55 protein-coding genes, 2 tRNA genes and 1 pseudogene (2 of these 58 cut by a window edge) are annotated in these 57,671 nt (G+C 39.7%); 27 read left to right on the forward strand and 31 right to left on the reverse strand.

Features of this window, described 5'->3' with window-relative positions; translation table 11 throughout:
• The 4 genes and pseudogenes from BM156_RS16180 to BM156_RS16190 form a co-directional block, all read right to left on the reverse strand.
• On the reverse strand, positions 1-495 hold the 5' end (the start) of the coding sequence (locus BM156_RS16180) for an alpha-L-fucosidase (RefSeq protein WP_093920941.1). It extends 558 nt beyond the left edge of the window; only the first 495 of its 1,053 coding nucleotides appear in the window; it begins with the start codon at positions 493-495; the stop codon falls past the left edge of the window.
• Between the two features lie 135 nt (positions 496-630).
• Complete coding sequence (locus tag BM156_RS20830) at positions 631-1,143, reverse strand: hypothetical protein (protein WP_244525754.1); 513 nt, start codon at positions 1,141-1,143, stop codon at positions 631-633.
• A gap of 30 nt (positions 1,144-1,173) precedes the next feature.
• A pseudogene (locus BM156_RS20945) lies at positions 1,174-1,428 on the reverse strand (RteC domain-containing protein); the annotation flags it as partial.
• Positions 1,413-1,667 carry a hypothetical protein gene (locus BM156_RS16190; protein WP_093920943.1) on the reverse strand — a complete coding sequence of 85 codons (255 nt, stop codon included), beginning with the start codon at positions 1,665-1,667 and terminating at the stop codon, positions 1,413-1,415. The pseudogene BM156_RS20945 and the gene BM156_RS16190, both read right to left, overlap by 16 nt.
• Before the next feature lie 270 nt (positions 1,668-1,937).
• Here BM156_RS16190 and BM156_RS16195 point away from each other — a divergent pair, with 270 nt between their 5' ends.
• Complete coding sequence (locus BM156_RS16195) at positions 1,938-2,123, forward strand: hypothetical protein (protein ID WP_093920944.1); 186 nt, start codon at positions 1,938-1,940, stop codon at positions 2,121-2,123.
• Positions 2,124-2,184: 61 nt separating this feature from the next.
• Positions 2,185-2,961, forward strand: coding sequence for a recombinase family protein (locus tag BM156_RS16200; RefSeq protein WP_093920945.1), 777 nt, complete (start codon positions 2,185-2,187; stop codon positions 2,959-2,961).
• A 785-nt stretch (positions 2,962-3,746) separates the two neighbouring features.
• Here the strand turns inward: BM156_RS16200 and BM156_RS16205 are convergent.
• Positions 3,747-3,823: transfer RNA gene (locus tag BM156_RS16205), tRNA-Arg, on the reverse strand.
• A gap of 90 nt (positions 3,824-3,913) precedes the next feature.
• Complete coding sequence (gene asnA / locus BM156_RS16210) at positions 3,914-4,948, reverse strand: aspartate--ammonia ligase (RefSeq protein WP_093920946.1); 1,035 nt, start codon at positions 4,946-4,948, stop codon at positions 3,914-3,916.
• Between the two features lie 201 nt (positions 4,949-5,149).
• Here asnA and BM156_RS16215 point away from each other — a divergent pair, with 201 nt between their 5' ends.
• Positions 5,150-6,319 carry an MFS transporter gene (locus BM156_RS16215; RefSeq protein WP_093920947.1) on the forward strand — a complete coding sequence of 390 codons (1,170 nt, stop codon included), beginning with the start codon at positions 5,150-5,152 and terminating at the stop codon, positions 6,317-6,319.
• 64 nt (positions 6,320-6,383) lie between these two features.
• On the opposite strand, the gene BM156_RS16220 is transcribed toward BM156_RS16215, so the two are convergent.
• On the reverse strand, positions 6,384-7,172 hold the full coding sequence (locus BM156_RS16220) for an MBL fold metallo-hydrolase (RefSeq protein WP_093920948.1): 789 nt from the start codon (positions 7,170-7,172) through the stop codon (positions 6,384-6,386).
• Positions 7,173-7,251: 79 nt separating this feature from the next.
• Here BM156_RS16220 and BM156_RS16225 point away from each other — a divergent pair, with 79 nt between their 5' ends.
• Positions 7,252-7,953: an SAM-dependent methyltransferase gene (locus tag BM156_RS16225; RefSeq protein ID WP_093920949.1), complete on the forward strand. Its 702-nt coding sequence runs from the start codon at positions 7,252-7,254 to the stop codon at positions 7,951-7,953.
• 54 nt (positions 7,954-8,007) lie between these two features.
• Here BM156_RS16225 and BM156_RS16230 read toward each other — a convergent pair whose 3' ends face one another.
• The 4 genes from BM156_RS16230 to BM156_RS16245 form a co-directional block, all read right to left on the reverse strand.
• Entirely contained in the window at positions 8,008-9,075 is a 1,068-nt protein-coding gene (locus BM156_RS16230; RefSeq protein WP_093920950.1) for an NUDIX domain-containing protein, read from the reverse strand.
• Between the two features lie 33 nt (positions 9,076-9,108).
• Positions 9,109-9,615, reverse strand: a complete 507-nt coding sequence (locus BM156_RS16235; protein ID WP_093920951.1) for an FKBP-type peptidyl-prolyl cis-trans isomerase — start codon at positions 9,613-9,615, stop codon at positions 9,109-9,111.
• A gap of 97 nt (positions 9,616-9,712) precedes the next feature.
• A complete protein-coding gene (locus BM156_RS16240) occupies positions 9,713-10,228 on the reverse strand; it encodes an FKBP-type peptidyl-prolyl cis-trans isomerase (protein WP_093920952.1) in 516 nt (171 codons plus the stop codon).
• 81 nt (positions 10,229-10,309) lie between these two features.
• Positions 10,310-11,347 (reverse strand): DHH family phosphoesterase, encoded by a 1,038-nt coding sequence (locus BM156_RS16245; protein ID WP_139218313.1) that lies wholly within the window; start codon positions 11,345-11,347, stop codon positions 10,310-10,312.
• 119 nt (positions 11,348-11,466) lie between these two features.
• Here BM156_RS16245 and ndk point away from each other — a divergent pair, with 119 nt between their 5' ends.
• Positions 11,467-11,886, forward strand: a complete 420-nt coding sequence (ndk, locus tag BM156_RS16250) for a nucleoside-diphosphate kinase (RefSeq protein WP_093920954.1) — start codon at positions 11,467-11,469, stop codon at positions 11,884-11,886.
• Positions 11,887-11,889: 3 nt separating this feature from the next.
• On the opposite strand, the gene BM156_RS16255 is transcribed toward ndk, so the two are convergent.
• Both BM156_RS16255 and recF read right to left on the reverse strand, forming a co-directional pair.
• The gene (locus BM156_RS16255; protein WP_093920955.1) at positions 11,890-12,180 is read right to left on the reverse strand and encodes a DciA family protein; all 291 of its coding nucleotides are present in this window, start codon (positions 12,178-12,180) and stop codon (positions 11,890-11,892) included.
• Positions 12,177-13,286 carry a DNA replication/repair protein RecF gene (recF, locus tag BM156_RS16260; RefSeq protein ID WP_093920956.1) on the reverse strand — a complete coding sequence of 370 codons (1,110 nt, stop codon included), beginning with the start codon at positions 13,284-13,286 and terminating at the stop codon, positions 12,177-12,179. Before recF ends, BM156_RS16255 begins: the two co-directional genes overlap by 4 nt.
• Before the next feature lie 274 nt (positions 13,287-13,560).
• Here recF and BM156_RS16270 point away from each other — a divergent pair, with 274 nt between their 5' ends.
• Both BM156_RS16270 and ribH read left to right on the forward strand, forming a co-directional pair.
• Positions 13,561-14,253, forward strand: coding sequence for a tetratricopeptide repeat protein (locus BM156_RS16270; protein ID WP_093921011.1), 693 nt, complete (start codon positions 13,561-13,563; stop codon positions 14,251-14,253).
• A gap of 73 nt (positions 14,254-14,326) precedes the next feature.
• The gene (gene ribH, locus BM156_RS16275; RefSeq protein ID WP_093920958.1) at positions 14,327-14,815 is read left to right on the forward strand and encodes a 6,7-dimethyl-8-ribityllumazine synthase; all 489 of its coding nucleotides are present in this window, start codon (positions 14,327-14,329) and stop codon (positions 14,813-14,815) included.
• Positions 14,816-14,877: 62 nt separating this feature from the next.
• Here the strand turns inward: ribH and BM156_RS16280 are convergent, their stop codons facing one another.
• Both BM156_RS16280 and BM156_RS16285 read right to left on the reverse strand, forming a co-directional pair.
• Positions 14,878-16,083, reverse strand: a complete 1,206-nt coding sequence (locus tag BM156_RS16280; protein ID WP_093920959.1) for a chorismate transformation FkbO/Hyg5 family protein — start codon at positions 16,081-16,083, stop codon at positions 14,878-14,880.
• A 160-nt stretch (positions 16,084-16,243) separates the two neighbouring features.
• Complete coding sequence (locus BM156_RS16285; protein ID WP_093920960.1) at positions 16,244-16,651, reverse strand: Spy/CpxP family protein refolding chaperone; 408 nt, start codon at positions 16,649-16,651, stop codon at positions 16,244-16,246.
• Between the two features lie 112 nt (positions 16,652-16,763).
• On the opposite strand from BM156_RS16285, the gene BM156_RS16290 reads away from it, so the two are divergent.
• On the forward strand, positions 16,764-17,516 hold the full coding sequence (locus BM156_RS16290; RefSeq protein ID WP_093920961.1) for a nucleotidyltransferase family protein: 753 nt from the start codon (positions 16,764-16,766) through the stop codon (positions 17,514-17,516).
• Positions 17,517-17,621: 105 nt separating this feature from the next.
• On the opposite strand, the gene BM156_RS16295 is transcribed toward BM156_RS16290, so the two are convergent.
• Positions 17,622-20,429: a M16 family metallopeptidase gene (locus tag BM156_RS16295; RefSeq protein ID WP_093920962.1), complete on the reverse strand. Its 2,808-nt coding sequence runs from the start codon at positions 20,427-20,429 to the stop codon at positions 17,622-17,624.
• A 260-nt stretch (positions 20,430-20,689) separates the two neighbouring features.
• Entirely contained in the window at positions 20,690-21,970 is a 1,281-nt protein-coding gene (gene glyA / locus BM156_RS16300) for a serine hydroxymethyltransferase (protein ID WP_093921012.1), read from the reverse strand.
• A gap of 435 nt (positions 21,971-22,405) precedes the next feature.
• On the opposite strand from glyA, the gene BM156_RS16305 reads away from it, so the two are divergent.
• Together BM156_RS16305 and BM156_RS16310 are read left to right on the forward strand one after the other, a co-directional pair.
• The gene (locus BM156_RS16305; protein ID WP_093920963.1) at positions 22,406-22,879 is read left to right on the forward strand and encodes an aminoacyl-tRNA deacylase; all 474 of its coding nucleotides are present in this window, start codon (positions 22,406-22,408) and stop codon (positions 22,877-22,879) included.
• Positions 22,815-23,381, forward strand: coding sequence for a hypothetical protein (locus BM156_RS16310; RefSeq protein WP_139218314.1), 567 nt, complete (start codon positions 22,815-22,817; stop codon positions 23,379-23,381). The genes BM156_RS16305 and BM156_RS16310 overlap by 65 nt, the downstream gene beginning before the upstream one ends.
• Positions 23,382-23,777: 396 nt before the next feature.
• Here BM156_RS16310 and BM156_RS16315 read toward each other — a convergent pair whose 3' ends face one another.
• From BM156_RS16315 to BM156_RS16325, 3 genes are read right to left on the reverse strand one after another with little or no spacing between them, the layout of a single operon-like run.
• Positions 23,778-25,547 carry a chloride channel protein gene (locus BM156_RS16315; RefSeq protein WP_093920965.1) on the reverse strand — a complete coding sequence of 590 codons (1,770 nt, stop codon included), beginning with the start codon at positions 25,545-25,547 and terminating at the stop codon, positions 23,778-23,780.
• Positions 25,548-25,559: 12 nt separating this feature from the next.
• The gene (locus BM156_RS16320) at positions 25,560-27,341 is read right to left on the reverse strand and encodes a chloride channel protein (protein ID WP_093920966.1); all 1,782 of its coding nucleotides are present in this window, start codon (positions 27,339-27,341) and stop codon (positions 25,560-25,562) included.
• A gap of 44 nt (positions 27,342-27,385) precedes the next feature.
• The gene (locus BM156_RS16325; protein WP_093920967.1) at positions 27,386-29,794 is read right to left on the reverse strand and encodes a penicillin-binding protein 1A; all 2,409 of its coding nucleotides are present in this window, start codon (positions 29,792-29,794) and stop codon (positions 27,386-27,388) included.
• A 166-nt stretch (positions 29,795-29,960) separates the two neighbouring features.
• On the opposite strand from BM156_RS16325, the gene BM156_RS16330 reads away from it, so the two are divergent.
• Both BM156_RS16330 and prmA read left to right on the forward strand, forming a co-directional pair.
• On the forward strand, positions 29,961-30,827 hold the full coding sequence (locus BM156_RS16330; protein ID WP_093920968.1) for a TIGR01777 family oxidoreductase: 867 nt from the start codon (positions 29,961-29,963) through the stop codon (positions 30,825-30,827).
• Between the two features lie 118 nt (positions 30,828-30,945).
• Complete coding sequence (gene prmA, locus BM156_RS16335) at positions 30,946-31,776, forward strand: 50S ribosomal protein L11 methyltransferase (protein ID WP_093920969.1); 831 nt, start codon at positions 30,946-30,948, stop codon at positions 31,774-31,776.
• Between the two features lie 5 nt (positions 31,777-31,781).
• Here prmA and BM156_RS16340 read toward each other — a convergent pair whose 3' ends face one another.
• Genes BM156_RS16340 through BM156_RS16350 form a run of 3 tightly spaced genes read right to left on the reverse strand, consistent with a single transcriptional unit; the run spans position 31,782 to position 33,743 of the window.
• A complete protein-coding gene (locus tag BM156_RS16340; RefSeq protein WP_093920970.1) occupies positions 31,782-32,504 on the reverse strand; it encodes a DUF3307 domain-containing protein in 723 nt (240 codons plus the stop codon).
• Positions 32,505-32,509: 5 nt separating this feature from the next.
• Positions 32,510-33,160: a sugar-binding transcriptional regulator gene (locus BM156_RS16345; protein WP_139218315.1), complete on the reverse strand. Its 651-nt coding sequence runs from the start codon at positions 33,158-33,160 to the stop codon at positions 32,510-32,512.
• A gap of 58 nt (positions 33,161-33,218) precedes the next feature.
• Positions 33,219-33,743 (reverse strand): metallophosphoesterase family protein, encoded by a 525-nt coding sequence (locus BM156_RS16350; protein ID WP_093920972.1) that lies wholly within the window; start codon positions 33,741-33,743, stop codon positions 33,219-33,221.
• Positions 33,744-33,988: 245 nt separating this feature from the next.
• On the opposite strand from BM156_RS16350, the gene BM156_RS16355 reads away from it, so the two are divergent.
• The 4 genes from BM156_RS16355 to BM156_RS16370 all read left to right on the forward strand — a co-directional run bounded on the left by BM156_RS16355 (position 33,989) and on the right by BM156_RS16370 (position 37,101).
• Positions 33,989-34,483, forward strand: coding sequence for a SixA phosphatase family protein (locus tag BM156_RS16355; RefSeq protein WP_170846988.1), 495 nt, complete (start codon positions 33,989-33,991; stop codon positions 34,481-34,483).
• Between the two features lie 96 nt (positions 34,484-34,579).
• Positions 34,580-35,284 carry a 16S rRNA (uracil(1498)-N(3))-methyltransferase gene (locus tag BM156_RS16360; protein WP_093920974.1) on the forward strand — a complete coding sequence of 235 codons (705 nt, stop codon included), beginning with the start codon at positions 34,580-34,582 and terminating at the stop codon, positions 35,282-35,284.
• Positions 35,285-35,386: 102 nt separating this feature from the next.
• The gene (locus BM156_RS16365) at positions 35,387-36,319 is read left to right on the forward strand and encodes a polyprenyl-phosphate transporter (RefSeq protein WP_093920975.1); all 933 of its coding nucleotides are present in this window, start codon (positions 35,387-35,389) and stop codon (positions 36,317-36,319) included.
• Between the two features lie 32 nt (positions 36,320-36,351).
• Positions 36,352-37,101: a shikimate dehydrogenase family protein gene (locus BM156_RS16370; protein ID WP_093920976.1), complete on the forward strand. Its 750-nt coding sequence runs from the start codon at positions 36,352-36,354 to the stop codon at positions 37,099-37,101.
• 85 nt (positions 37,102-37,186) lie between these two features.
• On the opposite strand, the gene BM156_RS16375 is transcribed toward BM156_RS16370, so the two are convergent.
• The 5 genes from BM156_RS16375 to BM156_RS16395 form a co-directional block, all read right to left on the reverse strand.
• On the reverse strand, positions 37,187-38,200 hold the full coding sequence (locus BM156_RS16375; RefSeq protein ID WP_093920977.1) for a DUF4670 domain-containing protein: 1,014 nt from the start codon (positions 38,198-38,200) through the stop codon (positions 37,187-37,189).
• Positions 38,200-38,610 (reverse strand): ExbD/TolR family protein, encoded by a 411-nt coding sequence (locus tag BM156_RS16380; protein WP_093920978.1) that lies wholly within the window; start codon positions 38,608-38,610, stop codon positions 38,200-38,202. Before BM156_RS16380 ends, BM156_RS16375 begins: the two co-directional genes overlap by 1 nt.
• Before the next feature lie 5 nt (positions 38,611-38,615).
• Entirely contained in the window at positions 38,616-39,323 is a 708-nt protein-coding gene (locus BM156_RS16385; protein ID WP_093920979.1) for a MotA/TolQ/ExbB proton channel family protein, read from the reverse strand.
• Between the two features lie 90 nt (positions 39,324-39,413).
• Positions 39,414-40,790, reverse strand: a complete 1,377-nt coding sequence (gene nhaD / locus BM156_RS16390) for a sodium:proton antiporter NhaD (RefSeq protein WP_093920980.1) — start codon at positions 40,788-40,790, stop codon at positions 39,414-39,416.
• 112 nt (positions 40,791-40,902) lie between these two features.
• Positions 40,903-45,234 (reverse strand): translocation/assembly module TamB domain-containing protein, encoded by a 4,332-nt coding sequence (locus BM156_RS16395; protein ID WP_170846989.1) that lies wholly within the window; start codon positions 45,232-45,234, stop codon positions 40,903-40,905.
• A gap of 155 nt (positions 45,235-45,389) precedes the next feature.
• Here BM156_RS16395 and tsaD point away from each other — a divergent pair, with 155 nt between their 5' ends.
• Positions 45,390-46,427: a tRNA (adenosine(37)-N6)-threonylcarbamoyltransferase complex transferase subunit TsaD gene (gene tsaD, locus BM156_RS16400; RefSeq protein WP_093920982.1), complete on the forward strand. Its 1,038-nt coding sequence runs from the start codon at positions 45,390-45,392 to the stop codon at positions 46,425-46,427.
• Positions 46,428-46,483: 56 nt separating this feature from the next.
• Positions 46,484-47,446: a CobW family GTP-binding protein gene (locus BM156_RS16405; protein ID WP_093920983.1), complete on the forward strand. Its 963-nt coding sequence runs from the start codon at positions 46,484-46,486 to the stop codon at positions 47,444-47,446.
• Between the two features lie 58 nt (positions 47,447-47,504).
• On the opposite strand, the gene BM156_RS16410 is transcribed toward BM156_RS16405, so the two are convergent.
• The 3 genes from BM156_RS16410 to BM156_RS16420 form a co-directional block, all read right to left on the reverse strand.
• The gene (locus BM156_RS16410) at positions 47,505-48,200 is read right to left on the reverse strand and encodes an LrgB family protein (protein WP_093920984.1); all 696 of its coding nucleotides are present in this window, start codon (positions 48,198-48,200) and stop codon (positions 47,505-47,507) included.
• Positions 48,184-48,552, reverse strand: a complete 369-nt coding sequence (locus BM156_RS16415; RefSeq protein ID WP_093920985.1) for a CidA/LrgA family protein — start codon at positions 48,550-48,552, stop codon at positions 48,184-48,186. Before BM156_RS16415 ends, BM156_RS16410 begins: the two co-directional genes overlap by 17 nt.
• A 202-nt stretch (positions 48,553-48,754) precedes the next feature.
• Positions 48,755-49,345 carry an HAD-IA family hydrolase gene (locus tag BM156_RS16420; RefSeq protein WP_093920986.1) on the reverse strand — a complete coding sequence of 197 codons (591 nt, stop codon included), beginning with the start codon at positions 49,343-49,345 and terminating at the stop codon, positions 48,755-48,757.
• A 316-nt stretch (positions 49,346-49,661) separates the two neighbouring features.
• On the opposite strand from BM156_RS16420, the gene BM156_RS20710 reads away from it, so the two are divergent.
• The 9 genes from BM156_RS20710 to BM156_RS16470 form a co-directional block, all read left to right on the forward strand.
• Positions 49,662-49,823: a hypothetical protein gene (locus BM156_RS20710; RefSeq protein WP_170846990.1), complete on the forward strand. Its 162-nt coding sequence runs from the start codon at positions 49,662-49,664 to the stop codon at positions 49,821-49,823.
• Positions 49,824-50,203: 380 nt separating this feature from the next.
• Positions 50,204-53,455, forward strand: coding sequence for a S41 family peptidase (locus tag BM156_RS16430; protein WP_093920988.1), 3,252 nt, complete (start codon positions 50,204-50,206; stop codon positions 53,453-53,455).
• Positions 53,456-53,595: 140 nt separating this feature from the next.
• Positions 53,596-54,081, forward strand: a complete 486-nt coding sequence (locus BM156_RS16435; RefSeq protein WP_093920989.1) for a leucine-rich repeat domain-containing protein — start codon at positions 53,596-53,598, stop codon at positions 54,079-54,081.
• A 122-nt stretch (positions 54,082-54,203) separates the two neighbouring features.
• A complete protein-coding gene (locus BM156_RS16440) occupies positions 54,204-54,788 on the forward strand; it encodes a PhnA domain-containing protein (RefSeq protein ID WP_093920990.1) in 585 nt (194 codons plus the stop codon).
• A gap of 256 nt (positions 54,789-55,044) precedes the next feature.
• The gene (locus BM156_RS16445; RefSeq protein ID WP_093920991.1) at positions 55,045-55,383 is read left to right on the forward strand and encodes a hypothetical protein; all 339 of its coding nucleotides are present in this window, start codon (positions 55,045-55,047) and stop codon (positions 55,381-55,383) included.
• Positions 55,384-55,469: 86 nt separating this feature from the next.
• A tRNA-Leu gene (locus BM156_RS16450) sits at positions 55,470-55,556 on the forward strand.
• A 295-nt stretch (positions 55,557-55,851) separates the two neighbouring features.
• Complete coding sequence (locus tag BM156_RS16460) at positions 55,852-57,075, forward strand: site-specific integrase (RefSeq protein ID WP_093920993.1); 1,224 nt, start codon at positions 55,852-55,854, stop codon at positions 57,073-57,075.
• A gap of 58 nt (positions 57,076-57,133) precedes the next feature.
• Entirely contained in the window at positions 57,134-57,466 is a 333-nt protein-coding gene (locus BM156_RS16465) for a type II toxin-antitoxin system HigB family toxin (protein WP_093920994.1), read from the forward strand.
• Between the two features lie 10 nt (positions 57,467-57,476).
• Positions 57,477-57,671, forward strand: the 5' end (the start) of a protein-coding gene (locus BM156_RS16470) for a helix-turn-helix domain-containing protein (RefSeq protein ID WP_093920995.1). 255 nt of this gene lie beyond the right edge of the window; 195 of the gene's 450 nt are visible here — the first part of the coding sequence; it begins with the start codon at positions 57,477-57,479; the stop codon falls past the right edge of the window.

Below are 57,671 nucleotides of genomic sequence, written 5' to 3' on the forward strand. Positions count from 1 at the left end.
ACTGTAGTACGTTCCGAATTTGATTCCTTGCTTTTTACAGGCATCAGATAGTTCCTGAATCAGATCACGTCCTTTCATCGGAGAACTGGCAATATCAAAATCGGTATACTCAGAATTCCACAAGCAAAAACCTTCATGGTGTTTTGTGGTAATCACCAAGTATTTCATGCCGGCCTTTTTAGCTAAACGTGCTATTTTATCCGCGTCAAAATGCTGTGGGTTCCAGGTATCAATTAACCGGGCATACTCTTCCCGTGAAATATCAGCCGATGATTGAATCCATTCGGCATATCCCTTAACTGTTTTTCCATCATAAATTCCCCCAAGCTGACTGTACAAGCCAAAATGAATGAACATGCCATACTTAGCATTGGTAAACCATTCCATACGTTTTTGAAAATCAGCATCCGATTCTTTCAGGTAATTCACCTGCGCCCAAAGTTTACCCGATAAAGAACCGAGCACGAGCGCTACAAGGAGTAGTCGTTTTTTCATCTGTCTATTTTTTTTGAGTAGTATTTGTCGTCAGACAGGTAAAGAAAGTATTTAATTTATAAATCCCCAACACTTGCTCTTCATTCAGCTTAGTGTGAGACTCGCTAGCACAATGTCTGCAAACACCTCTAGCAATTACTGACTAATTCGTTCCGGCTTAGCAAAATCGCCTTCCATGGTATAAGGCAATTTGTATATCGTGCCATTAAAATTGCCAAAGTAAAGCTCGGACTTACTGAAGTCATGCGAATGACCATCTGCCCAGAAAAAACAAAAAGGAGCTTTAAAGTTTAGCGGTCTGCGCACATAGGAATGAGCCCGTTTACTATGTTTCGTCACATCCAGCTTCTTCTGCCATGTTGCTCCCTGATCACTTGATTGCCAAATGGCCAACTCACCACCGACACCCCAGGCTTGTGTCCCTTGCTCGGTTGGACCAACAATGCTCCAATTATCCTCCGCAATGAAAAGACTCCCCATGTCGTAATTATGGTCCGACTCAGTCACCACGGTTGTTTGCCAGGCTTTTCCATCCCAAAAAGTTACGCACCATTCATAAGGAGTGCTTTCCGGTCCGGGCTTATACCCATTGCTACGAATATACAGCACAACCGGATTCCCTTTTGAATCAAAGTCCATATCTTTCATGTACACATTCTTTTTTTGCTTGTGATAACCTGGGAGGCTAATATTAAACGTATGACTGAAAAATCCAACAAGTTCTTTTATCGAAATCTTTCCGTTATTAATACTCATAGTGAGAAACAAAGCATAGATCAATTCCAGTAAAGCACGTTTACTGCCTGTCCAGGTAAGGAGTGTTCCTTTGTATATATTTAATTTGACTGGTTTACCACTCTCTATCCGACGAAATCTTGTACATTCAATTTCTATTTCTACATAATGAACTAAGTGGTCTAAAAACGCCAGCAAATCAGGTGCAGACTTTTTCTTTCAATGACTAGAGTTTCTTTAACCCATTCGATAGATAGCTTAAGATGGTGCCAATTCCTATATTCCTCAGCTTGGCTTCCCCCCCTTGTCTGTATCTTCTTTATCATTTTTTTCCATTTTTCAATCAGCCGTTCCATTTCCTGCATACGAACCTCCTCTTTCTGATCCGCCAATTCTGTAAACTCATTTAGAAAAGCTTTTAAAGATTTGTTTTTCATCTTTCCTCTTTTTTTGGTTATTATTTTTACTTGGTTCAGGTGATATATTCACAAATTGATTAAAATATTCCTTTTTGTGTGCACAAAAACCAAGCTAAAGTATTAGATCATCGAATTTTGATGAAATAAAGGAGCATCAATAAATGTAAAAGCTACTATGTAGCTATAGACAAATAAAGACAAGACTAGACACATTAACTGATAATAATCAATCTTCAATTTTCCGAAATAGATTTGCCCAGAATTGCCACAAAACCGATCATATAGCTTATGCAGAAAACAAAAAGCAGAAATATTGAAGAAGCCACCCAAAGAGTCAGGGATAGAATCCCCTTGGAGGAACTCCGCCATACTGCTAAATACAATGATTTGTCTCCCGAAAATTACAAGCGGCTTATCAAAAGTGCAGAAACCATTGCCTTACTGATACTCAGCGCTTATATTTCAAAGAAATAGCCCAATTGGGTTCGGTATTTGCATTACCTTAACGTTGATTTTATTCAAAATCCTTACTTCTATGAACGATTTAAACCTCTTTAAACAATTTGCGCCACAAGCGCCAAAGCAATTCCAGGAGGGCAATAATGCAGTTATATATACCCGAGTATCATCTGCAGACCAAGAAGATAACACCAGCCTAACGTCTCAAAAGAAACACTGTGAAATCTTCGCAAAAAGCCGAGGTTTAAACATTGTTGGATATTTTGGCGGGACATACGAATCCGCCAAAACAGACGACCGTAAAGAGTTTAACAGCATGCTGACCTTTGTGAAACGCTCCAAAAAAGTCAACTATGTAATTGTTTACTCTTATGAACGCTTTTCCCGCTCCGGTATTAACGGGGCTTCTATTGCCGATGATCTGCTGAAAAGATACGGAGTTATAACACTAGCAACCACGCAGGAACTTGACCCTACAACTCCGGCGGGATCCTTCCAGCAAAAAATACTATTCCTCTTTGGGCAGATGGACAATGAATTAAGGCGCGACAAAGTGGTTACGGGAATGAAAGAGTTGTTGATGAAAGGCTATTGGTTGTGGGGAGTTCCACGCGGTTATAAAGATTTGAATAAAGGAAAGGCTGAACGTAAGCTGGTCATCAATAAAGAAGGTAAGCTTTTAAAAAAAGCCTTTGAATTGAAGGCATATAAACAGTTATCCAACATTGAAATTGTACGTCGGCTAAATAAAATAGGGGTAAATATATCTGAAAAGAGGCTAAACAACTTGTTCAGTAATCCATTTTATTGCGGATTAATAACTAGTAAAATGCTTCCAGGACAGGTAATTTAGGGAAGGCACGAGCCTTTGGTTTCTAAAGAGCTATTTCTAATGGTTCACAACATTCGGCAAGAAAAAAGGGTACATGGATTTGTACATGAGAAGGACAATGACAATTTACCCCTTAAAGTATTTGCAAGATGCGACAAATGCGGCACCTTTTTAACAGGCTATTTAGTAAGAAAAAAAAGGTTTGTACTACTATAAATGTCCTACAAAAGGGTGTAATGTAAACCGAAGCGCCAAAGCAATGCATGAGATGTTTAGGGAAATGTTGAAAACGTTAAAAATAGAGAAAGAAGAGTTTGAAATCGTCAAATTGCAAATAGAGGAACAAATGGCCACTTTTTTTCAGTCGCAGATTGAAGATGCTAAATGTCTAAAAAATAAGGTTGCCGAAATAAGAGGTAAACTGGAAACGATTGAGGAACGTTTTGCTACAGGAAAAATTGACCATAATCTTTATCAAAAGTTCAAACCGAAATACGAAAAAGAGTGTTTTAAAATTGAACAAGAATTAAGCAAGACCGGCGAATATAGTTCGAACCTCAAAAAAGCAATAAATTTTACAGCTAAAATGTGTACCAACCCCCTATCTTTGTGGGAAAAGTTAGAGTTAGAGGAAAAAAGAGTGTTTCAAAATCTACTATTTCCGGAAGGAATTACCTACAACCGAGAACTAGACAAAGTTCGAACTTCTCGCATGAATATCTTCTTTTCTATAATCCCTGAATTGACGGGCTTTTCAGAAGGATATAAAAAAAGGGATTCCATCAAAAATGATGAAATCCCCCCCTTGGTACCCCGGACGGGATTCGAACCCATGACCTACTGCTTAGAAGGCAGTTGCTCTATCCAACTGAGCTACCGAGGCATCCTTAAAGCGGTTGCAAAGATATAAAAATATCAAAAACTTCAACCGCCTATAGGCTATTTTTTACAATCGAATAGTTCAAATTACTTATTATACCAAGTGTATGTTATTGGCTCGACATTGCTTATACATTTCATCAGGCCAAATACTTGCCTGAATTTCACCAATGTGCGCTTTACGCAAGAAGTACATGCAAATACGAGACTGCCCAATTCCGCCTCCTATCGACAAAGGAAATTCATCATTCAACAAACGCTTATGCCACAACAATTCTTTGCGATCCTCCGTTCCAGTGATCTTCAATTGATGTAGCAAGGCTTCTTTGTCAACGCGAATTCCCATCGATGAAATCTCAAAAGAACTTTGCAAAACCGGATTCCAGATTAAGATATCACCATTCAGCCCTTTGAAGCCGTTAACCGTTTCAGTTGTCCAATCATCATAATCAGGAGCTCGTCCATCATGCTTTTCGCCACTAGGAAGTTCGGCTCCGATACCAATGATAAAAACAGCACCAAACTCTTTAGCAATGGCATTTTCACGCTCTTTAGGACTTAAGCTTGGATATTTTGCCTCTAACTCTTCAGCATGAATGAAGGTAATTTCTTCTGGCAAAATAGGCGTGATTTGAGGGTAATGCTCATAAACGAAAAACTCAGTGCGCAATAGTACCGAATAAATTTTCCGAACAATCTTTTTCAGAAAATCCAGGTTACGTTCTTCTGGGATAATTACCCGTTCCCAGTCCCATTGGTCAACATATAATGAATGGATGTTTGTCAATTCTTCATCAGGGCGAATCGCATTCATGTCCGTATACAAACCGTAGCCCGAAGCAAAGTCCAGATCAGCCAAACTCATTCGCTTCCATTTGGCCAACGAATGTACAACTTCCGCTACATGGTCATTCAACTCCTTTACCGGGAAGGTAACCGGACGTTCAATTCCATTTAAATCATCATTGATTCCGGTGCCTTTCATCACGAATAAAGGAGCTGTCACGCGACTTAATTTCAACTCCGACGATAAATCCTGCTGAAAAAAGTCTTTGACCAATTTGATGGCCTTCTCTGTTTGTTTTAAGTCCAGGTGCGACTTGTAGTTTTCTGGAAAATATAGTTTCATATCATAAAAATAAAACTGCCTGGTAGCAGCAGTTATACATGTATTAATTTCTCAAGCGTCAAAAGTAGCAAAAATCTCCCCAAAAGCGCCAACAAATATCATATTAAAAAGAAATCGACCTATTTTTGATCAAAATTACTAACATTCATTCAGCTTACTTTCTCTAAAAGTATTGATTAAAGTTTCTATTTTTGCATCGTCATGTTTTATGGACACCGCTCTAATATCATCAATCTTTACCTGATTAAGTTCGCCAAATGGTTTAACCTGATCATGCCCATTGTCGTCCTGTTTTATCAAGACAACGGGCTAAACATGCAGGAAATTTTTTGGCTTAAGTCGATTTACTCCATTGCCATCGTAGCGATGGAACTTCCTTCGGGCTATTTTGCTGACGTGTGGGGACGCAAAAAAACGCTACTTGCAGGAGCTATCCTCGGAGCTGGAGGCTTTGCGATGTATAGTTTTTCGCATGGATTTTGGGCCTTTGCAGTTGCTGAAATTGTTCTTGGGCTTGGTCACAGCTTCGTTTCCGGGGCCGACTCAGCCATGCTTTATGACACTTTAAAAGCATCGAAACAAGAACGAACTTACATCAAGCAAGAGGGATGGATTACTTCGGCCGGGAATTTTGCAGAAGCCATTGCCGGCGTATGTGGTGGGCTACTAGCAACTGTCAGCCTACGACTTCCCTTTTATTTTCAGTTTGGAGTTGCAGCAATTGCTATACCTGCTGCCATTTTATTGCGCGAGCCCAAAATACACCTGCATGAAAAAGCTCCAAATTTCAAGAGTATTCTCCAAACAGTTAAACAAACTTTCACTCATCAATACTTACGATCTGCCTTATTGGTTTCAGCTTTTACAGGAACAGCCTCGCTTACTTTTGCTTGGTTTGTTCAGCCCTTTTTTCAGGAAGCCGGTTTACCTCTTACCCTTTTTGGAGTGATGTGGACCCTACTCAACCTATCGGTAGGTGTTTCATCGATGTTTTCTTATAAAGTAGAAAATCGCTTGGGACAACGCTATGCACTACTCACCATTATTTTGGGTTTGAGCATAGGCTATTTACTTGCTGCCTGGAAAATCAGTCTGGCTGGTATTGCCATTCTTTTTTGGTTTTATTTGATTCGGGGAATTGCCCATCCAATTCTGAAAGACTACATCAACCGCTACACCCAATCAGAAGTTAGAGCAACAATTCTGTCGGTGCGCAATTTTGTTATTCGAATCAATTTCGCAATTATCGGCCCCCTATTGGGTTACCTTACCGACCATTTCAGTTTATCCTCGGCGCTGTTGGTTACAGGCATTAGCTATGCCATTGTTGCCTTAATCAGTGCTATTCCGTTGCTGCGAGAAAAACGTTGACAATTTGAAGGTGCGATAATCGATAAGTTGAAATTTCAACGATTGAACTCCAAATCTACAACCCTCAATCGTTTTCAATCGAGAGTTTTAAACCATCATAAGCCAAGAATACATTTTCGGGTAAAAGCTTTTCAATCTTGCTGTGCAAGCCCATTAGATGAGAAATATGGGTTAAGTAAGCCTTGCGCGGTTTTACCTGCTCAATTAGAGCCAATGCTTCTTCCAAATTGAAATGCGAAATATGCTTTTCAATGCGCAGCGCATTCACAATCAAAACATCCAAGTTCTGAAGTTTTGCAATCTCTTCCTCTGGCAAATGATTAATGTCAGTGAGGTAGGCCATTTTTCCAATTCGATAACCAAATACAGGCAACTTATGATGAAAGCCACGAACGGGTAATATCTCAACCGGACCAATATTGAAAGGCTTATTTTCAACCAAGTGTAAGTTCATTTGAGGAATTCCCGGATACTTATTTTTCTCAAATACGTAGTCAAACACTCTTTTTATAGCAGTTTGCACTCTTTTTTCGGCGTAAATGTCAGTCGGGTGTTTCTGCACCCAATTAAAAGCTCGAATATCATCCAAGCCAAACAGATGGTCGGTATGCTCGTGGGTTAACAAAATAGCATCCAGCTTTCGCAATCCAATTCGTAGCATCTGCTGGCGAAAATCAGGACCTGCGTCAATAACCAGCTTTAAGCCATTAAGCTCAACAAACAAAGCCGACCGTAAACGTTGGTCTTTAGGGTCAGTCGATTGACAAACCTCACAATCACAAGCAACAACCGGAACCCCTTGCGAAGTACCGGTCCCTAAAAGTTCAACAGCTATTTTTTCAGTCTTTTCCATGTATTCAGGCAAAACTACAAAAAATAGATTTTCTTATGCCGACCGTGTAAATTAATTAATTTTGAAAAAATTTTGACTCATGGCTCAATTATACCTCATACCTGTCACGCTAGGAGAAAGTGACCTTCAAACAGTGATTCCAGATAATCATAGGAATATTATCTTATCCATATCTCATTTCATCGTTGAGAATGTGCGTACAGCACGTCGTTTCTTAAAGAAGGTGGATAAAAATATTGATATTGATTCGCTTCATTTTTATGAATTAAATAAGCACACCGATCAAAACCGTATCAGTTCCTATCTTCAGCCAATAAAAGCAGACCAAGCCGTTGGCATCATGTCTGAGGCAGGATGTCCGGGAGTGGCTGACCCTGGTGCTGAAGTTGTGCGAATAGCCCACCAAAAAGGCATTCAAGTTGTACCAATGGTTGGTCCCTCTTCCATTTTACTGGCTATGATGGCTTCTGGAATGAATGGTCAAAACTTTGCTTTCAATGGCTACCTACCAATAAAGAAGGGCGAAAAAGGCAAGCAAATTAAGCTGCTCGAAAACCGGATTTATAGCGAAAATCAAAGCCAGCTATTCATTGAAGCCCCATATCGTAATTTGCAGTTATTGGATGATTTACTCAACAATTGTCAACCTCACACCAAACTTTGCATTGCCTGCGATCTGACTTTAGAAACCGAGTTTATAAAAACAAAAAGTATCTCGGAGTGGAGAAAGTCGAAACCCGCAATCCAAAAGAGGCCGGCGATTTTCATTCTGGGGAAATAGACGAACTGGTATTCTGCTGATCTGTTTATACGTAAGAGAAAGTGCTAAGGCCTCCTATTTTGAGTTAAAGAAGGTGCTAAACTCGTGTTCAAAATTGGGGGTAAATAGGCCTTTCCCTAGATTTTGAGCAATCTGCTTGGGGGTCCAAAATTTGCCCTCTTCCACCTCATCGGAATGCAAGTGGATGCTTTGAAAATCATGGGTTGTAAAAACATAAACCAACTCCCTTTCCACATCGCTCTCCCAAACGTACTGCTTTAAAAGTCGCGCGGAGAAGTTTTTTAATCCGATTTCTTCCCACGCTTCGCGCTGTAAAGCAGTTTGTAAATCCTCACCAAAAGCAATGTGACCACCAACAGCAGTATCCCACTTTCCCGGTTGAACAAGCTTGTTTAAAGGTCGTTTTTGTAGATAAATTGCTCCCTTCTTATTGAAAACATGCAGATGAACTACCGGGTGCAACAACTTTCCGCCACCATGACAAACCGAACGAGGAGCTTTTCCAATCACTTCCCCACTTTCATTGACAATCGGTAACTGTTCTTCCTCTGCCAAACTTTTCTGTGTTCGCTTTTGCTTCCAGAGTTCGAAAATAAAAATCACTCCAAACAGGATGTAAAACAAGCCCCCACTAATAAAAGCCCAAGCTTCGTTTGACAACCAGAAGGCGGCATAGAACACCAGCGCAGTATGAGCCGAAAAAACAAAAAACATCAATTTTAGACTCTTCCGCATTTGAGTCATTTGCTGTTCTGACAGCTCGATATCTTTCATGTACCGACGGCTCATTAAAGCAACCACATTGACCTTAGAAAAAGCTGACAATGCAAGAACAGCGCATAAGATCAACTCAACCAGAGCCGGTTTGAGTTTAAAAAAGATATCATTATGCAATAACAAGGACACACCCCCTAAAGCCAACAACAACAAAGTGTCGAACAGCACAAAACGATCAAAGCGCTTTTCGCGATAACCGATCCAAGCCAGTTCCAACACTCCAATAGCCAATGCGGCGATTAAGCCAGCCTTTGTTCCCCAGATTTCATCGATCGTAATGAAAACAAACAGCGGAATAAAGCCGGGGAGCAGTTTCTTTAAAAGTTCTATTCGTTGTGGTTGCATATAAAAAAGAAACCCGCAATTGCGGGTTTTGTATTATTCTTCAGTGTCTTCAGTACTAAGCTTATAGTGGTTTTTTATTTCAATATCAAAGATTAGTGTTGAAAACCGAGGTAACCCTTGACTGGAACTTGCTCCATAGGCCAATTCAGAAGGAATAATCAACGTTCCTTTGCCTCCCTGTCTCATGTGAGTTACACCCTCACTCATACCTGCAATCACTCCACTGCCTCCTACAATAAAATCAAAAGGTTCATAGGTGCCTGACATGTCGAATACTGTGCTGTCAATTAGCATTCCGGTGTAAAATATTTTTACCCGGTCGCCATTTTTGATCGTGTCTCCGGTTCCTTTTTCACGCTCAATGTAATATAGGCCGGAAGCTGTTGGCTCCTCTTGAATATCATTTTTCTCAATAAATTCCTCTAATTTTTGTATCTCTTCAGCTCGCAGTTTTTCTAAATCTAAGCCATTATCTTTACATGAAACTGATATGGCAATAATTGCAACAACTGAAACGATCAGGAAAAAAGTCTTCTTCATTTTTGTATTTTTTATCGTAATCCCGAATATTCTTGAAAATTATATGATTCTAAAGTACCTTGAAATTCCATTTTCAATAGCACTCCTCTTTATTTCTCTATTCTTCGTATATGTCAACCAGTTTAATACTAAACCCCAGTGTTGTATAAGGAGGAATCGTTGCATATCCTGCGGAACCATAGGCTAATTCCGAAGGAATAACAAACCAGCCCTCAGCTCCTTTATTTAAATGCATCAAGGCCTCTTCAAAGCCATCAATCAAATTACCTTCTTTGAACGTGAACCTCCAAACGCCACCTTCCATAAATTGAGATGAATCGAAAACCGAGCCATTATCAATTCTCATTCCCGTATATTCAATACCTATGGAATCACCATATTGAATATACTCTCCTTCGCCCTCTTCTTCAAGAATATAATAAACCCCCATTGAGGTTGTATCAATATCATATCCTCGTTCGATTAAAGTGTCTAAATACACTGACAGAAGTTCTGCCTCACGCTGTGGCGTATAGTTAATTGGTTCTTCCTCTATTGGGTCATCTAAACAAGAATAAACGCTGACCAAAAGCAATGCGATGGCTAAAAACTTTAATACTTTAATTGATTTCATAGGTTATATTGTATACAATTATCTGCTATCTAGTTTAATTCGTTTAATAGGCAATCTCTGAAAATACTGATATAGAAACAATTATTCCGATTTTGTTCTTATCAACTCTGCCTGATAGTCGGGCAATAACTCCCGGTATTTATCAAGCGTGTCTGATAATGATGCAAAAACCTCCCCTCCGGCTGCGTTGCAATGGCCTCCTCCATTAAAGTTTTTTGCAGCGAACTCATTTACAGCGAATTCCCCTTTCGACCGAAATGAAGCTTTCACCATGTCGTCCTTCTCGGTAAACAAGGTGCTGAAATGAATTCCTTTGATTGAAAGCGGGTAATTTACAAAGCCTTCGCTGTCACCGCGCACAAAGTTAAATTTTTTCTGGGTTTCTTTCGACAAAAACATCACTGCGGCATGATATTCAGGAAATACTTCCATGCACTCGTTCAAACAATAGCCCAACAAGCGCATCCTATCGGCAGAGTAATTGTCAAAAACCTGCGAATGAATGTACTCCTGGTCAATTCCATATTTCAACAATTCGCCTACTGTTTGGAACGTTTGCGGATCCGAAACATTGTAGTCAAACGAACCGGTGTCAGTCATGATTCCGCAAAAAAGCGCCTCTGCAGCTTCTTTATCAACATGCTCCTTAAATCCTGCTGCAGTCAACACATGAAATACCAATTCGGCCGTTGACGAACATTCAGGATGAGAAATTAGAACTGAAGGAAAATCCTGTGGATATGGATGATGGTCAATCAAAATGCTTGGCTTCGTATAATTCTCAATCAGCGACTTCATATCTCCCGTACGAGATAAATGATTAAAGTCAAGACAAACCAATAAATCTGATTCATCCAACAATTGAGCAGCTTTTTTCGAACTTTTTGAGTAATAGCTGACCTCATTGTGCCCGGTCATCCAGCGATAAAAACCAGGGTAGTCATTAACGCTCAAAACATTTACCCAGTGTCCTGCGTTTTTTAGCACACGAGCCATTCCCAAAGCAGAGCCAACGGCATCTCCATCGGGATTAACATGAGGCACAATAACAATACGCTTGGCTGATGTTCCAAGAAGTTCTTTAAAAGCTTTAATCGTCTCTATATTAAGTTCTTTCAAGATGTCTACTTTTTGATTCGAGTACAAATATAAAAATAATGCACCCCGGATTTAATTTTGGTTAATTTATTTTCTAAATTCGTTAAACCTATATTTACCCCTTAACAAACAACTCAAACATGAATGGTAATCAAACACTTACAATGATCAAGCCAATTGCTGTTGAACGCAACTACGTTGGCCCTATCATTCAAAAAATTACAGATGCGGGCTTCATAATTCGCGCCATGAAATTACTTCAATTATCTAAGAATCAAGCTGGTGATTTTTACGGAGAACACCGAGGTAAGTATTTTTATGAAGATTTAACAACTTTTATGAGTTCAGGCCCTATTGTGGCCATGATTCTTGAAAAAGAAAATGCGGTTGCTGATTTCAGAAAGTTGATTGGAGCAACCGACCCCGTTGAAGCAGAAGAAGGAACCATTCGTAAGCTATATGCAGAATCGAAATCGCATAACGCGGTGCATGGTTCTGATAGCGATGAAAGTGCAAAGCGCGAAAGTGATTTTTTCTTTTCGGCTGTAGAACGCTTCTAAGTACTACCGAAAAATAATTTCCTTAATAAGTTGCTCGCCCGCCTGTTCATTGAGTCGGGCTTTCAATTGTTCTTTCATCATAACCAACTCACTACGTAATGCTGGCGAGCTTGTTTTTACAAACAAAGTTCCATTACTGATTCGTAATGATTCGGTATAACGGGCAATCGTTTTACCGACAACCTGTTCCCACGAAGCAATTAGATCAACCTCAGTAAGCTTTTTTTGTAGCTTATTCTCTTCAATATAGTCTCGCAAGACTTCGCTTAATTTTTGTGTATTGCTTCGTCTCATTTTATGTCCTCATTTACGGAGCCTTCAACGACCTGAAAAATTTTGTAATCGGCCTCAATTTCCGTAATTATTTGATCTAGATGTTCTCTGTTTGTATCGGTTATAAAAATTTGTCCAAAATGATCATTAGCCACCAACTTCACAATTTGCTCCACCCGATTCTTATCTAATTTATCAAAAATATCATCCAACAACAAGATTGGCGTCATCCCTGAAAGCTCTTTAATAAAATCAAACTGAGCTAATTTCAAAGCCACCAGATAAGTCTTCTTTTGCCCTTGCGAGCCAAGCTTCTTAATCGGGTAATCTCCCAAGTTGAATAGAATATCATCTTTATGGATACCGACTGAAGTATACTGTAAAATGCGGTCTTTAGCGATTGACTCTTTCAGTAAACTTCCTAAATCATTTTCGTTCAATTTTGACTCATGGATCATTTCGATCCGCTCCTTCCCTGAGGAAATTAGTTCATAATACTGCTGAAAAATCGGCTGTAGTTTCTGCAGGTATTCTACCCGTTTTTCATGAATCAATTGTCCGTAATGCACTAACTGATCGCTCCAAACTTCCAGGCTTTCCTCGCTAAAAAATCGTTCGCTGGCAAACTGCTTCAACAATTTATTGCGCTGCAATAAGGCCCGGTTGTACCGAATCAAGTTATCAAGATAAACCTGATCGTATTGCGAAATGAGTCCGTCTAAGAAACGTCGACGCTCATCACTTCCCCCCATAATTAAGTTTATATCGGACGGGGTAATAATGATCAATGGCAACAATCCAATGTGTTCCGAAAGCTTCTTGTATTCCTTTTTATTCCGTTTGAAGTGCTTTTTCTGTCCTCGCTTTAAGCCACAGTAAATATGCTCATCTTGCTCCAGACGCTGATATTTCCCTTGAACAACAAAAAACTCTTCTTCATGGCGAATATTCAACCCATCGATAGCACTGGAAAAACTTTTACAGAACGATAAATAATAAATTGCATCCATCAAATTTGTTTTCCCGGCCCCATTATTTCCAATAAAGCAGTTCAAGTTTGACGAAAACTTTAAATCAGCTTCCTCAAAATTCTTAAAATTAACCAATGCCAAGTGTTGAATATGCATGTACAATTATTCTAAATATCAAGAAGCAAAACTAAGAAAATTACAAATCATGCCGGAATGCTTTTTGCCCCGAATGTCAACATCGCACCACTTTTTATTAACCAAAACGCCGATACCCCCTGTAATACAAGCAAAAACAGTACCTGTAATTTATCTAAAAGAAGCTAATAACAGCAACATGTTGATTAATATTAAATTTTATAAACTATTCCTGCTTTTTATTTTATAAAAAAGCATATTTTTGCGTCACAAATTTGGAATAACCTTTTTTAAGATGGTAAAGAATAAAGACAAAAAAGAACACGACAGCTTTTCGGAAGTAGAAAATACTTTGACAAAAACTGAGCAGTTAATTGAGGAAAATCAGAAAACTCTGACAATCGTTGTTGGTGTTATAGTTGCTATTGTTGTAGCTTATCTCGGATTTACCCGGTTATATATTCATCCACGCGAAACTGATGCTCAAGAGCAAATGTTCATGGCTGAACAATATTTTGAAAAAGATTCTTTCAATTTGGCCATCAATGGCGATGGAAACTATTTAGGTTTTCTGGATATCATTGATGAGTATGGAATGACTGATGCTGGAAATTTAGCAAATTACTATACCGGTATTTCTTACCTGAGATTGGGTGAATACGATTCAGCAATCGATTATTTAAGTTCATTCGACACAGAAGACCTACTTTTAGTTCCGATTGTAGAGGGAGCAAAAGGAGATGCTTATCTTGAGCTAGGAGAAACAGACAAGGCTTTAGCTGCATACAAAAAGGCTTTTAAAAGCACCGAGAATGAATTGACCAGTCCTGTTTACATGATGAAAGCAGCGAACCTGATGGAATCAGAAGGTCAACTAAGCGATGCGCTAAAATTGTACCAAGACATTAAAGAAAACTACCCATCAAGTGCCGAAGGCCGCAATGTCGCAAAATACATTGCCCGGGTTGAAATTAAACAAAGCAAATAATTTCTTGTTGAAATAATAGTACAAAGAATCCCCTCTTCAGGGGATTTTTTATTTTTGTAAAAAAAGAAGAAATATGGCAACAAAAAATCTATCAGCTTACGATATCGATTCAGTACCATCAGCTAAAGGATATAAATTTGGCCTAGTGGTAGCTGAATGGAACTATGAAATAACAGGAGCTTTAGCACAAGGTGCAATTGACACGTTAACCAAACATGGCACTGCAGAAGAAGATATTCAGGTGAAACATGTGCCAGGCACTTTTGAACTTCCACTGGGTGGGCAGTTTTTTGCTGAGTACACTGACGTGGATGCAATAATTTTAATTGGCTGCGTTATTCAGGGCGATACACGTCACTTCGACTTTATTTGCGATGGTGTAACTCAAGGAACAACAGATCTTAATCTGAAGTACAACAAACCATTCATCTTTGGTGTATTAACAACCAACAATGAACAACAAGCACTGGATCGCGCAGGCGGCAAGCTTGGAAATAAAGGTGATGAGGCTGCTGTAACGGCCATCAAAATGGTTGCTCTTCAAAATGAAATGAAAGCATAATTTGCACCCAAGCAAATAGGTACAAACAAACGACTAGCCAGAGGTAACTGCCTCTGGCTTTTTTATTCTCCCCGGTAAACCTCTGCTTCAATCTCAACAAGCAGCTCCCTACGACAAATATCAGCCACCACAAAGCTCATTGGAACATCATTAAAGTTTCGCAAACAAACGTCCCTTACCACAGGGATATCAGCTTGATGTTTGACATAGCAACGCAAATATGCAATGTATTCCTTCTCAAATTCATTAGCTTCATAATAACTCGAACTAGTATAGATCAATTCTTTCAGATGGTTAATAATCACTTTTGTTTGAGCGACAACATCGTTAAGATCCACTGTATCTTGTCCTATAATGGCTGCAGTTCCCGAAATAAATAAGCGTCCTTTCTGCTGAACCCGCATCAGTTTTGCTCGCTCAAATTGAGGAACTTGCTTTCTAGATCCAGTTCGAATTGAATCGCCAACTAAAACCTGCTGACTATAGCAATAGGCATCCTCCTGGCTTTGGTTTTTTACACTAAAAACAGAGCAGCCCTCACAACCATCCACCAGCATGCATTCAACGATCACTCCCCCAAACAGCTGCCCGATACCTGTTGCAGCCGGAAAACCATCAACCTTTCGGAACTGCTTGTAATATGTCGCACGCACATCATTAAACTGCTGATAGTTTTGGCGTTTTTTGGCTCCAACCTCTTGCAATCCGCAAATATCCTCAATATAATTCCATTGCCGAACGATAGCATCAAAGCTAAGCCCTATGGAGGCAAATGCTCTTTGCAACTGTTCAAATGCTTCCTTTGAGTTCTCTTCCGTCGTATTTCCTCCTTGTCCAATAGCTCCTCCAAACCAATACTCCGTATGACTTTTATATTGAATCTGAGTATAGCGTAGATTCTCCATCTCTCCGTACTTCAATTCAACATCTGTAGTATTGATCATTCCCACCTCAAACTCAACATAGCTTGGCATCTCTGGAGCCTCAGCAATAATTGTACATGGACCGTTAAATCGCTCTAGCGTCTTTTTAACTTCTCCAATATACCGCTCCAATTGCGCTTTGGTATTTACTCTAACAAAAACCCGTAGCATAAAGACCTGTTCATCTTCATGCTTTTCCAGATACCGCTGTAAAGCATTGATGCAATTCGCCAATTGCACTATAAAATCCCCGACAACAGTTGGTTTTAAATACCAATAATAGGGCTTGGGCTTAAATTGCTTCAGATTCTCAGGATGAGAAGCAAGTAGAACATCATTTTTCAAAATCAGGTTTGTTAGTTTATTCTCACCTTAAAAATACGAACTATTGGTCAAAAACAACATCTCATTTTGCGAATTAGCTCACGTAAAAAAATAAAAAGAGGAGGCCAATACGGCCTCCTCACCTTTTCTGCTAACTAAACTAAAACCTCAGTCACGAATATCATTTTCCTGGTCGCTTATCTCCTCCCCGTTTGTGGGGCATCCTCCGTTTTTCCATTCGATCTTCACGTTGCTTTTGCATTTCACCAAACTTCTTGGCTTGCTCCGGAGTCAACAGCGCCCGAATCTCTTGGTTTCGCTTGTCCATGTTTGTTTTCATCTTCTCCCGCAACTCCTTTCTATTATCTGCGGCAGCTTGCATTTCTTTGCGCAACTCCGTAAACGATTCCCAGTAATTCTCATTAATCGCTTTTAATTTGGCTTGCTGAGTTTCATCAAGAGCCAAAGCTTCAACCATTTTATTTTCGCGTTCTTCCGGGCTCATCCGTTGTCCCCTTTCTCCAGGCTGTGCCAAGCTAGTTCCAATGCTGGTAACTAAAAAAAACAATAATAACTGTATCCTCTTCATGTTCTCAAAGTTTTGATTTACATGCTTTAGACTTCAAAAAAAACAGATCGTTTAACTCCGGTCGTTTTCGTTCAAAGAAAGTTTCCACTATTTTTGCCGCAAAACGATTAGCATGCAAGCAATGATATTTGCCGCCGGACTGGGAACACGGCTGCAACCACTTACCAATAATACCCCCAAAGCACTCGTTAAATTGAACGGAAAAACGCTTCTACAACGAAGTATTGAAAACCTTCAACAACAAGGCTGTACTCGACTTGTAATTAATGTTCATCATTTCTCCGATCAAGTCATTCAGTTTCTTCGAGAACACCAAAACTTTGGCATCGAGATTTCAGTCTCTGATGAAAGTGGAGAATTGCTAGATACTGGCGGGGGACTTTGGAAAGCACAATCCCTTTTTAAGACTGACGAGCCCATCCTGCTAATCAATGTAGATGTGCTGACTAATCTTTCCTTTAAGGAGCTCATCAACTATCACGAAGTTAATCAATCAATGGCGACTCTGGTTGTTCGTAAGCGCAGAACCTCACGCTACCTTCTTTTTGATGGACAACAACAACTTTGTGGCTGGAAAAACATTAAAAATGGAGCGACCAAAGTGTCACGTCCCGACTCGTTTGAAGCTGCTACGCCCTATGCGTTTAGTGGAATCCATATTGTTCAGCCCAGTATCTTCCAACAGATTGAGGCAAGTGGCAAATTTTCAATTATTGACCTCTACTTAAAACTGGCCCAAACGCAAAGAGTAAAAGCTTTTATTGATTCTCAGTCCTTGTGGATGGATTTAGGGAAGTTTGAGCAAGTAACAGAAGCAGAAGAACTCATCAAAGCAATTGATAACAATAAAAGCTCCAAAGCCTAAAATAAACCACAGAACCTTCAATTCTTTTGACCCAACATTGGAATAATGCAGCATAAAAAAGCCGCTCCGGAAATCCGAAGCGGCTTGCATATCTTTAAGCAAAAACTACTCTGTTTTCGCAGGCTTTAATGTCACACTAAAATAACTATTAAAGTCGAAATACTCTTGAGCAGCCTGTTTGACAGTTGCAACATCAATTTCATTGACCAGCTCATCAAACTCGTCAAAGTTGCTAAAATCACCATCTTTATACATATAACCACTACTCAAAACGCTTAGCCAATAACCATTTTCGCGCAAATTAACTTCGCGTTCGCGATGCAATTTTTCTTTGGCTTTCACAAGATCATCATCCGTTGGACCATCAGTGCTGATTTTTTTGATTTCATCGAAAACGGCTTGCTGCAATTCGCTTACTTTCTCCGGAGCCGTTCCGTAATAAATCATAATTTCATATTTGGGTTCTGGCCATTTATCAACCGAAGGACGAGCTCCGATAGAATAAACACTGCTCTTATCTTCGCGAATAACTTCCAATAATCGAGTGCTTAATACTTTTCCTAAAGCATCAATCACAATTCGGTTCTTTCGCGAGTAGTCAAAATCGCCATGGAAAACGGTATAGTGAATACTCTTTTCTTCCTGTCCGCGATAAACTGTCTTTTCAACCACTCCTTCAGGTGCTGAAACATGCAGATCTTTCCAATGCTCATTTTTACTGGCAGTTGGAATGGAACCAATATATTTTTCTACCAATGGCTTAAACTGATCGAGGTCGATATTTCCGACAAAGAAGAATTTATAATCGCTGGCATCAGCAAAACGCTCCTTTGCAATTTCATAAATTCGTTTGGGATCAGCCTCTTTCAGGTAATCAACTTCCATGGTTCTTCTTCGTGGATGGTAGTTGTTTGCAACCACTTTGAACGTGTCACGGAAAGCAGCTTCAGGAGATGCCTTTTTATTCTCTAAAACCGCAGCCATGCGACTCATATAACTACCATATGCAGTCTCATCAACCCGTAAATCAGTGAAGTACAGGTAAAGCATTTTAAACAGCATTTCAATATCTTTCTTCGAAGAGCTTCCTTTAAAACCTTCGGTTAACTCGCCAATATAGGGAGAGATATTAAAGACCTTTCCTGCTAATAACTTGTCCAATGCAATTTGATCAAAATCACCGATACCACTCATGGCAACAATGGTTGACGCCAAGTCTGCAGAAATATCATCAGCTTGTCCGTAAAGCGAGTTTCCTCCCAAACTGTATGCAGAAAAGAGAATCTCATCATCTTTAAACTCTGTTGATTTGACAACTACCGTTGCTCCGTTTTGCAATTTCCACTCCACCGCGTCAATATCGTCCAGTTGCTTTGTTGCCGCGATTGAAGATCCGGGCAATTCTCCTTCGATCAAAGGCTTATCAACAACGTTGTCCTGATAGGGCTCAACCGCTATCGTTTCTACTTCATCAAGCAATGCAGAGATTGCCTCTTCGCTAGGAACTTCGACGCCTTCAATTTCAGGTGCTGTTACAATAACCACCCGATTTTCATCGATAATCCACTTGTTTGCTAACGCATTCACCTCCTCAAGTGTTATCGAAGGCAATAACTGCTTGTAATAGTTAAACTCATTTTCAATGCCGGGGAAAGGCTCCTGTGTCATCAAAAAGTTTCGCTTATACTCATTCGCATAATTGATTGACTTTTGCTTATCCCGTTCGTTGTACGCTTTTTCAATCGACGCCAGCATGGCTGTTTTTTGCCGCCCGAATTCTGTTGCGGTAAAACCATATTTTTTTACTCGCTCATTTTCAACCAATACTGCTTTTATGCCGGTATCAATTTTTCCGTTTTGAGCAACAGCAACCGACGCATAAACACTTGTCGGGCCAAACAACTCATCGTAACTGGAAGAAGCAAAAACAAACGGAGGATTTTCCTTTTGAGTTAGCTCCTGCAAACGGTTATTGATAATACCATTGAAAATAGATGCTTTGATGGACTCGCGATAATCGCCAATTGTTTTATTAACCACCAACGGATGCTTATAAAACACCTGTGCAATAGGATACTGTGCTTCCTTGTCAGTAACCACTTTCACAAAAGTCTCTTTATGCCCCGGTATGTCATAATACTTCTTCTCTCGGGCATTCTCAGGTGCTGGAATTTGAGAAAACAATTCCTTCACTTTGTTGGTCATTGCCTGCTGATCAAAATCACCCACCACAATAACAGCTTGCAAGTCGGGACGATACCAATCAGCACGATAACGGCGTAAAACTTCCGGTTCGAAGTTGTCGATAATATCAATTTTACCGATTGGCAATCGCTCTGCATAACGGCTGTTATGCAAGAACACTGGCAACCATTCTTTCATCATCCGTTCGCTGGCACCACGACCACCACGCCATTCTTCATGAATAACACCGCGTTCTTTATTGATTTCTTCATCGGAATCGGTTATCTGGCTAGCCCAATCATACAGCACCATCAAGCCTTTATCCATATACTCAGTACTATCCAACGGAACCTTGATCATGTAAACCGTTTCATCAAAACTTGTATAGGCATTGATTTCCGGACCAAACTCCATCCCGATTGACTCTAAATAACTGATTAGCTCATTTTTGGGAAAGTTCTTTGTACCGTTAAAAGCCATGTGCTCCGCAAAGTGAGCCAATCCTTGTTGATCATTGTCTTCATCAATTGATCCGGCTCGAACAACAAGAAACAAATCTGCTCTATTCTTCGGATTACTGTTGGCCCGAACATAATAGGTCATGCCATTTTCCAAAACTCCTTTGCTAACTGCAGGATCTTCGGGAAGTGGACTCGTGAGATCCAATCCCGTTTGAGCCGTACTAATCAGCGTAAATAACACCAATAAAATACTGAGTAATTTTCTCATGTTTGTTACATTTATTTTTGTAGAATTTGTAGCTTTTTTCTCGCTTACATTACAACCAGAGGGGTTGATTCTTAATTAACTGCTGACTAAAATACAAAATAATTTTACAATAAATTATTACTTTCGATGTTGTTTAAATTATTTTTCAAAGCTCGCCCCCATCCTTTCAATCTTTGCAATCATTCTTATTTTCAATTTATTTATAACAAAAAAGGCACCCGAACCGGATGCCTTTCATAATGCTTGATGTATATCTTAGTTTACCATGCAAACAATGGTAAATCGTTCATCATTTTATTAACTTTTTCGCGTACTGCGGCAATTGTTGCTTCATTCTCAACATCACTCAATACTTCATCAATCAAGTCAACAATAACGGGCATTTGATCTTCCTTCAATCCACGAGTCGTAATTGCAGGAGTTCCAACACGCAATCCTGAAGTTGTGAATGGTGAACGGCTATCAAATGGCACCATGTTTTTGTTAATGGTAATATCGGCCTTAACCAAAGTATTTTCAGCGACCTTACCAGTCAATTCAGGGAATTTTGTACGTAAGTCAATCAACATACTGTGATTATCCGTTCCTCCTGAAATCACTTTGTACCCCTTATCAACAAACGCCTGCGCCATCACCGCTGCGTTCTTTTTAACCTGAGCTTGGTACTCTTTGTACGAAGGATCCAAAGCTTCGCCAAAAGCAATTGCCTTAGAGGCAATAACATGTTCCAGCGGTCCACCTTGCTGACCTGGGAAAACGGCAAAATCAATAACTGCCGACATCATTTTAGTAACACCTTTTGGGGTTTTGTATCCAAACGGATTTTCAAAATCCTCTCCCATCAGAATGATCCCTCCGCGTGGTCCGCGCAGTGTTTTATGGGTTGTTGAAGTTACAATGTGCGCATGTTTTACTGGATTTTCCAGCAAACCTGCTGCAATTAAACCTGCAGGGTGAGCCATATCTACCATAAACATAGCACCCACTTCATCAGCAATTTTACGCATGCGAGCATAATCCCACTCACGAGAGTATGCCGAAGCCCCACCGATGATCAGTTTTGGTTTGTGCTCGCGAGCCAAAGCTTCCATTTCGTCATAATCAACCAAGCCGGTTTCTTCTTTTACATGGTAAGCAATCGGTTCGTATAAAATACCCGATGAATTAACAGGTGAGCCATGAGAAAGGTGTCCTCCGTGCGAGAGATCAAGTCCAAGGAATTTATCTCCAGGATTCAAAATAACGCTTAAAACGGCAGCATTGGCCTGAGCTCCTGAGTGTGGCTGCACGTTCGCATAAACTGCTCCAAATAATTCTTTTAAACGATCAATAGCCAATTGCTCAGTTTGGTCAACACACTGGCAACCGCCATAATAGCGTTTCCCAGGATAACCTTCGGCATATTTGTTAGTCATTACAGAACCCATTGCTTCCATTACTTGCTCACTTACAAAGTTTTCCGAAGCAATTAATTCGATTCCGCTCAACTGTCGTTGGCGTTCTTTTTCAATAATGTCAAATACAAGTTGATCTCTTTTCATTTGTGTATAAATGTTGGATGTTATAACAAAACTAATCATTGCCATTGCGGCATTTTGGTCAGATTAACCTCTGTGTTCTCTCATTAATCTGAATTTTCCTTTTCCAATTGAAAAGAAAGCGTAAAGGTATAACTTTTTACTGCGATCAAAAACGAATAAAAATCAACAAATCGGCATTTTTGTTAACTCTTAACATTAAAAAAGGTCTTTTTCTCTAATTCTTTTCCTTCTCCAATTTCAGAGCATTTCTCAAGCTATGCAGAAACAAAACACCGCTTAAAACAGTATCACCAATTAAAAGGGACACAAAATTTAGCGTTTTAATTACAGAGCCTCTCAACGACTCAACCTATAACGAGGAAGATTTACTCCCAAAATAGGAAAGAGTACTATGCACCTACTTAGTCAGTATTGTCTTGATAAAAACTGTATGTTATGCCAATCAAAAAACTGAAAAACTACCTGGACGAAAACAACATTGAGTACATTACCATTAGGCACTCATTAGCGTTTAATGCCCAACGTGTAGCAGCTACAACACACATTCCCGGGAAAGAGCTTGCCAAAACAGTCATGATAAAATTGGATGGGAAAATGGCTATGGCTGTATTACCCGCTTCTTATCGCGTAAGGCTGGATGTGTTGAAAGAACTGACCGGAGCAAAAACAATTGAACTTGCCAATGAAATGGAATTCAAATATTTGTTCCCTGAGTGCGAAATTGGAGCCATGCCTCCTTTTGGCAACCTATACGACATGGAAGTATTTGTTGCAGAAAGCTTAGCAGAAGATACTGAAATTGCTTTTAATGCCGGCACCCATGTGGAATTAATAAGAATGGCCTATGCCGATTTTGAACGCTTGGTACAACCCGTTGTACTGGCCTTTTCAACGGCACTTACAAGTTAAACTCGTAAGAAAAGAAACCCAACAATTCTTTCTATTTTCAGAAGCCTTCAGATTTGGAGGTTTCTTTTTTTTATGTGACTTTAGCAGCCTAGAAAAAATATGTAGAATGGATAGTTCAGAACGCCCATTACTTTTAAGTTCAGCAATAGCATTAAGTAAACTTGGCAGCGGTTTAGCGACAATCGCCTACCTGGGAGCTTTTATCTTTTATCAGCGTGCCCTTCTTTGGATTGAAAAATTAACCAATTCTCAAACGCCTGAGATGCTTGACCAGTTTTACATCCTGGCAATGGCTGCCATCAGCTTTGTTTCACTTTTAGGCGTTATCAAGATGGGGAAAAGCAAAAAATCAGGTTTTTTCTTTTATCTAGCAGCACAAATAAGCCTTATCGTTGTTCCGGTAATTCACATTGGGACAAACGCTTTTTCAACAACAAATCTTATTTTCACGCTCATTTTCATCGCTATTTACTCTTCTTTTTATAAATCTTTTAGCTCATAAAAACAAGTTCTTTTAAAGGCAATAGTTCACCTGGATTTTCGACAAGCTTTACGCTCTAAAAATCCCAGCTTAATGCACAGGCATTGTCAATCAACACATATGTTTAGTGTGCCATCTACACTATTTTCTGAAACATTTTGCGACTACTTGAATGACTCTGTTCCGGCTACCGAAAAAAAAGAGCTGGAACGTAAATTTAACCCCAAAGGTAGCTGACGCAACATTCGCTACCTTTTGCTATTCATCATTTTCCTGTTAGCCTCTTTTGTCTTTATTTCGCAAGGCATATCCATTGAGAAAGTTATTGGAATATTAGCCGGCATTTTGGCTCTTTTCACTGGAATGATGCGTGTTTTTGATTACAACGCCTTCAAACCAAGCTCTGGGTAAACACCTCTAATCATAAGAGAATGTCCTTACCGTATTTCGATAAATTGAGAATACTTTTGCCCGAGAAATAAATCCGATGTATTTTCCTTGGTCAATCACTGCCAAGTTAAAGCGGCCACTGGTTTCAAACTTCTCAGCAACCACATGCATCGAGTCTTTTGGCGAGATATAGTATTCAGGCATGTACATTAAATCTTTAACATGAATCTTATCATATAATTCCTGTTTAAAGATCAAATTCCGAATGTCATTCATTTTAACCATTCCCTTCAGCATACCATTATGATCTACAACAGGAAACAAGTCGCGCTTCGATTTCGAAATCGATTTCACTAAGTCGCCCAGCGTTGCTTCCGGATCAATAATTTTAAGGTCAGTTTCAATCAATTCACCAACCTCCATGAAGTGCAATACTGCGCGGTCTTTGTTATGCGTAACCAGTTTACCATCTTCAGCCAATCGTTTGGTATAGATTGAATGTGGTTCAAAGCGCATAATCGTTATATAGGCTGCCAGGGCCGCAATAATTAAGGGGAACAACAACTCATAGCCCCCGGTTAACTCTGCGGTCAGGAAAATTCCGAGTAGCGGAGCATGCATTACACCTGCCATCATCGCCCCCATGCCTGCCAACGCAAAATTATCCAAGGGTAAGTGTAAGCCAAATACCAAATTTAGCGTATAAGCCAGAAAATAACCACCAACTGCTCCGACAAACAAAGTTGGTGCAAAAATACCTCCAATTCCTCCACTTGCCGTGGTAATTGCCATAGCCACTACTTTTACCAGCAATAGTGCCATTAGAAAAGAGGCAAAAAACCAAGGATTATCACCAAAGTCATAGAACAAGGAATTATCAAGTAAGTTATGTCCCATATCATTGAACACCTTATTGATTGATGAATAACCTTCTCCCCAAAGTGGCGGAAACAAAAAGATCAGCACTCCTAAGGCAATACCTCCATAAATCAACCGAACAGACTGCTTTTTGATACTCTTCATCTTCTTTTCAACTGACATGGCAACCCGAGTAAAGTACAAGGATAAAAAACCAGCAAATACTCCGGCTAAAATGTAATAAGGAATCTGCACCGCCTCAAAGGTATGAATGACACTAAATTTGAATAAAACAGCATCACCCATAAAGTAATAAGCAATCACTGCAGAAGTGATACCCGAAATCAGAAGTGGTACCAACGAAGCCATGGTCAAATCGAGCATCAATACTTCCAAAGTAAAAACGACTCCGGCTATTGGAGCTTTAAAAATTCCAGCTATAGCTCCTGTTGCCCCACACCCAATCATAAGCATTATCTCAGCCTGATCAAGTTTGAAAAAACGAGCCAGATTCGACCCAATTGATGCTCCCGTCAATACAACCGGTGCCTCCGCTCCAACTGATCCACCAAAGCCAATGGTAAAGCTACTGGTTATCATTGACGAGAAGGAGTTATGTGGTTTGATTTTCCCTTTGTTCAACGATATTGCCGCCAAAATTTTCGAGACACCATGACTTAAATCGTCCTTTACCAAATAACGAATAATTAGAACCGTAATCAGGATGCCAATCAACGGGAAGGCTAAAAACCAGTAATTCCCACTCGAAATTACAAAGTACCCCACTAATCGCTCTCCAATAAAGTGAATCAGATTTTTCAAGATTAGTGCAGCAATCCCACTAACTACACCAATAATGAAACTAATCCAATACAGCTTTTTCTTACCCATCAGCTGTTTCGCCAATGAACTCAAATTCAACTTATCAATCCCCAACATTGTATTTTTTGCTTAATCGTGTGAAAAATGTGCCATTTTCTTTCGGTAGTACGAGAAAACACGGGCTCTGGATATAAAGCCAATGTATTTTCCCTGGTCGATAACAGCCAGGTTATATCTGCCGCTTGATTCAAACTTCTCAACAACCTGTTCCATCGAGTCTGTCGTTGAAATGGAATGCTCCGGCAAATACATTAAGTGGCTCACATGAACTTTATCGTAAAGCTCCTGCCTGAAAATCAAATGCCGTATATCATCCATTTTAACCATACCTTTCAAATATCCATCCTCATCGACTATCGGAAATAAGTTTCGGTGAGCTTTGGAAATTGCCTCCGTCAAATCTCCTAGAGTTGAATCAGGACGAAGAACAACAAAATCTGTTTCTATCAGTTTTTTAACCTCCATCATACGAATGACATACAAATCCTTGTCATGCGTCATCAGCTCTTTTCGTTTCGCTAACTGAATATGGTAAACCGAATTCGAAGTAAAAGCTTTTACAGTGAGGTATGCAAAGGTAGCCACAATCATTAAAGGAACAAAGAGTTTATAGCCTCCAGAAATATCTGCGATGAGGAAAATGCCTGTCAAAGGAGCATGTAAAACACCTGCAATCAAGCCTGACATCCCAATCAAGGCAAAATTATTTGTGCTAAGCTGCTTCAATCCAAACATATTGAAGAATTGTGCAAACAACATCCCTGCATTAACTCCCATAAAAAGTGTTGGAGCAAAAATTCCGCCGATCCCACCACTTCCAAAGGTCAGCGATGTTGCAACAATTTTTAGCATGATAACTGCTCCAAGCAATAAATAAATACTCCAATAATGCTCTTGCAGCCCATAAAAAACTGAATTATCATACAAATAACTCAAGTCTCCTTCCAAACACATATTAATCGCCTCATATCCCTCGCCATAAAGTGATGGGAAGAAAAATAGCAGTACTCCCAACCCAAGGCCACCTATAGCCAGACGAACTCGTTTACGCTTAACTCCCTCAAATAGCTTTTCAATGGACAAATACATTTTGGTGAAGTAAGCAGAAACCAACCCAGCAAAAATACCAAGCAAAATATAGTATGGAAGGTCATTCAGTTCGAATGTTGTTTCTACGGTAAATGGATACAAAACATCCTGTCCCATGAAAAAATAGGAAGTTAACACAGCAGACGATGAGGCCAGTAACAATGGAACCAGACTAAAGGTAGTTAGGTCAATCATGATTACCTCAACGGCAAAAACAATAGCCGCAATGGGCGCTTTAAAAATAGCAGCCATTGCTCCGGCCGAAGCACATGCCAACATCAGAATGGTATTACGATAACTCAAGCGAAGAGCTCTTGATATGCGGGATCCATAGGCAGCACCAGTGGCTACTGTAGGTCCCTCTAAGCCCACTGAGCCACCAAAACCAACTGTAAAAGCAGAGGTTAAAACTGAAGAAAATAAATTGTGACTACTTAATTCGCCCTGACGCATCGAAAGACTGTGAAGAACATTGGGGATACCATGCCGTACCGGGCTTTTTATAATGTAAGTGATAATAAGTACTGTTATAAGAATTCCAATGGTTGGAAGAATAAAATAGATGTAGTTTTCTACATCCTCTGCCCGTGTAGCTGTTTGTACCAGTTTTTGGGTCAGCCATACCGCATTTTTAATAAGCGTTGCAGCAATTCCCGCGATTATGCCAACAACAACACTCAAAATCACCACAAACCGGCGTTCGCTCAAATGCCGTAAACGCCAGCGGTGAAAACGAACAATTAACGGCAGTTTATTTTCCATTTGCAGGCAAAAGTAATAAAAGGCTACCGAAATCTAGATTGAAACTATTTTTTCTTTTTAAAAATACCTTTTATCGTTTCCCATATCTTCTTTTTCTCCTTTCTCTTTTCTGGATCTCGCATTTCTTCAAGCTTCTTATCTTTTGATTTTCCGGCAAATATGCGCTCAATTAAGTTATCTTCTTTATCCAATTCAAACAGCTCACGATAAGGCGGAATGTTTAAATCAGCAAGTAATTGGTTATTCAATGCGGGGAAGTCAGCATATTGCATTTTCCGATAACGAGAATCTCGATATAATTTGTGAAAAAACTTACCCACGATAGGAAGAGCCATATAAGCTCCCTGTCCATAACGAATAGAACGGAAGTGTACGCCTGGATCAGCTGCACCAACCCAACATCCGGTAACTAACTGAGGTGTTAATCCGACGAACCAACCATCTGAATGATTCTGTGTTGTTCCAGTTTTACCTGCAAAGTCTCCTTGGACTTTGTAAACCGACCGAATAGATCGACCAGTTCCATCGTTGATTACCGATTCCATCATATGGGTTATAATGTTACAGTTTAACTCATTCAAGCCTGTTAAATGAGCTGCTTCCCTCGTGAAAGTTTCGAGCACATTACCCTGACTATCAGTTATAGATACCAAGTAATTTGGTTCTAGCCGAATTCCTCCATTAATCATGGTAGCATAAGCCATCAATAAATCTTTCAAGCTCATTGAAGCAACCCCTAAAGCCAGTGATGGAAATTCCGGCAAGTCTGCTTCAATTCCTAAACGACGACAAGTTTCAATAGTTTCGTCAATTCCAGTTTGTACCATCACGTCAACAGCAACAGTATTTAGCGACTGAGCCAAAGCTCCTTCCATCGAATAAAAGCCTTTGTACTCGCCATGTGAGTTACTGGGCGACCAGTCCTGATAATCCTCGTAAACTTTTTTCTCGTTTGGATAATAATCAAAAGGACTCAAGCCATTTTCCAGAGCAGCCAAGTACACAAATGGTTTAAATGTTGATCCAACCTGTCGGGCTGAAAGAACATGGTCGTATTTGAAAAAACGAAAGTCGATTCCCCCAACCCAAGCTTTCAGAGCACCCGATGATGGTTCAACAGCAAGGAAACCAGCATTTAGAAACCGTAAGTAGTGTTTCACAGAATCCAGCGGAGTTGTTTCAACCTGTTTTAGCCCTTCTCTTGTCAACCAAGTCGTTTTTATTGACTGTTTAAAGGCAGCATCAATCTGTTCAGGAGTCTTTCCAGCCTTGCGCATCTTTTGGTATCGCTCTGACCGCTTGATCGCCCGATCCAAAATAGAAGCATCCCTTCGCCAAGGATCAGCGTTCTTCCAATGATCATCGAAGACCTTTTGCAAATTATTCATGTATTCTTTGACCGATTGCTGGGCAAAGAACTGCATATCATAGTTAATCGTTGTCTTAACCTTCAATCCGTCCGTATATAAATTATAGGGTTCGCCATCTTCTTTTGTGTGATGGGCGCACCACTCCATCAGCTCTGGCTTTAACATCTCCAGGAAGTATGGAGCTGGACCTTCATTGTAAGAAATCTTCCGATATTTGAGTCCAAGCGGCTTTGCCTGAAAAACATCGCCCTCAGCTTCAGTCATGAAATTATTAGCCACCATCTGACCAATAACCACATTCCGTCGTTGCTTCGATTTTTCAGGATTTATCCTTGGATTGTAAGTATAGTTTGCTTTTAGCATCCCAACTAAAACGGCTGCTTCATCAACCGTCAAATCACGCGGACTTTTACTAAAAAAACGCTCTGACGCAACCTCGATTCCAAAAATATTTTCACCAAAAGGAACAGTATTCAAATACAATGTCAGAATTTCCTCCTTCGTATAAATTCGCTCTAAACGGTAGGCAATAATTGCCTCACGAAGTTTATTCACCGGCATACTGAATACCCATAAATCATTTCGAGGAAAAAGATTTTTAGCAATTTGCTGGCTCAAGGTACTTCCACCGCCAGCGCTCCGATCTTGCATCAAAATCGTTTTAAACAGAACACGCATCAATGCTATTTCATCAATTCCCCGATGTTCGTAGAAACGAGCATCCTCTGTTGCAATCAACGCATTAATAACATTGGGAGAAATCTCATCAAATTGCACATTGCTTCTATTCTCAATATAATATCGCCCAAGTAACTTTCCATCTTCAGAGAACACCTCACTTGCCAAAGGATTCTTGATTTCATTAAGTTGCTTTGAACTTGGAACATGCCCCGTGAATCCCAGATAAACAGCCATGAAAAACAAAAAGAACAAGATTAATCCAACAGCTGACAACTGCAGAAGAATCATCCAAATGCTACGTTGCTTCCCGGTTTTCTTGCGTTTCTTCTTCTTACTTACCGGTTTCTTTTTGGCTGGTTTGCTCTTTACTTTATTGATTGGGGCAGTTCTTTTTGTTGGCATTCAATTATATTTTAATGCAAAATTAGATAAATAAAACGATACAAATACCTCAATACATATATCCATTAAAAAACTTTTTAGTTCATAAGTTTGTCTTAAAATTAGAACGGCTATAAACAAAAATTGAGCTGGAGTTTAATTGAATTTGAATCAAATTAGAAAAAGAATGAAAGTTGGATTAACAGGGGCTAATGGCTACATTGGACAAAACATCAACCATGCACTTCGTCTCATGGGAGTTGAAGTTATTGCGATTGACCGTCACTTGCTGTATGGCCATCACCTAAAACTAGCTAAGGAGCTTGCCAATACACATACAATAATTAATTTAGCTGGAGCGCCGATCTTAAAACGTTGGACTAAGAAAAATAAAACAATCATTTATAATAGCCGAGTTTCAACCACACGAAACCTTTGCAAAGCTATAAATGCCTTACCTCGCGAGAAGCGGCCAACAAATTTCATTTCAGCATCTGCCATTGGCATATACCGACCAGCCATTCGCCACGACGAAACCAGCTCTAAATATGCCAATCATTTTGCAGCTCGGGTTATTGATGACTGGGAAGATACATTAGCAGAGTTGCCAGATACTGTCCGGAAAACAATCTTTCGAATTGGCGTTGTGCTTGGTAAAGATTCACAGTTCATTCAGCAAGTGCTCCCCGTCTTTAAATTAGGACTAGGAGGAAAGTTAGGGTCTGGATCGCAAGCCTTTCCCTTCATCCACATCGACGACTTGGTAAGCGCTTTCACCCAAGCAATAACCGATGATTCATTTTTTGGAATTTACAATTTAGTTGCCCCGCAACAAATTAATAATAAAGACCTAACAAAAGCATTAGGAAAACAGCTTAATCGTCCGACACTAATTCCTGTTCCCGGGTTCTTGCTCCATTTCATTTTTGGGCAGGCATCAACGCTCATTTTAGAAAATCCGGTGGTCATTCCCCGAAGGCTAAAAAATAAAGGGTTTAATTTTCAACACCCAACAATTGAAAACTGTCTTGAGAATATTCTTTCAAACAACTGACAAACAGCTACAAATAAATCAAAATGCAATGAGCAATAAAACTTAAACAGTTTCTTACTTTTGATTCAAAATATTTAGTTACTTCGGGCACTCAATTTTTACTCTTAAATCAGAAACTATGAACTACATAAAAGCTTCATTCAAAATATCATCAGATAACGAAACCAATCGTGAAATTTTGATGGCATATCTTGCTCAACTTGACTTTGAAAGCTTTGATGATTCTGGCGACGAATTTTTAGCCTTTTTCAGAACCGGAGCAGTCTCCGAACAAGATATTGAACAATCACTGGCAGCTCTCCCTTTCCAGGCCAAATTCTCATTGGAAGAAATGCCTGACGTCAATTGGAATGAAGAATGGGAGAAAAACTATTTTCAGCCTTTACTGATCAATAACCAGGTTCTTATTAGAGCGCCATTTCATAAAGAATTTCCAGAAGCCCAATACGAAATTGTGATTGAGCCCAATATGGCTTTCGGAACGGGAAACCATGAAACAACAAGCCTAATGATGCAACATCTGTCAGACCTCAACCTCAAAGATTGTGATATTCTGGATATGGGCTGTGGCACTGGAATTTTAGGGATTTACGCGTCAATGCTCGGAGCCAAAACGGTTACAGCAATTGATATTGACAGTTGGTCTTTTGAAGCAACCATCGAAAATTCGAGGTTAAATCAAGTAAATAACCTTGAAGCTTTTATTGGAGACGCACAGCTTTTAGGAAATAAGCAGTTTGATATTGTTTTAGCCAATATCCAAAAAAACATCATTTTACAAGATATAGAAAAGTATATCTCGGTTTTAAATGATGAAGGGATGCTCATTGTAAGTGGCTTTTATCAACAAGACTTGGAAGACATTATGGGTAAAGCAGCTGAATTGGGGCTAAGAAAACTGGAAATAAAAGAACAAAACAAATGGATAGCATGTGCATTCCAGAAATAAACTTTTTAAAGAAAGAGGTTAGCAACTAACCCCACGAGAATAGCGATCGTAAAACTGATGAATGTGCCAATCAAAACATATTCGGAAAGAATGCGGGCGCTATTTTCAGTTTTAACCGATATACGGAGAATTGACTTTGCAGCAATTAAAAACCCAATAGCCTGAAACTGCGCAGCCAATACAAAAGTTAAAACCAAGATACGTTCCAAAATACCAATCCACTTACCTGCATTCTGCAAACTTGGCCCCATCTCATCACTTATTTGATTTTGCCACCCTTGTGTAGCTAAGTTAATAATGATCATTGAAGGCCAAATAATAAAGCAGTAAGCCGACGCAACAACCAGTACTTCTTTACTAGAAAGCAATTCACCTAAACCCTCAATCCATTGGTTAGCTCCTCCCCCAACCAACATGGCAACCCCAATAATTGAAATAATATGTAAAAATTGGTCAGCTATAAACCACAGTAAGTTGTTCGCTTTCAGAGATCGGAAATAAATTTTCAGTAAATCAATCAGATAATGAAGAACGAAAATAAAAACGGGGATTTGCCAAACAAAAAAATCAATTGTAAGAATTGTCGATACTCCAGTAACAACTAAAATATGAAGTAGTAGTTTAAAAGACCGAATTCCTTTCTCATTTTTATCTTTCACCCAAGAGTTAGGCTGCAACAAAAAATCAGCAATCAAATGAGCGAGTAAAAGTCGAAGAACTAATATCATTCGTTTTATAGTTTGCTTAATACATCAATAAAACGGGTATTTACCTTTTCAATTAACGACCAATTGGCCAACTGAATACGATTACTTACCGAAGGCTGAGATAATCCTAAGCTTTCTGCAATTTCAATTTGCTTATACCCCTGAACAAGATAATAAATAACTTCGGCCTGCGCCAAGGTCCAGTGTTTAAAAAGATGGTCAAGGAAAGCACAGGTTAACGCAAACTCCTGATTGTAGTTATCATTTGGGGTTGTAATAATAAAAGTTTGTTTTTTTTGCTTCATCTGATCTAAGGCTCTTCCTGAAAGAACAAAGGGTTCTTCCATCGTTTTTCCAATATTGGATGGAATATTCTGGACAGAACCAACGGCTAATGAAATGCGAGCATCAATAGAGGCCTGGCCTTCACCATCTTTCAACCCCAGTTCCATTCTCTTAAAATAGGCTTTCAGATAAACTGCTCTCAAAAACGAATCCTCTACCTCTTCCGTCATAATCTGGAAACTATCTCCTCGACTAGCAAGCAAAGGCTCTCCTTTACGTACAAGGTAGTTTGCCGCAGGCTCCTCTAACACATGCATTGTATTCAGAAATGCTGCCTCTTCAAACTTAGAAGAGTTAATGATGTCTGCCGATATAACTGCAATCTTTCTCACACTCAAATATAGTTATTTTAATCTATTTAAACAACAAATAGATCAAATAATCTATAAATTAATAACATTGACTATTTAAACTATTAAATTTAGTTCTTTCAAACTCTAGTACTTCCAAGTCCTTTACCTGATCACCATTAACAACAAACCGCACTGCTGTACACACTTTGTGAAATCCCTTATTCCCTGCTGCTCCCGGATTTATATGAAGGCATTTTATTTTTTTGTCATAAATCACTTTCAAAATATGAGAATGTCCCGAAATAAAAAGCTGCGGCGGATTGCTATAAAGGCGTTTGCGAATACGGGCTTCATAGCGGCCTGGATATCCTCCAATATGAGTCATCAAAATATCTACTCCTTCGCATGAAAATCTTAAATCCTCGGGAAACATGGTGCGCAACATATGATCATCAATATTGCCATAAACCGCTTTTAATGGTTTTATTGCCGATAGTTCATCTGCTAACTCTACAGTTCCAATATCTCCTGCATGCCATATTTCATCAACATTTTCAAAAAAACGAATGACTCGCTTACTTAGGGTTCCGTGGGTATCAGATAACAATCCAATTTTCTTCATCAACGAATTTTTATTAGTATCTAATGCTCAAAAATAGGGTAATTTTAACTGAATAATTGTTTCTTTATACCGAACTTTTAAAATCATTGAAGGTTTTAAATTATTGACCTAAATAGAAATTTATCTGAAGGAATTTTCCATAGAGATGAAATTCAATCGTGGAAAAAAATAGAGATTGAATCTCACAATAATCTCTCAACATGAAAATCTCTTCGGAAGTATTTGAAAATCTACAATTAAATCAAATGAAACGAGTTGTAATTGTTCGCCATGCGAAAGCTGTGCCCTATGGCTATGACGAGGATTTTAACAGAAAGCTCAGAGATCGGGGAAAAAACGATGCCAATCAGATCAGTTCCAAATTGGTAGAAGATGGCATCAAAGCTGACCTCATTATTTCGAGTCCAGCCAAAAGGGCTTTTAAAACAGCAAAAATATATGCCAAGAATTTTAAATATCCGGTAAACACAATCCAAACAGAAGAAGAATTGTACGAAGGAATGACCACCCAGGAGTTTGTTGATCTCCTGCGTGAAATACCTGAAGAGATTCAAACGGTTTTTGTGTTTGGGCACAATCCGTTGGTTTATCACCTAACCAATAACTTGGTAAAACTCTTCAACAGCGATATGCCAACATGTTCTACTGTTGGACTCGACTTTGATGTTAGCAGCTGGAAAGACGTATCAGCCCGAGGCGGAGATTTAGCCTTCCACCTGATGCCGAGAATGTTTAAATAGGCAAAAAACTTTTCAAATTAGATAGAATCCCCGTTATTTGAATTTGAATCACGGGGATTCTTATATTTACAGCACTAAAGCTCAAATAGAAAAAACATGCAGCTCTTTTTTACTCCTGATATTACAGGAACTCAATATACTTTGAATGAAACTGAATCAAAACATGCCATTCGGGTTTTGAGGTTGAGTATTGATGATCAAATACAACTTGTTGATGGAAAAGGCAATTTTTTTGAGGCCAAAATTATTGATGCTCATCCCAAAAGGTGCACCATCGAAGTAATCTCTAAGCAAACAGCTTTTAATCAGCGAAACCACTATTTACACATCGCTGTGGCTCCTACCAAAAATATCGATCGTTTTGAATGGTTTTTAGAGAAGGCTACGGAAATTGGAATTGACGAGATAACTCCCATTCTATGTGACCATTCAGAACGGAAGGTCATCAAAAATGAGAGGCTCGAGAAAGTGATCGTTTCAGCCATGAAACAGTCCATAAAGGCTTATCTCCCCAAGTTAAATCCACTCACTCCTTTTCAAACAGTTGTTAGTGCTGCGACCGAAAAAGCAAAGTTCATTGCACATTGCTACGAACAAGACAAACGAGAACTTAAGAATGAACTAGCAAACAGTGACTCCCATCTAATCTTAATTGGGCCTGAAGGTGATTTTTCTCCTGAAGAGGTAAAGGCAGCAATAGCAAACCAATTTACCCCCGTAAGTCTCGGAGAAAGCCGGCTTCGTACTGAAACTGCGGCCGTCGTTGCCTGTCATACCGTCAATTTACTCAAGGCTGAATAAAACATATTTTATTTAGATTAAATCCAGATAAATTATTTCCCGAAGTCTTTCTTTTTCATCAAGACTCATCTATTTTTGCTTTCTTTCAAAAAAACAGAAAACATGAACCGTACATTAAAAGAATATTTACTAGTTACTTTAAAAGGAATGGGAATGGGAGCTGCCGATGTCGTTCCTGGAGTTTCAGGGGGTACAATAGCCTTCATCACCGGAATTTACAAGGAACTAATCGACTCGATCAAATCTGTAAATCTTCATTCAATAAAGCTTCTACTGACAGGAAAATTAAAAGAGTTTTGGAGTGCAGTAAATGGCAATTTTCTTCTTGCAGTTGTTCTAGGAATCGGTATTAGTGTTCTTTCACTTGCTAAAGGGCTCGAGTACCTGCTAAACCACCACCCAATCCTCATTTGGTCTTTTTTCTTTGGGTTGATTGTAGCCTCTGCAATTTATGTCGGGAAAGATATTTCGAGCTGGAAGATCGGCACAATTTTATCGATGATTGCCGGAATCGTCATTGCCTACTTCATCACGACAATTACACCAGCCGAAGCTCACAGCAGCTATCTTTTTGTTTTTCTATCAGGCTCAATTGCCATTTGTGCAATGATTCTTCCAGGCATCTCCGGAAGCTTCATCCTCGTACTTTTAGGCATGTACAAATTTATACTGGGAGCTATTTCAAGCTTTAACCTACCTGTTATAGGAACTTTCTTGATAGGAGCAGCCATCGGCATTGTATTATTCTCTAATTTGCTAAGCTGGCTCTTAAAGCGCTTTTACAATCTAACCATTGCCTTACTAGCCGGCTTCATGATTGGATCATTAAACAAAGTGTGGCCATGGAAAGAAACCGTTGAAACTTTTGTTGATCGCCATGGTGAAGTAAAGCCACTTATCGAGGAAAATATTTTACCTACGACCTACCAAGCGCTTACCGGCCATGAGCCTTACATATTAGCCGCTGCAGGCCTTGCAGTACTTGGTTTTGCATTAATTTTCATTATTGAAGGACTTTCAAAGAAACTAAGCTAACCATTCTCAATGCAACTAAAACACATCATCATATGAAAACATTTGGATTAATCGGATATCGGTTGGGATACTCATTCTCAAAAGGTTTTTTTACAGATAAGTTTGAGAAAGAAGGATTAACCGATTATGAATATGTAAACTTCGAACTCGATTCCATCAGTGAATTTCCTGAAATATTTAAGAAGAACAATCACATTGCAGGACTCAACTGTACCATCCCATATAAACAGCAAATCATGTCTTACCTAGATGAGATTGATGAAGAAGCGAAGCAAGTTGGAGCCATCAATACGGTAAAGGTCATTCGCACAGGCGAACAAGTGCAGTTAAAAGGATTCAATACGGATATTTATGGTTTTGAGAACTCCCTAATGCCCATGCTTACTGAAAAGCACAAAAAAGCACTGATCCTGGGAACAGGGGGAGCATCAAAGGCAATCAAACACATCCTAAACAAAAACGGAATTAGTTATTTATCTGCTTCGATTGAAGAAGAATTAGCAGATCAAGAAATTAGATACGAACAAATTGATGAGTCCGTTTTAAAAGAGCATCTTATCATCATCAATGCGACACCACTAGGAACTTTTCCGAAGGTAGACACCTGCCCTTCGATTCCTTACGAATCGATTACAGCCGACCATGTTCTATTCGATCTGGTTTATAATCCAGAACAAACCCTGTTTTTAAAGAAAGGACATGAGCAAGGGGCCGCAACTAAAAACGGGTTGGAAATGCTCCACCTACAAGCTATTAAAGCTTGGGAAATTTGGAACTCGTAATTCCAAATTTCTCAAGCTCTAAGCTTCCTCTCCAGTATTAAACGGAGAGCTTATCTCAATAATTTCAAGCTAATTTCTACGTAGATTAATCCAGAACAAATCGATAAGTGATTGTTCCTTGTTGAAATGCCGGAGCTGATTCGTCTAAATTAAACCGAGCTTTTAAGGCTGCTTGCTTTGCTGCATTCAACAGTTGCGAGTTGTAAGTTGTAGATCCCCGAACTCCGGGTTCGGCAGTAGTCACCTTTCCGTATTTATCAACGGTCACTTTTACAACAACAACACCTTCTTCATTGCCCGGGTAATAAGGCTTCGGCAATGATTGAGCAGAGCGACCTGCCAAGCTAAACGAAATCCCGTTTCCCTGACCACCACCATCTCCATAATTTGAAGAATTAGCTGATCCATTAGGCGATCCTTGGTTGCCTCCCGGGAAAGTAACTCCTTCTCCAGTACTTTTTGAATCAGAAGCACCTGCACCTCCGCTGCCAAAAGCATTGGAAACACGAGAATTTATCTCAGCAATTTTTTGTTGTTCGGCTTCTATACGCTTACGTTCCTCCTCTGCCTTCCGTTGGCGTTCCGCTTCTTCAGCGGCTAAACGTTGTCGCTCGAGCTCTTCCGCTCTTTTCCGCTCAAGCTCTTTCTGACGTTCGGCCTCTAACTTCTGTTGCCGTTGTCGTTCAATTTCTTCTTGCTTTTTCTTCCGAGCTAATTCCTCCTGTTGCTTCTTGCGTTCCTCTTCCTTTTTCTTCTTAGCGGCCTCTATTGCAACAGTTTTCTCGTAATCCTGGGTCATTACCTCCTCTTTTGCTTCTGTCTTAGCAGGAAGAGTAACTTGTTTAGGAGGGTTTGAAGGAGGTGGGGTTGTTACTTGCTTTTTTTCTTCCCGAACAACAGGTGGCGTAACTTTTTTGCTAGGGGCGGGCTCTCTCTTCCCACTCCCTTGTTCCGAATTTCCAAAATTAACAAGAATACCTTCTTCGCCTGGCAATGGAAGCGGAGTAAAAAAACCAAATAGCAATAATAAAATCAGAACAATACCATGAAAGATAATTGTTCCAATAAAACCTCTTTTATGTTTCGAAAAATAACTCATTAACGTCCTTCCGGCGCTGTCGCCAAAATCATTTTGTATTTATTGCGTTTGGCAATATTCATCACTTTTACAACTTGCTCTATAGGCACTGATTTATCAGCATGAAGAGAAACATAAGCTTCCGGACTGTCACCTACTGCACTTTGCAAAGCAGGCTCAATTTCATGAAATGCAACCCGTTCAACATCGCCTCCTGTGTTCACGTAATATTTCAGATCCTTTGTAATAGATACGGTTGTAATTGGTTTCGCTGCAGTCTGGTTATTACTTTCTGGCAACAACAGCTTCAAAGCATTTGGAGCAATCAATGTTGATGTTACCATAAAAAAGATCAACAGCAAAAATACAATATCAGTCATAGATGACATGCTAAAGCTGGCATCTACTTTATTTCTTCGTTTTAATGCCATTGCAGTTATTTTGCAGGTTCATTTAAAAGATCCAGAAACTCAGAAGTTGCTGCTTCCATTTTAAAAATTACCTTTTCAACACTTGCTACTAAAATATTGTAGGCGAAGTAGGCAATAATCCCAACAGTTAAACCGGCAACAGTCGTAACCATCGCTTGGTAAATCCCGGAAGAAAGAAGCGTTACATCAATGTTATTTCCGGCGTTTGCCATATCGTAGAATGCCTGAATCATACCAATTACAGTTCCAAGGAATCCAATCATGGGAGCACCACCAGCCACACTGGCTAAAACAGGAAGACCTTTTTCCAGCTTTGCAATTTCCAGGTTACCCACTGTTTCAATAGCAGAATTCACATCAGACATCGGACGTCCAATCCGGCTAATTCCTTTTTCAATCATCCGAGCTGTTGGCGTATCCTGCGAACGAGCTAAAGCCAAAGCAGCATCAATTTTCCCTTGCGTAATATTGTCTTTTACCCGATCCAATAAAGTACCATCGACTTTACCAGCTTTCTTTACGGCAAAATAACGATCAAAAAAGATAAATACAGCGATAAGAGAAAGTGCTAAAATAGGAATCATAATCCAACCACCCTTTAAAGCCAAGTCAAAGAAATGAGTCACAATTCCATCTTGCTGAGCTGCATTAGCTACAGCTTCCGCACCTTCTTCTGCTGCACCTGAAACTTGTAAAAAAATATATCCAAACATAAGTTATTATTTAGAGGAACACATAAAAAACGAGGTATAATAGCAATTATTATACCCCGCAAAAATAATGATTATTTATAAAGTATCTACTTATAAACCGAACAACAAGAAATACACTGCAGCTCCCGATATATAACCAGCAATAGCGAGTAGCGAAATCTTTTTCATATACCATATGAAATCAATCTTTTCCAGGCCCATAGCAGCTACTCCTGCAGCAGAACCAATGATAAGAATACTACCACCTGTTCCTGCCGTATAAGCTAAAAAGTCCCAGAAAACACCATCCTGAACAAAGTTTGCCAAATATCCGGTAGCACCAGGATCTGCAATTGGGTACATTCCCATAGCCCCAGCAACTAACGGCACGTTGTCAACAACCGATGATAACACACCTACAGCCAAATCAATTAAATAAACATTTCCGAGCTTCTCATCCAGAAATTGAGACAATAAATTTAGATGCCCGGCAGACTGCAAAGCTGCTACTGCCGAAAGAATTCCTAAAAAGAATAGAACAGTAGGTACATCAACCTTTTTTAATACCGCAGTAACCCGCAACCGATGTCTTATCTCATCTGGTTTATCCTTGTGCATTAGTTCTGAAACAACCCAGATAATACCAAGAGATAGAAGCATTCCCATATAAGGGGGCAAATAAGTTACTCCTTTAAAAACCGGGACAAACAATAATCCAGAAATTCCTAAGATAAGCATTGCTCCTCGCTCAAACTCTGTTGTTAAGCCGTTTGTGCCAGCTTCTATCGCTGGACGCTGAACCTCCCCTTTTAACTTGAATGACAATATAACTAAGGGCACTAACATTGATACCAAACTAGGAACAATTACGTTGACTGCAATATTAGCAGCGGTAACTTGTCCTCCAATCCATAGCATGATCGTTGTTACATCTCCAATTGGAGACCATGCTCCTCCGGCATTAGCTGCCAAAACAACCATACTGGAGAAAAATAAGCGGGTTTCCCGATCATCAATTAGTTTTCGCAATAAAGCGACCAAAACAATCGTTGTCGTTAAATTATCCAACAATGCTGACATAAAAAATGTAAGGAAACTCAAAACCCACAACAACTTCACTTTATTCGTCGTTTTTATTCGATCTGTAATCACCTTAAATCCATCATGTTGATCGACAACCTCAACAATAGTCATTGCTCCAAGTAGAAAAAACAGAATCTCACTAATTTCGCCTAGATGATGAACAATCTCTCGCTCTACAATAAACTCATGAATCGATTCAAACGATAAGCCTTTCCCCCCACTCGAGAAGTGTTCCCACGATGGGCTAAACCCAAGCGCTAAAATATCTTCCGCACCTATGGCAAAAATAACCCAACAAAGGGTGCCAATAATCAAAGCTGAAGCAGTCTTATCTACTCTCAGCGGATGTTCTAATGCAATAGCCAAATAGCCAAGCACAAAAACAGTAACCATCAAAATAAACATATGGAACAAATTTTTGGATTAGTTTTTTTAAAACGGGCGCAAATTTAGATTTTCACTACCAATCCAAGCAATAATCTGCAAAAAAGATAAGGATGAACTCAATAAATTAAGATTACTCTCTTCTGCTTTTCATAAAAAGATTTTTAAACTTTTCCCACAGCTCACCAAAAGTGTCGTAGTTCTCTCGAAATGACAATCCAATTCCCTGAGTATAAGGAGAAGTTTCGTAAATCAGGTTGTCATTTGAGCGATTGTAAGCTTTCAGTTGTAATTTACCATTGTTCGTTAACTTTACATTCAGATCAAAATCACCAACAATGTTGCTGTTGTTCGAGCTACTTGTAGCTGCTGTCCCATTGTTACCAATATTACCATTTAAGATCACCCGATCATTAAAAATCTGGGTACTCAAAGCCAACTCAATTTCATCATTCGAAATTTGGTTTCCCGGTCGGTAATTCACGCCAATGTCGAAATCGTTGCTAATTTGGGACAACCAGTTACTCAATTGATTTGAGAACAACTCACTGGCGGTGGTTCCAACCAAGTTTGGATTGGCTGCTCCGTATGATCCTTTCAGGTATTCAGGTGTATAAAAACGTCCCAATACTAAAAGCGACAGAATTTGCTTATTCATCTCTTCCTCCGTGCTGAATACCTGCTGAACCAAGTCCTTGATTGGATCGTCAGCCGTTGGGAAGTCAATGCCAAATGCAATTTCAGGGTTATTTAGATTCTCGGTTAAGAAAATCTGACAAGCTACCGGAATGCGCTGTGAATAATCCACTCGATCTCCCATGTCTGGGGGAGCTAATTCTGAAAGCGAAGCCTTTAGCCGATAGATTGCATCAATATCAATTGTTGCATCATAAGGATCTCCATTCCACAAAATGGTTCCTCCCTGTGCAATTTCAAACTTCTTATTAAAGACATTCTGAAGGGTAAATAAATAATCTCCACGATCAACCCGATACTCTCCAAACATGGTAATGTTAAAATCAGGATCAATACGAACTTGCAGATTACCGTTTCCGCGCGAACGAATAATATCACCAATCTGAGAATTATAGATTAACTGTACCTGAGCTTCTGGTGTAACATCAATATCAAAGTTCATATTCAAGCTCGACTTTTCAATCGGCAAACGTCGTACTTCCTGATGTCCATGTTCTTCCTCTTCATCTACAAAATGAATGAAGTCATACTCTTGGGCTTCTTCTTCATAATCCAGCGATATATTAATTGATGTTCCGTAGAGGCTTGTTGCCGCCGCAGTAAGTTCAACGTCTTTACCATGTCCTCCAACCTGTAAAACGCCACTTCCGTATGCCTCACCGTAAAAACGCTCGTTATCCCGAATGGTCGTATTCATCACCAAGATTCGAGGAGAACGCAAGGACAAGTTGTAATCCATATTACTAAAATTATCATGCCGAATGGAACCATCAAAAATTCCCTTGTTCCCTTGATAATCGCTTATTTCAATTTGATCAAAAATGATTGAGTCAGACCGGAAATATACGGTATCACTGAAATAGTAGTTTACCTGCAAAGCGCGCATAGCCAAGCCGGCATCCAAGCCAAGCACGTCGCCATCCATCAATATCTTTTCTGGCGTACCATGAATCCATACTTCTCCAGTTCCTCGCCCGCGAACATCTTTGAAACTTCTTTCCAATACAGGCTGTAAAATAGCCAACGAAAAATCATTCAACCGAGCAGTGAAATCCAATGAATCTGTCCCCGGCTTATATTCTCCAAAAGCGTGCAAGGATTGATTTCCTTTTTTATTTACTTTCAATTCAGAATGAATCGCTTCAGAAATACGATCCCATTTACTAACGGTGCTCACATCGCCGATTTCATGCTCTCTAAATTGTAAGCCTTTAATCCGCAAGTCTGATAAGAAAAGAGCTCGCTCATAAACATCAAACACACTGGCGGTTCCATTCAATACCCCTTTAATGCCTAAATCCCTTTTCATCAAAATATTTAAATTTGACAGGTCAATTCCGTTGACCTTCATATTTAAACGGTCATTTTTATCCTTTGAAACGACCCCATCTATCGCAAGCTGTTGCTCGTAATTCGATAATTTTACCCCTTCGACTTCTACACGCGAAGAATCAATTGTTATTGTGGCCGGATGAACCTGCCAAAGTGTATCGGCAATATAGATTTTAGAAGGAATAACGTCCACTTTTACATGCGAACGTTTGTACCCCGACTTTTTAAAATCAATTTGGGTTTCAAGTTCTCCGCTGTAGGTCTTTTCATGAAAGTTGTTCCACACCAACTTTGAATTAACCCGATCCTCTTCGGCATCAGCCAAAACTGCGACATTATAAATACGCTGATTGTTGTTTAACTGTATTTCCTCCAAACGGTTCTTAAACTCCAGTTTTTCATTTGCGCGAATAGACAGCCAATAACCATTAAATACCATGTTTTTATACTCCATATGGGGTATAGAAACATTTAAATAGAGCTCGGGCAACTGATCATCAAAACGGCCTTCCATGTGGGTAGGTGCAACATACCAACTGGGAGAAAAAGTACGGGTAAGAGGTTCGGCATCTTTGATGGTCAAATCAAAATCAAACTGATTCGGGCTGAGGTTATCTCGAAATTTAATTCCCGCAGAAGGTAAATATTGATGCAAAAGCTTCTTTAAGCTCTCGCCAAATGTCCGAAATGAATAGCGTCCGGAAATATTCGCATCTGCAAAGTCAGAGCGAATTAGCAAATGAGTCAACGAATCGGCATACGTATTGATACTCAAACTTGTCAGCTCCAAGGTGTCATTCTCATTATAATATTGTCCAGATTCAAGCCAAATTCCACCATCTAAGTTATCAATGCTGTTTCCTTTAAACTCAGCTTTCAATCCCATCGCCAACATCGATGTTTCATGCTCTTGATCCAAGTTCAAGGCTGTTAGGTCAGCCTTTTCCAATAACATGTCAAAATCAAACTCCGGAATGGTTGGGTTAAAGTCCATCTTTCCTTTAAAGCTAGCATTCAACGCCGGATCTTCAACACCAAACTCCCCTTCAAATTTCTGATTCTGAATCGCTCCATTCAATCTCAGATTTTCAAACTGATAATCATTAAAAATTAAGCTATCGACTAACCCATCTATTGTTATATCAAACCGGCGAGTGGTTTTATTTAAGGCGCCATCAACCTGCCCGTTAAAAGTTAAATCTCCTAATCGCTTAGATTGTGTAAACTCACCCAAAGCAAAATTTACGGTTTTAACATGCCCATTTACTTTTAACAAGTCACCTTTGGTAGGGACAAAAGAAAGGTCGGTTTTAATTTGTCCAAAGTTCGAGCGAACCGTACCATAAGCTACAAAGTCACTCAAAAAGCCGGTAAAGTTCCCTTCATAATGCACTATTCCGGCATCATAAAGCATATCTGAAAAACTCAGGTAATCAGATTTTGCAGCATAAGGCAGCCTTATCTTTCCAAGATCTTTGAAGTCGGCTGTCGACTTTTTCAAATCAAGCAGAATATAGGTTTGATCCAAATCAGGTAAGCCGTTAGAATAAAAATCACAAACTAATTTTGTGTTTTGCCCCAAACTCATCTGCAAGTTTTTGGCTTTCAAATCCCCTATCGTTCCATAAACATGCCCGGATAAGTTGATCTTTAAGTCCATTCCGCGCAAAGAAGGGACCAATTGACTTACATCCTGAAAATTAACCGCCGACTCCTTCAGGTTTACATCCAATTTCAGATGAGAAAAATCCTTTCCTTCGTGAATCTCCGTTTGATCAAATGCAATATCGGCATCAGCAATTGAGGAGTATGGAGTAGCCACCTTCAGGTTATTTAGCTTAACAACATGGTTGTACGAAACCAGCCGAGTACTTAGCGAACTCAATCGGAAATCCTTATGATCATCCAAACTTAGATTATTGATCTGAAAGGATAAGGAATCATGATTCAATATAAAATCGGTCACATCCAAATCAATATCATGCAGATCAATGGTACGTGGTTTCTCCATGGTAAAATAGCTGTATCCTAGGCGGGTATCGCTAAATAAGAAGTTCTCACAAGAAAAGCTCCAGCTTCCGCTCTCCGAACGCCTCGTACGCAATGCATCCAGAATGAACTTGTAATTGGGGACCTGCTCTTCGGTCAAGGCTGCAAAAAGCTTGGTTTTATTCATCTCTAACGAAGCCAACTCAATGGTTTGGTCATCCCAACTAAACTGATCAATTGAAGCAACCATCTCATCCACAAAAAACAAAGTATCTTGCTGCTGATCCTCGATTAAAAATTTATTCAAAATAATTTTGTTGAAGAAACGGATGTCCACCCGCTCCAACGTAATTCGAGTATCCAAGCGCTCAGAAAGCCGATCAGCAATCTGACGCACCAGAAAAGTCTGTACAGCGCTGGTTTGAAAAGCCAGATAACCAGCTAACAACAGGACTAATAGGATCCCGAAAAACCACAATGCTATTTTGAGTATTTTTTTAATAATTTTGAGCCTTTAAAAATCGCAAACAAAATAAACTAAATTCCGCGTAAATCGTTAGGTTCAACAGTTAAAATAATTGAAATCCCTTTTGAATTTATTTCATGGACAATAAAAAAGATATCATCATTCTAGGAATTGAGTCATCATGTGATGACACTTCAGCCGCTGTAATTAAAAACGGTGTCTTATTATCCAATATTATTGCAAGCCAAAAAGTTCACGAAGCCTATGGCGGTGTCGTCCCTGAATTGGCTTCTCGGGCTCATCAGCAAAATATTGTTCCAGTGGTCGATCAGGCGCTCAAGCAAGCCGGAATTGACCGCAATGAACTCTCAGCCGTTGCCTTTACTCGTGGTCCGGGCTTACTTGGATCGTTGTTGGTAGGAACCTCTTTTGCAAAGGGATTCTCTTTAGCAGCAGGCATTCCTATGGTTGAGATCAACCATTTACAAGGACATGTGCTGGCTCATTATATTCAGGAGAAAGAGGTAGAATTCAATCCGCCAAAGTTTCCTCACCTAAGCTTATTGGTATCTGGTGGAAACTCGCAAATCATTCTGGTTAAAGATCACCTTGAAATGGAAGTGATTGGTCAAACCATTGATGATGCGGCTGGTGAAGCTTTTGACAAATGCGCCAAAGTGATGGGCATGCCCTACCCCGGAGGTCCACTAATTGACCGCTTAGCGAAAGAAGGAAATCCAAATGCTTTTGAGTTTGCCAAGCCACGCATTAAAGACCTTGATTACAGTTTTAGCGGGCTAAAAACCAGCTTCCTCTATTTTTTGCGCGATCAGCTTAAGGAAAATGAAAACTTTATTGAGGAAAATCAGGCAGACCTATGTGCATCTCTGCAAAAAACCATTATCGATATTTTGCTGAATAAATTAATTAAAGCTGCAAAAGAAACCGGAATTAAAGAAATTACGGTTGGCGGAGGAGTTTCAGCTAATTCGGGCCTACAAAATGCCTTACGCGCTGAAGCCAAGAAACGCCATTGGAACATGTACATTCCCAAATTTGCCTTTACCATGGATAATGCTGCAATGATTGCCATCACAGGCTATTTCAAATACCAGAATAAGCAGTTTGCCAGGCAAGATGCTGTTCCTTTTGCACGAATGAGCATTAATGATTAGGGCCTCTTGCGTCTCTATTGTTGTAACATTGTTTGTAACCTAAAAACACGAGCGATTTGAAACGAAAGATTCCTGCAGTTTTAGTTACCGGCTTCTTAGGGGCTGGAAAAACAACTTTTCTCAACGAAGTAATTCGCGAACACCAACACCTAAAAATGGCCTTGGTTGAAAATGAGTTTGGCCAACAATCGATTGATCAGGACTTAATTGTTGGGATGCAAAGTGAAAATGTTTTCGACTTAAGCAATGGTTGCATTTGCTGTTCTATCTCGAATGAATTTTCGCTCACCCTTCTAGAGCTGGCAAGTAAAACTGGAGAAATTGATTTTCTTTTGGTTGAGACTACCGGGATTGCAGACTTGGCCAATGTGATTAAACCGTTTTACGAAGACCGAGAATTAAAAGAGCAATACACCTTGGCCGGAAGCGTTTGCTTGGTCGATGCGGCCAATTTTGATCAGCAGATGAGTGAGCGGGAGCAACAAATGCAAGTGATTTTAAGCGATTTGCTCATCATCAACAAAACAGAGCTGGTTTCTGACGAAGAGCTAAAAGCAATTGAAAAGAAACTAACGGCCTGGAATGGAACGGCCAAAATCATTCATTCATCCTATGGGAAAGTCGCTAATTTCAGACTAGAAGCGTTTAGCGAATCGGTGCAAGGCAAACTTGAGAAAAAAATGGCTGAGCCTGTCATGTTCCGGCTCGTTAAATCGAAGAAATACACCACCTTTACTCATGAGTTTCCGGGTACCATTTCCATCAGCCGATTTAAGTATTGGTTTGACTATTTTGCGGCCATTAACCAGCGTGAAATCTATCGGATTAAAGGAATTCTGTTTAGCGAAGATAGCCCCAACAAAGTTGTTGTGCAGTCGGTTGGTGGAGCCACCAGTTATTCCGAAGGTAGCCTTATTGTTCCAGGCGAAACACCCAACAACCGATTGGTTTTCATCGGGAAAGAAATTGATTTTGAGCGCATCGGTTACGAACTTGACCGCTACCTCACAAAGAACTAAAAAGCCATTACACTCAGCAACTTCGAACTCAGGCACTCATGAACTAAGGAACTTTTCCCTAATACCACTGGAAGAACTGAAGAATAATAACCACCAACACGGTTGTTAGGGCGGCAACACCAATAGCCAAGCTACTCATTGCACCTTCCTGTTCTCCCATTTCAATCGCTTTTGTTGTTCCAATAGCATGCGCTGTTGTTCCTAAACCAATGCCTTTCGCCACTGGATGAACAATCCGAAGCAAGCGGTAAAGCGTGGGTGCGATGATCACCCCAAAAATTCCGGTGATCATGATGGAAAGAACCGTGATCCCCTCGTTTGCTCCAAGGCTATCACTAATTCCAATCCCAATTGGAGTTGTCACCGAATGGGCCAGGATTGAACGCTCCAAGATCTCATTCAAATTAAACAAGCGACCAAGTAAAATAACGGAAATAATTGCTGCAAACACGCCAGAAGAAATGCCCCCCAGGATGGAGTATTTATGAGCAACCAGCAGTTTCCAATTTCGATACAAAGGCAAAGCCAAAACAACGGTAACCGGCCCCAAAAAAGCATGAATAACACTTCCTCCCTTCATGTAATGATCAAACGGAATGTTGAGCAGCAACAGAATCCCGATAATTAAACCGATGGAAGCCATTAGCGGATTCAGCCAATTGACCTTCAGTTTATCTCGAAAATAAGCAATGCCATAAAAAGATGCCACCGATAGTAAAATACCAAACAAGTGCGTATTAGTCAGAAATTCCATTTCTCTTCTCCCTTTGTTTAATCAAAAATTGAGTTACTAAGCTGGTTACTGCCATGACGATTAAGGTCGAAGCCAAAATGGCTACAATGGTTTGCACGTAACGTCCTTCCAAAGCCTGATACGAAACCATAACCCCAACTCCTGCCGGGATGAAAAAGAAACCCATGTTTTTTAAAAAGAAATCAGCTGTTTCTGCAATTTGCTTCTCCTTAATCACTCCTGTCAACAACAACACCAACAACAAAATCATTCCGGTGATACTCCCCGGAATTGGCAATTGTAAGTAATGACTAATCAATTCTCCCGCAAAGTTAATCCCCAGCAGAATCAACAGCTGTTTAAATACTTTCATCCAGTTATCCTTTTTTAGATGTTAGACAATAGACGTTAGATTTTTAGATACTCAGATGTTCAGATAAGGTTGAATGGAAATGGCAAGATGAAACAGTAGCATGATTTAATCTCACAACCATACAATCACCTAAAATAGCTTAAGCTTTGTTTAAATACTATAGGAACTCCGAACTCTTGTCGTCTGTTTGCTTAAGCCGCTTCTAATTTTCAAGGTAAGGACGAACATCCGTTAAAAACATCCCAGCCGTTTTTGCAGCCTGCATACCTAAAATCCCATCTTCGTAAACATGACACAGCGTAGGATCAATATTCACCAGCTCGGCACATCTCAGAAAAGTTTGAGGTTCTGGCTTATGCTCGTTTACATCATCTGCAGTTACAATAGCATCAAACTTGTCGAATATGTTCAAGGTCTTCAACTGTAACTCAGCACTTTTACGACTGGCACCTGTTCCAACAGCCAAGGGAATCTTACCATGATAATCATGGACCAACTGAACGACTTTTTCGTGGGGCCGAAGTTGATGCACACTATCCCAAAATGTTTCCTGCTTCATGCGAACCATCTCTTCTGCATCAACACCTTCCAGTTGATTATCTTTAATAATCCGGTAAGCAAATTGAATGGTTGGCATTCCGGTCAGCTCCTCCACCATACTTTCGTCGAAATGGCAATTGTAATGTTCACAGACTTTATGCCAAGTGGCAATATGCACCGGCAACGAGTCAGACAAAGTACCATCTAAATCAAATATTAACGCTTTGGCTTCAGGGTGTTTATCAAGTTTCATATCTTTTAAATTCTAGTTTTCAATGCAAAATTAGCCTTTTTTTTACCCTCCCACCTTCGTTTTCACTTTCCATCCTCAATTCTAATAGAATTTAATCTTCAATTAAGTTTCAAAGCTCAAACGTCAAGTCTATTTAACACCCCAAGGGGGTACTTCGGAAGTACCCTCCCCCCACTTCAAAGGTCCTCGGTTGCATATTCGAACTCCAAGCTTGATACTTGGAACTGCTCGCTTGCAGGTAAAAGCTTCAAGCGAGCATATTTTTGATCCAAGCTTGCACCTCCAGGAGTCAAGCACGGATCTAAAACATGCAACGATGAAGGAAAATTACGCAACGGTTCACCAAAAACATGCAAGCTTTCAGCTTCGGACAGATCATTTGAAGGTAAAAGGTGGTCGGTTGCGTCTTAAAGATGCATCGCCTCATTCCTGGGACAACTCGTTCCGCTGTTTTACTCGCGATGACGGTTTAAAATGATAAAGAGACTTTCTGGACAGCCTCTCATTTTCTTCCTTCAGAACCAAGGGCTATAAGGGAAGAGCATCCCAATTTATCAAGAGTCTTATCGATCCTTGATTCGCATAACTTTTACGCTTCTTTAATTGTTATAAAGCCAAGTATCAGAAAATCATTCATTACCTGTAATTCATTCCAGGAAATGATACCTATAGAATATTATTGATAATAGATCGTTAGATTTCATACTATCAGACGCCAATTAATACACTGACTTCAGACAAATTGCCCAGTGTACACAAAAGGATAAAGCACGAAGGAGCAAACGGCTGTAAAAACTTATACGAATTAATTTATTGAATAACATTGCATATTTCTACAGAAAATTAAAACCAAAAAGTATGTTTAAAATTTATCTCTCATTTATCATTACCTTTTTATTGGGAGTAAATCTTACTTCGGCCAAAGAAACCGAAGCCAGACTCTTACGCTTCCCTGCCATTTCAGGCAACCAGATTGTATTTACCTATGCTGGAGATCTATACTCCGTTCCATCTGATGGAGGAACAGCAAGAAAACTCACCAATGATATTGGTTTTGAAATGTTTGCCAAGTTTTCTCCTGATGGCAGTCAACTAGCCTTTACAGGACAGTACGATGGAAACACCGAAGTTTTTGTTATGCCTGCAGAAGGAGGTTCTCCACGACGACTAACCTACACAGCAACATTGAGTCGTGATTTGGTTTCGGACCGAATGGGGCCAAACAATATTGTGATGAGCTGGACTCCGGATGGTAAAAACATTATTTATCGTTCGCGCAAGCAAAGCTTCAATGCCTTCAAAGGACAACTTTTCCAGGTTCCTGCAGACGGAGGATTATCGACTGAGCTTCCGCTTTCGGAAGGTGGCTTTTGTAGTTTTTCTTCGGACGGTAAACAACTGGCTTTCAATCGGGTTTTCCGCGAATTCCGGACCTGGAAATACTATAAAGGTGGAATGGCCGATGATATCTGGATGTTTGATTTTAACAGCAAACAAGTCAAGCAGCTTACGCACAATGATGCTCAAGACCTTTTCCCAATGTGGGCGGGCGAAGAAATTTTCTTCTTGTCGGACCGTGACCGAACCATGAACTTGTTTGTGTACAACACCAAAACTGAAGCGGTTGAAAAGGTAACGAACTTTACGGAGTACGACATCAAGTTTCCCTCAATTGGAGACGACTACATTGTTTTTGAAAACGGAGGAAACATTTACAAACTGAATGTCAAGGATAAAAAACCAGTGAAAGTTCCTGTTTTCATTAATAATGACTTTGTATATGCTCGTAACGAATGGAAAGACGCCTCCAAAAACATTACAGATGGTGACGTTTCTCCGAATGGAGAACGCGTCATCTTTTCAGCTCGTGGCGAATTGTTTAACACTCCGGTTAACAAAGGAATCACCTATAACCTGACTCAAACATCGGGCGTGCATGAGCGAAGTGCTGTTTGGTCTCCTGATGGAAAATACATTGCTTATTTATCCGATCAATCCGGTGAGTTTGAAGTTTATATTCAGGATCAGCAAGGCAAAGAAAAGCCAATCCAGTTAACTAAAGGGGCTGACACGTATAAATTTAGCCTGGAGTGGTCTCCTGATAGTAAAAAGTTGCTGTGGTCAGACCGTAAATTACGCTTGCGTTATGTCGATATTGATAGCAAAAAGACCACCACTGTCCACCAAGCAGAATATGGTCTTATTCGAGCTTACAACTGGTCGCCCGACAGCAAGTGGATTAGCTTCAGCTTAACCACTGATAACCAATTCTCAAAAATTGTACTGTACCATGTTGCCGACAAAAAACTACACGATGTAACCGACAATTGGTACGATTCAGGATCTCCTACCTTCTCCACTGATGGAAAATATCTACTTTTTGTATCAGATCGTGACTTCAATCCAACATACAGTCGCACGGAGTGGAATCATGCTTACACCAAGATGTCACGTATTTATATGGCGATCTTGTCAAAAGACACCCCTTCTCCTTTTGCTCCTGAAAACGACACGGTAAAAATTGCCAATGAAGAGGCTTCAAACGGTGATAAAACAGACTCCCAAAAGGATAAAGAAGAAGATAAAGCGATTCAAGTTGATTTGGATGGGATCAGCAAACGCATCGTTTCATTACCCATTGCCGCATCAAACTATTATAATTTAGCCTGCGTCGACAATAAGGTTTATTATTACGATTATGGCAGCGAACGCAATACCAAGTTGTTTGATCTGGATAAAAAGAAAGAAACAACACTGGGGAACTTCCACTATGGCTTAGCGGCCAACAAGAAAAAAATGATTGTTGTTCAAGGCAAGAAGTGGGCTGTTATTGATCTGCCAAGCTCGAAGGTTAAACTTGATGAAACCATTGATGTATCCAACCTAAAAGCCTGGGTTGATTATCAAGCAGAGTGGAAACAAATATATGATGAAAGCTGGCGTCAAATGCGCGACTTCTTCTACGTTGAGAACATGCACGGAGTAGATTGGCAAGCCATGCACGACAAATATGCCAAGCTTGTGCCTTACGCCCGCCATCGCGACGATTTAACCTACTTAATTGGTGAATTAATTGGCGAGTTAAATGTTGGACACGCCTACGTACAAAGTGGCGATCGTCCCGAGCCCAAACGGATAAAAACAGGCCTTTTGGGAGCTAAAATCAGTACTGATCCATCAGGCTATTATCAAATTGAGCAAATCCTTGAAGGTGCCAACTGGAGCAACCAATTGCGATCACCGCTGGAAGAAGTTGGAGTCCATGCCAAAGCTGGTGACTACATCATTGCCGTAAATGGTATTTCAACAAAGACAACCACCGATCTTTACTCTTTGCTTGTTGATAAAGCAGACAAAGAAGTTGAGTTGACTATAAACAGCCAACCATCAGCAACAGGTGCTCGAAACGTTATCATCAAACCAATTGCTGATGAAGCCGACCTTTATTACTACAATTGGGTTCAGAATAACATTCGTAAAGTTAGTGAAGCTACGAATGGCGAAATTGGCTACATCCACGTTCCTGATATGGGAGCAAATGGACTAAATCATTTCTCACGCTTGTTCTACCCGCAACTCAATAAAAAAGGCTTGATTATTGACGATCGAGGCAATGGTGGCGGCAATGTTTCACCCATGTTGATTGAGCGCCTACAACGTGTTGCCCAACGAGCTAACATCCGTCGTAATTACAAGCATCCATCTCCTGTTCCAAGCCAAATGGTGCTTGGGCCCAAAGTGCTGCTTATCGACCGCTACTCCGCCTCCGATGGCGATCTTTTCCCTTATGCATTCAAGCATTACAAGCTGGGAACAGTGATTGGTACCCGCAGTTGGGGAGGTGTTGTCGGAATTAGTGGTTCTTTACCTTTTATTGATGGAGGCCAATTAAACAAACCAGAGTTTGCGTCCTACTCAGCCGATAAAAGCGAATGGATTATTGAAGGGTATGGTGTAGATCCGGATATTGTTTTAGACAACGATCCGCACCAGGAATACCTTGGCAAAGATGCTCAGTTGCAAAAAGCCATTGAGCTGATCAAACAGAAAGTAAAAACCGAATACAAACCGCTGCCACCTGTTCCGCGAGCACCGGATAAGTCAAAATAAAAAAATTCGAATTGTAAAGGAGGCCTTAAACGCCTCCTTTCTTTTTGTCTAAAAATTAATGCTCGCCGAATAACGAAACAGGAAAAAAACCGTTTACATCAGTAAATGACTCTCATTACAGAGAGTCTAAAACAGCAATCATGAAAATACTAAGCATTCTCTGCATAGGCCTCCTGTTTCTTGTTCATGGAGCAATCGCCCAAGAAAACAGTCCCATTAAACGGTTTGAAGGACGTGGGCAAATGAATTCGGGGCAACGAATATTGGATCTGAGTTACCAGAACCTGGACAAAGTTCCTATATCAGCCAACGATGCCACCATCGAAATTCTAATCCTGGATAACAACAAGCTTACGCAACTCCCAAACTGGATTGGGCAATTGAGCAACCTTCGTGTTTTATCGGTACGAAACAATAACCTACAAGATATCAGTTCGGCCCTCGGACAATGCACCAAACTTGAACAGCTTTACTTAAGTGGCAATTCTTCCCTATTTCAACTCCCCAACTTAAGCAGCTGTCGCAATTTAATGTTCGTTGATGTTGTTGACACAAAAATCCAGGATATTCCAGTTAGCATCAGAACTATGGATCACCTGTATTACTTCAAATACTCAACACCTTAAAGAAAGATAAGCAAAGTCTGCAAGCCTCCTAAAACTCTATTTTCTTTGATTTTGAATATTTAACTTACCTTTGCGGCCATTCAGAATAAAATAATTACCAACATTCAATACAAATTACAACAATGAGTCTTGAACAAGAATTGCTTAACCGCAGTGGATCAGTCTGTGAGTTATGCCAATCAACAACTGATTTAAAAGCCTATCCTGTAGCGCCAAAAACAGGAGCAACTGCTGATGAAAATGTGTTGCTTTGCCAACATTGCCTTGGACAAGTAGAAAACCCGGAAACAATAGAGGTAAACCACTGGCACTGCCTGAACGATAGCATGTGGAGCCAAATCCCCGCAGTTCAGGTTATGGCTTGGAGAATGCTTAATCATCTTCGTAATGAAGGATGGGCACAAAACCTACTCGATATGCTTTACCTGGAAGAAGATGTTCTGGCATGGGCAAAAGAAGGGCAAACTTCGGACTCGGAAGAAGAAGGCGCCGTAAAACATATTGACAGCAACGGGGCAACCTTAGAAGCCGGAGATACTGTTGTGCTGATAAAAGACCTGAATGTAAAGGGAACCAGTTTCACAGCAAAAAGAGGAACTGCCGTCAGAGGTATTTCTCTGGTACACGACAACCCCGAACAAATTGAAGGACGCGTAAACGGTCAGCAAATTGTCATTTTGTCAAAATTTGTAAAGAAAAACAGCTAAAATAAAAAGGAAGTGACCGAACTTACCGAGTCACTTCCTAATAAAAAACGAGCTTCTCCCAAAAAATTTTTGTCCTCCTATCTTCAAACTATCTTTATCAGTTCATCCAATGAGGGCTTAGACTAAGCGATTTCATAAAAGTTTAAATGGGGAACAAAAAAATTCCATCCTCACGTTCAAGCATTCATCTTAGTCTTTTTTAACAGTCACCCTTTCAAAAAACAGCTACCTTTGCTGTAAACTCAGTTAATATAAAATGAAACAAATAGTCCTAATTCTTCTGCTGACAGGATTTTTGGCCTCGTGTAGCATGCAATCGAAACTTAGCAGACAATTCAACGGCGAACCAATAGAACAAGTTAAAGAGTCATTTAAATCAATCCCTGTTACCGAGATTCCTCAACGCAACGGCAATACTAAAGTTATCTTCACCAAAGAAGCGAAACTCCCTGGTACCGTGATTAACCAAGGAGAAAAAAGCCTTGATCCGATAACAACACCTCCAGTAACCAAAATTGAACAGTTTATTTTTGAGGTTGACAAAAATGGCGTTGTGATCAATAGTGAATATTCCAACACCTATAAAAAGTTGTAATCACTGCAATATTTTCAAGCGAACAACCTTGTTGTTTTCAATTTTTTTATAGTTTTGCACTCACGTTTTAGCGACATCGCTAAAATGCCCAGTTGGCGGAATTGGTAGACGCGCTAGTTTCAGGGACTAGTGTCCTTTTGGACGTGAAGGTTCGAGTCCTTTACTGGGCACCAGGAGAAATCCAAACAAAACTAAAAGCACTTAAAATCAATATTTTAAGTGCTTTTTTGTTTTCCACGAGAATCAAAAAAGCACAAAAAAAGTCATTCTAAACGAGACTTTACCGAGAACAAACATTTTTTGAAAATCTGTTCTCGATATAGTCTCGGCAGTTCTCATAAGTCTCTCTATTTCAGAATTTAAATTAACATTAATTGACTCGATTTGATCTTGAAAACGAGCCCCTAAAAGGGTATTTTTAAGCAACAATCGAGACCAATTTTTTCTTTAACCTTAAAATGAAAAAAGATGAGATTGACTATTAACTTTATTGTGAAAAAAGCAAGACAGAAAATTAATGGAGAAATTCCTGTTTATGTAAGATTTACGCTAGATTCCAAACGCGTTGAGCTTTCTACAGGTATTTATTGTCATCCTGATAAATGGGATGAATCTGGACAACATTTCAACGGAAGAAATGAAAGAGCCCAAATCCTAAATAACAGATTGAGCAAAATTCAAAATGAGATTCAGGATCATTACAATTTACTTAAATCTTCAGGAGAAGATTTCGATGTAATTACCATTAAAAATAGGATACGAAACATCGATGACAGCGAAGGTATTCTAAAAGTATTTGACTACTACTTAAGGAATATGTCCGAAAAACTTGGTAAAGGATACTCAAAAGAAACTTATAAGCATTACAAGTCATCAAGAAAACGGCTTGGTGAATTCGTTAGGAAATTTAGCATGAGAAAGGACTACCCTGTTGAGAAAGTTGATTATAAATTTCTTGAAGCTTTTGATGTCTACCTCAAGAAGGAATATAAGGTTCATCAGAACACTGCATGGAACTATCATAAACATACAAGACGTGTTCTTAATTTAGCTGTGTCAATGGACCTAATTGAAAAGAATCCCTACAAAAAATACAAGATACCTCTTGCCGAAACAAATAGAGACTTTTTGACAGCAACAGAACTTAGCACCATTCAGGATAAAGAGATTAAAGTTCAACGTCTGGATACCATCCGGGATATATTCGTGTTTGCTTGTTACACGGGTCTCTCCTACTCCGACATCGCGAAACTACACAAAGATCATCTTCGCAAAGGGATAGACGAAAATGACTGGATATTTATTAATAGAACTAAAACGAATAATCGTTGCAGAATACCAGTACTTCCCGAAGCAAATATCATCTTGAAAAAATATCAAAATACACCTCATTACCAGGTAAAAGGTTTGTTATTACCGGTTCTTACCAATCAGAAGATGAATAGTTACCTAAAAGAGCTAGCCGATATCTGTGGAATCAATAAAGAACTCACCATGCATATGGCTAGACACACCTTTGCAACAACTGTTACTTTGAGCAACGGTGTTCCTCTAGAAACTGTATCTAAAATACTCGGACATACCAATCTTAAAACGACTCAAATTTATGCTAAGATCCTGGATCAAAAGATTTCCGACGACATCAAACAACTCCAAATAAAACTGGAGTCGAATAAGAAAGCACGTATTTAAATATTCACAACAATAGTTTCCTTTTGTGAAACTATTGCTAACTTTGTAAAGTTGAACCATGAAAGTTCATTTAATAAAAGTACAATCAATCGAGAACTATGTACGTGATAATGTCCAAAGTAAAAAGGCATTTGAAATCTGGCTATCGATTGTAAAAAGAGCTGACTGGAAAAATCCCCAGGATATTGTGAGAACGCTTAATTCTGCCGATATATTGGGGAAAGGATCAAACAGAGTTGTTTTTAATATTGGTGGCAACAAATACCGGATAATCTGCCAGTATTATTTTGGAAAGCAGAAAGTACATCTGTTTGTAAAATGGATTGGAACGCATGCTTTCTACACCAAGCTCTGTAATAATGAAGAACAGTATTCGGTAGATATCTATTAATCAGAGAGACATGGAAGCTTTAAAATATACCGTAATAAAAACTGAAGAACAGTACAACAACTATTGTAATATCCTTGAGAATCTAATTTCAGAGGCTTCTCCTGCCCTTGATGATGAAATCGAGTTGTTGACGCTTCTAATTGAGAAATGGGATTCGGAACACAGTACCTTTAAAGATCTGGATCCTGTTCAACTCATTAAGTCA

It is taken from the genome of Sunxiuqinia elliptica, assembly GCF_900113005.1.
Taxonomy (GTDB): Bacteria; Bacteroidota; Bacteroidia; order Bacteroidales; family Prolixibacteraceae; genus Sunxiuqinia; species Sunxiuqinia elliptica.

Excerpts from the sequence above, each read along its gene's own strand:
- BM156_RS20830 (WP_244525754.1), bottom strand. The coding sequence starts at position 1,143 with ATGAAAGATATGGACTTTGATTCAAAAGGGAATCCGGTTGTGCTGTAT.
- BM156_RS16190 (WP_093920943.1), bottom strand. The coding sequence starts at position 1,667 with ATGAAAAACAAATCTTTAAAAGCTTTTCTAAATGAGTTTACAGAATTG.
- BM156_RS16195 (WP_093920944.1), top strand. The coding sequence starts at position 1,938 with ATGCAGAAAACAAAAAGCAGAAATATTGAAGAAGCCACCCAAAGAGTC.
- BM156_RS16200 (WP_093920945.1), top strand. The coding sequence starts at position 2,185 with ATGAACGATTTAAACCTCTTTAAACAATTTGCGCCACAAGCGCCAAAG.
- asnA (WP_093920946.1), bottom strand. The coding sequence starts at position 4,948 with ATGAAACTATATTTTCCAGAAAACTACAAGTCGCACCTGGACTTAAAA.
- BM156_RS16215 (WP_093920947.1), top strand. The coding sequence starts at position 5,150 with ATGTTTTATGGACACCGCTCTAATATCATCAATCTTTACCTGATTAAG.
- BM156_RS16220 (WP_093920948.1), bottom strand. The coding sequence starts at position 7,172 with ATGGAAAAGACTGAAAAAATAGCTGTTGAACTTTTAGGGACCGGTACT.
- BM156_RS16225 (WP_093920949.1), top strand. The coding sequence starts at position 7,252 with ATGGCTCAATTATACCTCATACCTGTCACGCTAGGAGAAAGTGACCTT.
- BM156_RS16230 (WP_093920950.1), bottom strand. The coding sequence starts at position 9,075 with ATGCAACCACAACGAATAGAACTTTTAAAGAAACTGCTCCCCGGCTTT.
- BM156_RS16235 (WP_093920951.1), bottom strand. The coding sequence starts at position 9,615 with ATGAAGAAGACTTTTTTCCTGATCGTTTCAGTTGTTGCAATTATTGCC.
- BM156_RS16240 (WP_093920952.1), bottom strand. The coding sequence starts at position 10,228 with ATGAAATCAATTAAAGTATTAAAGTTTTTAGCCATCGCATTGCTTTTG.
- ndk (WP_093920954.1), top strand. The coding sequence starts at position 11,467 with ATGAATGGTAATCAAACACTTACAATGATCAAGCCAATTGCTGTTGAA.
- BM156_RS16255 (WP_093920955.1), bottom strand. The coding sequence starts at position 12,180 with ATGAGACGAAGCAATACACAAAAATTAAGCGAAGTCTTGCGAGACTAT.
- recF (WP_093920956.1), bottom strand. The coding sequence starts at position 13,286 with ATGCATATTCAACACTTGGCATTGGTTAATTTTAAGAATTTTGAGGAA.
- BM156_RS16270 (WP_093921011.1), top strand. The coding sequence starts at position 13,561 with ATGGTAAAGAATAAAGACAAAAAAGAACACGACAGCTTTTCGGAAGTA.
- ribH (WP_093920958.1), top strand. The coding sequence starts at position 14,327 with ATGGCAACAAAAAATCTATCAGCTTACGATATCGATTCAGTACCATCA.
- BM156_RS16285 (WP_093920960.1), bottom strand. The coding sequence starts at position 16,651 with ATGAAGAGGATACAGTTATTATTGTTTTTTTTAGTTACCAGCATTGGA.
- BM156_RS16290 (WP_093920961.1), top strand. The coding sequence starts at position 16,764 with ATGCAAGCAATGATATTTGCCGCCGGACTGGGAACACGGCTGCAACCA.
- BM156_RS16295 (WP_093920962.1), bottom strand. The coding sequence starts at position 20,429 with ATGAGAAAATTACTCAGTATTTTATTGGTGTTATTTACGCTGATTAGT.
- glyA (WP_093921012.1), bottom strand. The coding sequence starts at position 21,970 with ATGAAAAGAGATCAACTTGTATTTGACATTATTGAAAAAGAACGCCAA.
- BM156_RS16305 (WP_093920963.1), top strand. The coding sequence starts at position 22,406 with ATGCCAATCAAAAAACTGAAAAACTACCTGGACGAAAACAACATTGAG.
- BM156_RS16310 (WP_139218314.1), top strand. The coding sequence starts at position 22,815 with ATGCCGATTTTGAACGCTTGGTACAACCCGTTGTACTGGCCTTTTCAA.
- BM156_RS16315 (WP_093920965.1), bottom strand. The coding sequence starts at position 25,547 with ATGTTGGGGATTGATAAGTTGAATTTGAGTTCATTGGCGAAACAGCTG.
- BM156_RS16320 (WP_093920966.1), bottom strand. The coding sequence starts at position 27,341 with ATGGAAAATAAACTGCCGTTAATTGTTCGTTTTCACCGCTGGCGTTTA.
- BM156_RS16325 (WP_093920967.1), bottom strand. The coding sequence starts at position 29,794 with ATGCCAACAAAAAGAACTGCCCCAATCAATAAAGTAAAGAGCAAACCA.
- BM156_RS16330 (WP_093920968.1), top strand. The coding sequence starts at position 29,961 with ATGAAAGTTGGATTAACAGGGGCTAATGGCTACATTGGACAAAACATC.
- prmA (WP_093920969.1), top strand. The coding sequence starts at position 30,946 with ATGAACTACATAAAAGCTTCATTCAAAATATCATCAGATAACGAAACC.
- BM156_RS16340 (WP_093920970.1), bottom strand. The coding sequence starts at position 32,504 with ATGATATTAGTTCTTCGACTTTTACTCGCTCATTTGATTGCTGATTTT.
- BM156_RS16350 (WP_093920972.1), bottom strand. The coding sequence starts at position 33,743 with ATGAAGAAAATTGGATTGTTATCTGATACCCACGGAACCCTAAGTAAG.
- BM156_RS16355 (WP_170846988.1), top strand. The coding sequence starts at position 33,989 with ATGAAACGAGTTGTAATTGTTCGCCATGCGAAAGCTGTGCCCTATGGC.
- BM156_RS16360 (WP_093920974.1), top strand. The coding sequence starts at position 34,580 with ATGCAGCTCTTTTTTACTCCTGATATTACAGGAACTCAATATACTTTG.
- BM156_RS16365 (WP_093920975.1), top strand. The coding sequence starts at position 35,387 with ATGAACCGTACATTAAAAGAATATTTACTAGTTACTTTAAAAGGAATG.
- BM156_RS16370 (WP_093920976.1), top strand. The coding sequence starts at position 36,352 with ATGAAAACATTTGGATTAATCGGATATCGGTTGGGATACTCATTCTCA.
- BM156_RS16375 (WP_093920977.1), bottom strand. The coding sequence starts at position 38,200 with ATGAGTTATTTTTCGAAACATAAAAGAGGTTTTATTGGAACAATTATC.
- BM156_RS16380 (WP_093920978.1), bottom strand. The coding sequence starts at position 38,610 with ATGGCATTAAAACGAAGAAATAAAGTAGATGCCAGCTTTAGCATGTCA.
- BM156_RS16385 (WP_093920979.1), bottom strand. The coding sequence starts at position 39,323 with ATGTTTGGATATATTTTTTTACAAGTTTCAGGTGCAGCAGAAGAAGGT.
- nhaD (WP_093920980.1), bottom strand. The coding sequence starts at position 40,790 with ATGTTTATTTTGATGGTTACTGTTTTTGTGCTTGGCTATTTGGCTATT.
- tsaD (WP_093920982.1), top strand. The coding sequence starts at position 45,390 with ATGGACAATAAAAAAGATATCATCATTCTAGGAATTGAGTCATCATGT.
- BM156_RS16410 (WP_093920984.1), bottom strand. The coding sequence starts at position 48,200 with ATGGAATTTCTGACTAATACGCACTTGTTTGGTATTTTACTATCGGTG.
- BM156_RS16415 (WP_093920985.1), bottom strand. The coding sequence starts at position 48,552 with ATGAAAGTATTTAAACAGCTGTTGATTCTGCTGGGGATTAACTTTGCG.
- BM156_RS16420 (WP_093920986.1), bottom strand. The coding sequence starts at position 49,345 with ATGAAACTTGATAAACACCCTGAAGCCAAAGCGTTAATATTTGATTTA.
- BM156_RS20710 (WP_170846990.1), top strand. The coding sequence starts at position 49,662 with ATGAAGGAAAATTACGCAACGGTTCACCAAAAACATGCAAGCTTTCAG.
- BM156_RS16430 (WP_093920988.1), top strand. The coding sequence starts at position 50,204 with ATGTTTAAAATTTATCTCTCATTTATCATTACCTTTTTATTGGGAGTA.
- BM156_RS16435 (WP_093920989.1), top strand. The coding sequence starts at position 53,596 with ATGAAAATACTAAGCATTCTCTGCATAGGCCTCCTGTTTCTTGTTCAT.
- BM156_RS16440 (WP_093920990.1), top strand. The coding sequence starts at position 54,204 with ATGAGTCTTGAACAAGAATTGCTTAACCGCAGTGGATCAGTCTGTGAG.
- BM156_RS16445 (WP_093920991.1), top strand. The coding sequence starts at position 55,045 with ATGAAACAAATAGTCCTAATTCTTCTGCTGACAGGATTTTTGGCCTCG.
- BM156_RS16460 (WP_093920993.1), top strand. The coding sequence starts at position 55,852 with ATGAGATTGACTATTAACTTTATTGTGAAAAAAGCAAGACAGAAAATT.
- BM156_RS16465 (WP_093920994.1), top strand. The coding sequence starts at position 57,134 with ATGAAAGTTCATTTAATAAAAGTACAATCAATCGAGAACTATGTACGT.